The organism is Streptomyces tritici (assembly GCF_048500665.1).
Taxonomy (GTDB): domain Bacteria; phylum Actinomycetota; class Actinomycetes; order Streptomycetales; family Streptomycetaceae; genus Streptomyces; species Streptomyces tritici.
Genome location: NZ_CP183183.1, coordinates 2,679,427 through 2,736,302, shown reverse-complemented (window position 1 = coordinate 2,736,302; position 56,876 = coordinate 2,679,427). Strand labels below are relative to the sequence as shown.

At 72.9% G+C, this 56,876-nt stretch carries 50 protein-coding genes, 1 tRNA gene and 1 riboswitch (2 of these 52 only partly in view); of the genes, 29 read left to right on the top strand and 22 right to left on the bottom strand.

All coding sequences use genetic code 11. The annotated features are described in order from the left end of the window. Positions 1–1,765: the 3' portion of an ABC transporter permease gene (locus ACNJ93_RS12535; RefSeq protein WP_418957472.1), read on the top strand. It extends 806 nt beyond the left edge of the window; only the last 1,765 of its 2,571 coding nucleotides appear in the window; its start codon lies beyond the left edge, outside the window; the stop codon is at positions 1,763–1,765. Between the two features lie 200 nt (positions 1,766–1,965). Further along, positions 1,966–5,499 (top strand): transcription-repair coupling factor, encoded by a 3,534-nt coding sequence (mfd, locus tag ACNJ93_RS12530; RefSeq protein ID WP_418957471.1) that lies wholly within the window; start codon positions 1,966–1,968, stop codon positions 5,497–5,499. An 81-nt stretch (positions 5,500–5,580) separates the two neighbouring features. Here the strand turns inward: mfd and ACNJ93_RS12525 are convergent, their stop codons facing one another. From ACNJ93_RS12525 to ACNJ93_RS12510, 4 genes are all read right to left on the bottom strand, one after another. After that, entirely contained in the window at positions 5,581–5,988 is a 408-nt protein-coding gene (locus ACNJ93_RS12525) for a hypothetical protein (protein WP_418957470.1), read from the bottom strand. A 149-nt stretch (positions 5,989–6,137) separates the two neighbouring features. Next, positions 6,138–7,442 carry an SGNH/GDSL hydrolase family protein gene (locus ACNJ93_RS12520; protein WP_418957469.1) on the bottom strand — a complete coding sequence of 435 codons (1,305 nt, stop codon included), beginning with the start codon at positions 7,440–7,442 and terminating at the stop codon, positions 6,138–6,140. A gap of 84 nt (positions 7,443–7,526) precedes the next feature. Next, complete coding sequence (locus ACNJ93_RS12515) at positions 7,527–7,967, bottom strand: protein-tyrosine phosphatase family protein (protein ID WP_418957468.1); 441 nt, start codon at positions 7,965–7,967, stop codon at positions 7,527–7,529. Next, entirely contained in the window at positions 7,964–8,554 is a 591-nt protein-coding gene (locus tag ACNJ93_RS12510; RefSeq protein WP_418957467.1) for a TetR/AcrR family transcriptional regulator, read from the bottom strand. The genes ACNJ93_RS12515 and ACNJ93_RS12510 overlap by 4 nt, the downstream gene beginning before the upstream one ends. A gap of 95 nt (positions 8,555–8,649) precedes the next feature. On the opposite strand from ACNJ93_RS12510, the gene ACNJ93_RS12505 reads away from it, so the two are divergent. Next, entirely contained in the window at positions 8,650–9,561 is a 912-nt protein-coding gene (locus ACNJ93_RS12505; protein ID WP_418957466.1) for an SCO6745 family protein, read from the top strand. Positions 9,562–9,820: 259 nt separating this feature from the next. Here the strand turns inward: ACNJ93_RS12505 and ACNJ93_RS12500 are convergent, their stop codons facing one another. Beyond that, positions 9,821–10,012 (bottom strand): antitoxin, encoded by a 192-nt coding sequence (locus ACNJ93_RS12500; protein WP_418957465.1) that lies wholly within the window; start codon positions 10,010–10,012, stop codon positions 9,821–9,823. A gap of 133 nt (positions 10,013–10,145) precedes the next feature. On the opposite strand from ACNJ93_RS12500, the gene ACNJ93_RS12495 reads away from it, so the two are divergent. Next, positions 10,146–10,829, top strand: coding sequence for an HNH endonuclease family protein (locus ACNJ93_RS12495; RefSeq protein WP_418957464.1), 684 nt, complete (start codon positions 10,146–10,148; stop codon positions 10,827–10,829). A 68-nt stretch (positions 10,830–10,897) separates the two neighbouring features. After that, on the top strand, positions 10,898–11,644 hold the full coding sequence (locus ACNJ93_RS12490; protein WP_418957463.1) for an N-acetyltransferase: 747 nt from the start codon (positions 10,898–10,900) through the stop codon (positions 11,642–11,644). Between the two features lie 115 nt (positions 11,645–11,759). On the opposite strand, the gene ACNJ93_RS12485 is transcribed toward ACNJ93_RS12490, so the two are convergent. Then, the gene (locus ACNJ93_RS12485) at positions 11,760–12,512 is read right to left on the bottom strand and encodes a hypothetical protein (protein WP_418957462.1); all 753 of its coding nucleotides are present in this window, start codon (positions 12,510–12,512) and stop codon (positions 11,760–11,762) included. After that, entirely contained in the window at positions 12,494–13,282 is a 789-nt protein-coding gene (locus ACNJ93_RS12480) for a DUF4352 domain-containing protein (protein ID WP_418957461.1), read from the bottom strand. Before ACNJ93_RS12480 ends, ACNJ93_RS12485 begins: the two co-directional genes overlap by 19 nt. Positions 13,283–13,577: 295 nt before the next feature. Here ACNJ93_RS12480 and ACNJ93_RS12475 point away from each other — a divergent pair, with 295 nt between their 5' ends. The 3 genes from ACNJ93_RS12475 (at position 13,578) to ACNJ93_RS12465 (ending at position 18,036) form a co-directional block, all read left to right on the top strand. Continuing rightward, positions 13,578–15,641, top strand: a complete 2,064-nt coding sequence (locus ACNJ93_RS12475) for an N-6 DNA methylase (RefSeq protein WP_418961384.1) — start codon at positions 13,578–13,580, stop codon at positions 15,639–15,641. A 260-nt stretch (positions 15,642–15,901) separates the two neighbouring features. After that, positions 15,902–16,519 (top strand): hypothetical protein, encoded by a 618-nt coding sequence (locus tag ACNJ93_RS12470; protein WP_418957460.1) that lies wholly within the window; start codon positions 15,902–15,904, stop codon positions 16,517–16,519. Beyond that, positions 16,516–18,036, top strand: a complete 1,521-nt coding sequence (locus tag ACNJ93_RS12465) for a serine/threonine-protein kinase (RefSeq protein WP_418957459.1) — start codon at positions 16,516–16,518, stop codon at positions 18,034–18,036. Before ACNJ93_RS12470 ends, ACNJ93_RS12465 begins: the two co-directional genes overlap by 4 nt. A gap of 52 nt (positions 18,037–18,088) precedes the next feature. On the opposite strand, the gene ACNJ93_RS12460 is transcribed toward ACNJ93_RS12465, so the two are convergent. Further along, complete coding sequence (locus tag ACNJ93_RS12460; protein WP_418957458.1) at positions 18,089–18,910, bottom strand: class I SAM-dependent methyltransferase; 822 nt, start codon at positions 18,908–18,910, stop codon at positions 18,089–18,091. A gap of 234 nt (positions 18,911–19,144) precedes the next feature. Here ACNJ93_RS12460 and ACNJ93_RS12455 point away from each other — a divergent pair, with 234 nt between their 5' ends. After that, a complete protein-coding gene (locus ACNJ93_RS12455) occupies positions 19,145–19,363 on the top strand; it encodes a DUF4287 domain-containing protein (protein ID WP_418957457.1) in 219 nt (72 codons plus the stop codon). A 643-nt stretch (positions 19,364–20,006) separates the two neighbouring features. Here the strand turns inward: ACNJ93_RS12455 and ACNJ93_RS12450 are convergent. Together ACNJ93_RS12450 and ACNJ93_RS12445 are read right to left on the bottom strand one after the other, a co-directional pair. Then, a complete protein-coding gene (locus ACNJ93_RS12450; protein ID WP_418957456.1) occupies positions 20,007–20,597 on the bottom strand; it encodes an SMI1/KNR4 family protein in 591 nt (196 codons plus the stop codon). A 972-nt stretch (positions 20,598–21,569) separates the two neighbouring features. Then, entirely contained in the window at positions 21,570–24,023 is a 2,454-nt protein-coding gene (locus ACNJ93_RS12445) for a YfhO family protein (RefSeq protein WP_418957455.1), read from the bottom strand. A gap of 135 nt (positions 24,024–24,158) precedes the next feature. Between ACNJ93_RS12445 and ACNJ93_RS12440 the strand changes: the two genes are divergently transcribed. The 13 genes from ACNJ93_RS12440 to ACNJ93_RS12380 all read left to right on the top strand — a co-directional run bounded on the left by ACNJ93_RS12440 (position 24,159) and on the right by ACNJ93_RS12380 (position 37,754). Further along, the gene (locus ACNJ93_RS12440; RefSeq protein WP_418957454.1) at positions 24,159–25,127 is read left to right on the top strand and encodes a glycosyltransferase family 2 protein; all 969 of its coding nucleotides are present in this window, start codon (positions 24,159–24,161) and stop codon (positions 25,125–25,127) included. After that, positions 25,124–25,576, top strand: a complete 453-nt coding sequence (locus ACNJ93_RS12435; protein WP_418957453.1) for a GtrA family protein — start codon at positions 25,124–25,126, stop codon at positions 25,574–25,576. The genes ACNJ93_RS12440 and ACNJ93_RS12435 overlap by 4 nt, the downstream gene beginning before the upstream one ends. A gap of 58 nt (positions 25,577–25,634) precedes the next feature. Further along, a complete protein-coding gene (locus ACNJ93_RS12430) occupies positions 25,635–26,303 on the top strand; it encodes a SurA N-terminal domain-containing protein (RefSeq protein ID WP_418957452.1) in 669 nt (222 codons plus the stop codon). A gap of 20 nt (positions 26,304–26,323) precedes the next feature. Next, the gene (locus ACNJ93_RS12425) at positions 26,324–27,289 is read left to right on the top strand and encodes a nucleoside triphosphate pyrophosphohydrolase (protein WP_418957451.1); all 966 of its coding nucleotides are present in this window, start codon (positions 26,324–26,326) and stop codon (positions 27,287–27,289) included. A gap of 9 nt (positions 27,290–27,298) precedes the next feature. Beyond that, positions 27,299–28,540 carry a cytochrome P450 family protein gene (locus ACNJ93_RS12420; protein ID WP_418957450.1) on the top strand — a complete coding sequence of 414 codons (1,242 nt, stop codon included), beginning with the start codon at positions 27,299–27,301 and terminating at the stop codon, positions 28,538–28,540. Between the two features lie 112 nt (positions 28,541–28,652). Further along, positions 28,653–29,636, top strand: a complete 984-nt coding sequence (locus tag ACNJ93_RS12415) for a transglycosylase family protein (protein WP_418957449.1) — start codon at positions 28,653–28,655, stop codon at positions 29,634–29,636. A gap of 275 nt (positions 29,637–29,911) precedes the next feature. Next, positions 29,912–30,084, top strand: a riboswitch (cyclic di-AMP (ydaO/yuaA leader). Positions 30,085–30,087: 3 nt separating this feature from the next. Next, entirely contained in the window at positions 30,088–30,771 is a 684-nt protein-coding gene (locus ACNJ93_RS12410; protein ID WP_418957448.1) for a transglycosylase family protein, read from the top strand. A gap of 307 nt (positions 30,772–31,078) precedes the next feature. Further along, positions 31,079–32,371 (top strand): phosphopyruvate hydratase, encoded by a 1,293-nt coding sequence (gene eno, locus ACNJ93_RS12405; protein ID WP_418957447.1) that lies wholly within the window; start codon positions 31,079–31,081, stop codon positions 32,369–32,371. Positions 32,372–32,501: 130 nt separating this feature from the next. After that, positions 32,502–32,975: an FtsB family cell division protein gene (locus ACNJ93_RS12400; RefSeq protein ID WP_418957446.1), complete on the top strand. Its 474-nt coding sequence runs from the start codon at positions 32,502–32,504 to the stop codon at positions 32,973–32,975. A gap of 49 nt (positions 32,976–33,024) precedes the next feature. Then, the gene (locus ACNJ93_RS12395) at positions 33,025–33,570 is read left to right on the top strand and encodes a DUF501 domain-containing protein (RefSeq protein ID WP_418957445.1); all 546 of its coding nucleotides are present in this window, start codon (positions 33,025–33,027) and stop codon (positions 33,568–33,570) included. Further along, a complete protein-coding gene (locus ACNJ93_RS12390; RefSeq protein WP_418957444.1) occupies positions 33,567–34,481 on the top strand; it encodes an exopolyphosphatase in 915 nt (304 codons plus the stop codon). Before ACNJ93_RS12395 ends, ACNJ93_RS12390 begins: the two co-directional genes overlap by 4 nt. Positions 34,482–34,861: 380 nt before the next feature. Next, positions 34,862–36,241, top strand: coding sequence for an NAD(P)/FAD-dependent oxidoreductase (locus ACNJ93_RS12385; RefSeq protein WP_418957443.1), 1,380 nt, complete (start codon positions 34,862–34,864; stop codon positions 36,239–36,241). A 181-nt stretch (positions 36,242–36,422) separates the two neighbouring features. Further along, positions 36,423–37,754 carry a class I SAM-dependent methyltransferase gene (locus tag ACNJ93_RS12380; protein ID WP_418957442.1) on the top strand — a complete coding sequence of 444 codons (1,332 nt, stop codon included), beginning with the start codon at positions 36,423–36,425 and terminating at the stop codon, positions 37,752–37,754. Between the two features lie 66 nt (positions 37,755–37,820). Here the strand turns inward: ACNJ93_RS12380 and ACNJ93_RS12375 are convergent, their stop codons facing one another. Then, entirely contained in the window at positions 37,821–40,355 is a 2,535-nt protein-coding gene (locus ACNJ93_RS12375) for an ABC transporter permease (RefSeq protein WP_418957441.1), read from the bottom strand. Between the two features lie 94 nt (positions 40,356–40,449). After that, positions 40,450–41,220 (bottom strand): ABC transporter ATP-binding protein, encoded by a 771-nt coding sequence (locus ACNJ93_RS12370; protein WP_418957440.1) that lies wholly within the window; start codon positions 41,218–41,220, stop codon positions 40,450–40,452. A gap of 387 nt (positions 41,221–41,607) precedes the next feature. Between ACNJ93_RS12370 and ACNJ93_RS12365 the strand changes: the two genes are divergently transcribed. Further along, positions 41,608–41,689: transfer RNA gene (locus tag ACNJ93_RS12365), tRNA-Leu, on the top strand. 152 nt (positions 41,690–41,841) lie between these two features. After that, complete coding sequence (locus ACNJ93_RS12360; protein ID WP_418957439.1) at positions 41,842–42,738, top strand: Bax inhibitor-1/YccA family membrane protein; 897 nt, start codon at positions 41,842–41,844, stop codon at positions 42,736–42,738. 87 nt (positions 42,739–42,825) lie between these two features. Here the strand turns inward: ACNJ93_RS12360 and ACNJ93_RS12355 are convergent, their stop codons facing one another. Beyond that, complete coding sequence (locus tag ACNJ93_RS12355; protein WP_418957438.1) at positions 42,826–43,056, bottom strand: DUF4287 domain-containing protein; 231 nt, start codon at positions 43,054–43,056, stop codon at positions 42,826–42,828. Between the two features lie 99 nt (positions 43,057–43,155). On the opposite strand from ACNJ93_RS12355, the gene ACNJ93_RS12350 reads away from it, so the two are divergent. Beyond that, positions 43,156–43,485: a hypothetical protein gene (locus ACNJ93_RS12350; RefSeq protein ID WP_418957437.1), complete on the top strand. Its 330-nt coding sequence runs from the start codon at positions 43,156–43,158 to the stop codon at positions 43,483–43,485. A gap of 35 nt (positions 43,486–43,520) precedes the next feature. Here ACNJ93_RS12350 and ACNJ93_RS12345 read toward each other — a convergent pair whose 3' ends face one another. The 3 genes from ACNJ93_RS12345 to ACNJ93_RS12335 form a co-directional block, all read right to left on the bottom strand. Beyond that, positions 43,521–44,396: a hypothetical protein gene (locus ACNJ93_RS12345; protein WP_418957436.1), complete on the bottom strand. Its 876-nt coding sequence runs from the start codon at positions 44,394–44,396 to the stop codon at positions 43,521–43,523. A 257-nt stretch (positions 44,397–44,653) separates the two neighbouring features. Next, positions 44,654–45,874: an acetyl-CoA C-acetyltransferase gene (locus ACNJ93_RS12340; RefSeq protein ID WP_418957435.1), complete on the bottom strand. Its 1,221-nt coding sequence runs from the start codon at positions 45,872–45,874 to the stop codon at positions 44,654–44,656. Between the two features lie 297 nt (positions 45,875–46,171). Next, on the bottom strand, positions 46,172–47,185 hold the full coding sequence (locus tag ACNJ93_RS12335; protein WP_418957434.1) for an SGNH/GDSL hydrolase family protein: 1,014 nt from the start codon (positions 47,183–47,185) through the stop codon (positions 46,172–46,174). 104 nt (positions 47,186–47,289) lie between these two features. Between ACNJ93_RS12335 and ACNJ93_RS12330 the strand changes: the two genes are divergently transcribed. After that, positions 47,290–48,675: a cystathionine beta-synthase gene (locus ACNJ93_RS12330; RefSeq protein WP_418957433.1), complete on the top strand. Its 1,386-nt coding sequence runs from the start codon at positions 47,290–47,292 to the stop codon at positions 48,673–48,675. Between the two features lie 362 nt (positions 48,676–49,037). Continuing rightward, positions 49,038–49,883 carry a MurR/RpiR family transcriptional regulator gene (locus tag ACNJ93_RS12325; RefSeq protein ID WP_418957432.1) on the top strand — a complete coding sequence of 282 codons (846 nt, stop codon included), beginning with the start codon at positions 49,038–49,040 and terminating at the stop codon, positions 49,881–49,883. Between the two features lie 46 nt (positions 49,884–49,929). Here ACNJ93_RS12325 and ACNJ93_RS12320 read toward each other — a convergent pair whose 3' ends face one another. From ACNJ93_RS12320 to ACNJ93_RS12295, 6 genes are all read right to left on the bottom strand, one after another. Further along, entirely contained in the window at positions 49,930–50,301 is a 372-nt protein-coding gene (locus ACNJ93_RS12320; protein WP_418957431.1) for a hypothetical protein, read from the bottom strand. Between the two features lie 71 nt (positions 50,302–50,372). Continuing rightward, a complete protein-coding gene (locus ACNJ93_RS12315; protein ID WP_418957430.1) occupies positions 50,373–50,765 on the bottom strand; it encodes a roadblock/LC7 domain-containing protein in 393 nt (130 codons plus the stop codon). A gap of 41 nt (positions 50,766–50,806) precedes the next feature. Next, positions 50,807–51,565 (bottom strand): transcriptional regulator, encoded by a 759-nt coding sequence (locus ACNJ93_RS12310; protein ID WP_418957429.1) that lies wholly within the window; start codon positions 51,563–51,565, stop codon positions 50,807–50,809. After that, positions 51,562–51,984 (bottom strand): hypothetical protein, encoded by a 423-nt coding sequence (locus ACNJ93_RS12305; protein WP_418957428.1) that lies wholly within the window; start codon positions 51,982–51,984, stop codon positions 51,562–51,564. Before ACNJ93_RS12305 ends, ACNJ93_RS12310 begins: the two co-directional genes overlap by 4 nt. Before the next feature lie 148 nt (positions 51,985–52,132). Continuing rightward, positions 52,133–52,606, bottom strand: coding sequence for an SRPBCC family protein (locus ACNJ93_RS12300; RefSeq protein WP_418957427.1), 474 nt, complete (start codon positions 52,604–52,606; stop codon positions 52,133–52,135). 18 nt (positions 52,607–52,624) lie between these two features. Next, positions 52,625–53,941 carry a diaminopimelate decarboxylase gene (locus ACNJ93_RS12295; protein WP_418957426.1) on the bottom strand — a complete coding sequence of 439 codons (1,317 nt, stop codon included), beginning with the start codon at positions 53,939–53,941 and terminating at the stop codon, positions 52,625–52,627. Between the two features lie 115 nt (positions 53,942–54,056). Here ACNJ93_RS12295 and hutU point away from each other — a divergent pair, with 115 nt between their 5' ends. Together hutU and ACNJ93_RS12285 are read left to right on the top strand one after the other, a co-directional pair. Then, complete coding sequence (gene hutU, locus ACNJ93_RS12290; RefSeq protein WP_418957425.1) at positions 54,057–55,742, top strand: urocanate hydratase; 1,686 nt, start codon at positions 54,057–54,059, stop codon at positions 55,740–55,742. Between the two features lie 17 nt (positions 55,743–55,759). Beyond that, a protein-coding gene (locus tag ACNJ93_RS12285; protein ID WP_418961383.1) for an allantoate amidohydrolase crosses the window boundary here: on the top strand, positions 55,760–56,876 show its 5' portion. It continues 86 nt past the right edge of the window; 1,117 of the gene's 1,203 nt are visible here — the first part of the coding sequence; its start codon is at positions 55,760–55,762; its stop codon lies off the right edge, out of view.

Sequence of the window (56,876 nt, the reverse complement as noted above, 5' to 3'; positions counted from 1 at the left end):
GCTCGGCTTCGCCGGGGTCGCCTTCCTCGTCGGCGTCTTCCTCATCGTCAACACCTTCTCGATGCTGGTCGCCCAGCGCACCCGCGAGATCGGTCTGATGCGGGCCATCGGCTCCAGCCGCCGGCAGGTCAACCGCTCCGTGCTCGTCGAGGCGCTGCTGCTCGGTGTGGTCGGCTCGGTCGCCGGCGTCGCGGCGGGCGTCGGGCTCGCCCTGGGGCTGATGGAGCTCATGTCGGCCCTGGGCATGAACCTCTCCACGCAGGACCTGACGGTGAAGTGGACCACCCCGGCCGTGGGCCTGGTCCTCGGCATCGTGGTCACCGTCCTCGCCGCGTACATACCGGCGCGGCGGGCCGGCAAGGTCTCGCCGATGGCGGCGCTGCGCGACGCGGGCACCCCCGCCGACGGGCGGGCCGGGCCGGTCCGCGCGGTGCTGGGGCTGCTGCTGACCGCCGGCGGCGGGGCCGCGCTGTGGGCGGCGACGCAGGCGGACGAGGCCGCCGCGGGGTCGGTGTGGCTCGGTGCGGGGATCGTGCTCTCGCTGATCGGGTTCGTCGTCGTCGGGCCGCTGCTCGCCGGCGGGGTCGTCCGGGTGCTCAGCGCGGTCGTGCTGCGGGCCTTCGGGCCGGTGGGCCGGATGGCCGAGCGCAACGCGCTGCGCAATCCGCGCCGTACCGGCGCGACCGGCGCGGCGCTGATGATCGGGCTGGCGCTGGTGGCCTGCCTGTCGGTGGTCGGGGCCTCGATGGTCGCCTCGGCGACCGAGGAGCTGGACCGCTCGGTGGGCGCCGACTTCATCGTCCAGTCCGCGAACAGACAGCCGATCGTGCCGCAGGCACAGGCCGCCCTGGAGGCGACGCCGGGCCTGAAGCACGTCACCGAGTACACGTGGCTGCCCGCCACGGTCACCGGCCCGGGCGGCAAGGCCCTGGAGAAGGGCCTGGTCGCCGCCGAACCGACGTACACGCAGGACGTGCGCCGGGAGACGACCGGCGGCCGGCTCGCCGACGCCTACGGGAAGAACGCCATGTCCGTCGGCAGCGACTACGCCGCCGAGCACGGCGTGAAGGTCGGCGACGTGCTGACCGTCGCCTTCAACGGCGGCTCGACGGCGAAGCTGAAGGTCGCGGCGATCACCTCGGACTCCGGCAGCGTCGACAAGGGCGTGATGTACACGAACATCACGACCGCCGCCGCCTACGTGCCGGCCGCCAGGCTGCCGCGGAGCACGGTCGTGTTCGCCACCGCGCAGGACGGCGAGGAGGCCGCGGCGTACACGGCGCTGAAGGGCGCGCTGGCCGAGTATCCGCAGTACAAGGTGCGCAACCAGGCCGACTACAAGAAGGAGCTGCAGGACCAGGTGGGCCAGCTGCTGAACATCGTCTACGGGCTGCTCGCCCTGGCGATCGTGGTGGCGGTCCTCGGCGTGGTGAACACCCTCGCCCTGTCGGTGGTCGAGCGGACCCGGGAGATCGGTCTGATGCGGGCCATCGGACTGTCCCGCCGCCAGCTGCGGCGCATGATCCGCCTGGAGTCGGTGGTGATCGCCCTGTTCGGCGCGCTGCTCGGGCTGGGGCTCGGCATGGGCTGGGGCACGGCGGCACAGAAGCTGCTCGCCCTGGAGGGCCTGGGCGTGCTGGAGATCCCGTGGCCGACGATCCTGACGGTGTTCGCCGGGTCGGCGTTCGTGGGCCTGTTCGCGGCGCTGGTCCCCGCCTTCCGGGCCGGCCGGATGAACGTGCTGAACGCCATCGCGAGCGAGTAGCGGGTAGTCCCCGTGCGGCGGGGGCACGGCCGCTACGGTGGTCCGCGACGGTCCCGGTGGATGTCCTCCGTCCCACCGGGGCCGTTGCGCGGCTGTGGGTGTCCGGCCCACGTAATAACCTGGAACCCCCGGCCCATGAGACGTGTCGGGCCGTTCGCGTTGCCCGCGCCCCCGTAGTCCAACCGGGATGGAACCCCCTGATGAGCCTGCACGGTCTGCTCGACGCCGTCGTACGAGACGCGGCCCTCGCCGAAGCGGTCGAGGCCGCCCGGGACGGCAACCGCATGCACGTGGACCTGGTCGGCCCGCCCGCCGCACGGCCCTTCGCGGTGGCCGCGCTGGCCCGCGAGGCCGGCCGGCCGGTGCTCGCCGTCACCGCCACCGGACGGGAGGCCGAGGACCTGGCGGCCGCGCTGCGCAGCCTCCTCGACCCGGAGACCGTCGTCGACTACCCCTCCTGGGAGACCCTGCCGCACGAGCGGCTCTCGCCCCGCTCCGACACGGTCGGCCGCCGTCTCGCCGTGCTGCGCCGCCTCGCCCACCCCTCGCCCGACGACCCGGCCGCCGGCCCGGTGTCCGTGGTCGTCGCGCCGATCCGCTCCGTGCTGCAGCCGCAGGTCAAGGGCCTGGGCGACCTGGAGCCGGTGCAGCTGCGCATCGGGCAGCAGGCGGACCTGAACGAGATCGTGCAGGGCCTGACGGCGGCCGCGTACGCGCGGGTGGAGCTGGTGGAGAAGCGCGGCGAGTTCGCCGTGCGCGGCGGCATCCTCGACGTCTTCCCGCCGACCGAGGAACATCCGCTCCGGATCGAGTTCTGGGGCGACGACGTCGAGGAGATCCGCTACTTCAAGGTCGCCGACCAGCGCTCCCTGGAGATCGCCGAGCACGGTCTGTGGGCCCCGCCGTGCCGCGAGCTGCTGCTCACCGACGAGGTCAGGAGCCGCGCCGCGGCCCTCGCCGAGGAGCACCCCGAGCTGGGCGAGCTGCTCGGCAAGATCGCCGAGGGCATCGCGGTGGAGGGCATGGAGTCCCTCGCCCCGGTGCTCGTGGACGACATGGAGCTGCTGCTCGACGTGCTTCCGGCCGGCAGCATGGCCGTGGTCTGCGACCCGGAGCGGGTCCGCACCCGGGCCGCCGACCTGGTGGCGACCTCCCAGGAGTTCCTGCAGGCGTCCTGGGCGGCCACCGCCGGCGGCGGCGAGGCGCCGATCGACGTCGGCGCGGCCTCGCTGTGGGGGATCGCGGACGTACGGGACCGGGCGCGCGAGCTGGGCATGATGTGGTGGTCGGTGTCGCCGTTCGCCGCCGACGCGCAGGACGCCGACGAGGACACCCTCAAGCTCGGCATGCACGCCCCGGAGTCGTACCGCGGCGACACGGCCCGGGCGCTGGCCGACACCAAGGGCTGGCTGGCCGACGGCTGGCGCACCGTGTACGTGACGGAGGCGCACGGCCCGGCGGCCCGTACGGCCGAGGTGCTCGGCGGCGAGGGCATCGCCGCCCGGCTCGACGCCGACCTGACGGAGATCTCCCCGTCCGTCGTCCACGTGTCGACCGGTTCCATCGACTACGGCTTCGTCGATCCGGCGCTGAAGCTGGCCGTGCTGACCGAGACGGACCTGTCCGGCCAGAAGGCGGCCGGCAAGGACGGGCAGCGGATGCCCGCCAAGCGCCGCAAGACCATCGACCCGCTGACCCTGGAGGTCGGCGACTACATCGTGCACGAGCAGCACGGCGTCGGCCGGTACATCGAGATGGTGCAGCGCACGGTGCAGGGCGCGACGCGCGAGTACCTGCTCGTCGAGTACGCGCCGGCCAAGCGCGGCCAGCCCGGCGACCGGCTGTACATCCCGACGGACCAGCTGGAGCAGGTCACCAAGTACGTCGGTGGCGAGGCCCCGACGCTGCACCGGCTCGGCGGCGCGGACTGGACGAAGACGAAGGCGCGCGCGAAGAAGGCGGTCAAGGAGATCGCCGCCGACCTGATCAAGCTGTACAGCGCCCGGATGGCGGCCCCTGGCCACGCCTTCGGCGCGGACACGCCGTGGCAGCGGGAGCTGGAGGACGCCTTCCCGTACGCGGAGACGCCCGACCAGCTGTCGACGATCGCCGAGGTCAAGGAGGACATGGAGAAGTCCGTCCCCATGGACCGGCTGATCTGCGGCGACGTCGGCTACGGCAAGACGGAGATCGCGGTCCGGGCGGCGTTCAAGGCGGTGCAGGACGGCAAGCAGGTGGCCGTGCTCGTGCCGACGACGCTGCTGGTGCAGCAGCACTTCGGCACGTTCACCGAGCGGTACTCGCAGTTCCCGGTGAACGTGCGCGCGCTGTCCCGGTTCCAGTCCGACACGGAGGCGAAGGCCACCCTGGAGGGGCTGAAGGACGGTTCGGTGGACGTCGTCATCGGCACCCACCGGCTGTTCTCGTCCGAGACGAAGTTCAAGGACCTCGGTCTGGTCATCGTCGACGAGGAGCAGCGCTTCGGCGTCGAGCACAAGGAGCAGCTGAAGAAGCTGCGCGCCAACGTGGACGTGCTGACCATGTCCGCGACGCCGATCCCGCGCACCCTGGAGATGGCGGTCACCGGCATCCGCGAGATGTCGACGATCACCACCCCGCCGGAGGAGCGGCACCCGGTGCTGACCTTCGTCGGCCCGTACGAGGAGAAGCAGATCGGCGCGGCGATCCGCCGGGAACTGCTGCGCGAGGGCCAGGTCTTCTACATCCACAACCGGGTGGAGTCGATCGACCGGGCCGCGGCGCGGCTGCGGGACATCGTGCCCGAGGCGCGGATCGCGACGGCGCACGGCCAGATGTCCGAGTCGGCCCTGGAGCAGGTCGTCGTGGACTTCTGGGAGAAGAAGTTCGACGTGCTGGTGTCGACGACGATCGTCGAGTCCGGCATCGACATCTCCAACGCCAACACGCTGATCGTGGAGCGCGGCGACAACTTCGGCCTGAGCCAGCTGCACCAGCTGCGCGGCCGGGTCGGCCGGGGCCGGGAGCGGGGCTACGCGTACTTCCTGTACCCGCCGGAGAAGCCGCTAACCGAGACCGCGCACGAGCGGCTCGCGACCATCGCGCAGCACACCGAGATGGGCGCGGGCATGTACGTGGCGATGAAGGACCTGGAGATCCGCGGCGCCGGCAATCTGCTCGGCGGCGAGCAGTCCGGTCACATCGCGGGCGTCGGCTTCGACCTGTACGTGCGGATGGTCGGCGAAGCCGTGGCGGACTACCGGGCGTCGCTGGAGGGCGGGGCGGAGGAGGAGCCGCCGCTGGAGGTCAAGATCGAGCTGCCGGTCGACGCGCACGTCCCGCACGACTACGCGCCGGGCGAGCGGCTGCGTCTGCAGGCGTACCGGGCGATCGCCTCGGCGAACTCCGAGGAGGACATCAGGGCCGTCCGCGAGGAACTGACCGACCGCTACGGCAAGCTGCCGGAGCCGGTCGAGAACCTGCTGCTCGTGGCCGGGCTGCGGATGCTGGCGCGGGCCTGCGGGGTCGGCGAGATCGTGCTCCAGGGCCCGAACATCCGCTTCGCGCCGGTGGAGCTGCGCGAGTCGCAGGAGCTGCGCCTGAAGCGGCTGTACCCGCGCACGGTCATCAAGGCCCCGACGCACCAGATCCTGGTGCCGCGCCCGACGACGGGCACGATCGGCGGAAAGCCGGTCGTGGGCCGGGAACTGCTGGCCTGGACCGGGGAGTTCCTCACGACGATCCTGGGCTCGTAGCGCGGCCGGCAGGTTCCCGAGGGCTCATGACAGTGCCCCCTCCCGCGCGGATGCGGGAGGGGGCACCCGTTGCCCGGGCCGTCAGCAGAGGGTCAGCCAGGAGCCGTAGGCGATGGGCACACCGTTGTCGGTGCGGAACGCGCGGACGCTGACGGCCGCGTTGTCCGCGTAGTTCTTGCGGCCGGAGACCGTCGTGCCGCTGCCCCCGGTGTTGGTCACCCTCTCGCGCCGGTCCCTGCCGTCGTTGATCCAGAACTCGAGGCCGGCGCCGTAGCCGTCCGCCCTGGTGTCCTTCACGTTGTAGGGGATGTCGCAGTACGCGTTCGTCGTCCCCCAGTCGTAGACCCCCGCGATGTCGGCGCGGTCCCAGGACCAGGCGGCCGTGGCGGCCGAGGCCGGTCCGTTGGCCAGGGCGACCAGGACCGTGCCGAGGCCCAGGGCGACCGCACTCCGCACCAGCCGCTTGCCGAGGGATTGCTGGACTCGCATGGCGTTGCTCCTTGTTGTCGGGCACCGGCCGTCCGTCGCCCGGCGGTGCGTCGTCTTCGGTGCGGCCAGCTTCGGCGCTGCGTGCGGGACGGTGAACCTCGTGATTCCGAGGGTGCCCCGGGCGGCGGCCCGTGGGAGACGGGGCCGGGTCAGAGGGTGTCGAGGTCGAGGGCCTCGGCCATGGCGCGGTAGCCGGCGTCGTTGGGGTGCAGGGCGTCGCCCGCGTCGTACGCGGCGCGCATCCGGTCCTGGTCGGCCGGGTCGGCGAGGGCGCGGTCGAAGTCGACGACCGCGTCGTACTCGCCCGAGGTGCGGATCCAGTGGTTGACCGCGTCCCGCTTGGCCTCGTTGGCCGGGGAGTCGTACTGCGAGCCCTTGATCTGGGTCAGGGTCGCCCCGACGATCGTGAGGCCCCTGGCGTGCGCGAGGCGGATCAGGGTGCGGTGGCCCTCGATGAGCCGCTCGGCCGACACCTCGGGGGTGGGGCCGCCGGGGAAGTCGGCGGGCCAGCCGCTGCCGCCGAAGTCGTTGATGCCTTCGAGGACGACGACGGTGCGGACGTTCGGCTCGGTGAGCACGTCCTTCTTGAAGCGCTCGATGCCCTTCTCGCCGGCCCAGACGGTGTCGTTGGTGACCTGGTTGCCGCCGATGCCGTGGTTGAGGACGCTGCGCGGGGTGCCCGCGGCGGCGAACCGCTCGGCCAGCTCGTCCGGGTAGCGGTTGTTCGTGTTCACGGTGGAGCCGACGCCGTCGGTGATGGAGTCGCCGAAGGTGACGATGCCGTCGCGGTGGCGGGCGTCGCGGCCGCCGCTCACCTCGACGCCGGTCAGGAAGTACCAGGAGTCGCTGGACTCGGTGAAGGCCGCGCCGCCCAGGTCGGCGCGGTGGTCGCCGGCCGCCCGGTAGCTGGTGGCGGAGGAGAAGGTGTGGAAGGTCGCGGGCCCGGTCGGCTCGGCGAGGTGGAGCGTGACCGTGACCGACTGCAGGGCCCGGACGGCGAACGGCACGCCGTCGCTGTGGATCGTGCCGCCGGCCGGGATCGTCACCGAACGGCCCTTGCCGAAGGCGAGGTGACGGACCGAACCGGCCTTCACGGAGGCGCCCTTGTCGGTGAGGGCGACCGTCGCGCCGGTGATCGTCAGCGGCTTGGTGCCGTACCGGTTGGACAGCTCGATCCGGGCCTTGGTGCCGCCGGTGGTGACGCGGACGACCTGGCGGACGGTGTGGTTCGCGAAGCCCTGCTCCGACCAGTTGGGGGCGAAGGGCGCCGTGGGCATCTGCGGCGAGGTGGCCCAACCGCCGCGCCACGGACTGGGCTTGGCCGCGGCCGTCGTGGTGCCGGCGGCGGTGGTCGTGGCGGTGTCGGCGGCCGTGGCCGCGTGGGGCAGGGCGCCGAGGGTGAGTGCGGCGACGAGGGCAATACCGGCGCGCTGCAAGGTGCTCGAGGTGCTCATGTTTCTCCGCCCGTTCTGACGATCCGTTGTCGACCGTCTCAAGCGGAGGTGGGCTCCGGACATTCCTGAGCCCCCGGCAACCGGTCAGAACCTGGCCGGAAATCGGCGTACGTAGCGCTTCTGCCAGGGGGTCTCGACGGCGCCGTCGTGGTAGTGCTCGCGCACGTACGCCACCGCCTCCTCGGCCGGGACGCCGTCGAGGACGGCGAGGCAGGCCAGGGCGGTGCCGGTGCGGCCGCGGCCGCCGGAGCAGGCCAGTTCGACGCGCTCGCCGGCGGCCCGGTCCCACGCCTCTCCCAGCGCCCGGCGCGCGGTGGTGTGGCTGCTGGGCAGCCAGAAGTCGGCCCAGCGGACCCAGAACGTCTCCCACGGCATCTCGGGCGGTCGCCGGCCGAGCAGATAGACCCCGAAGTCCGGCTCGGGCCCCGGCGGGAGGGGACGACCGAGGCCCCGGCCGCGCACCAGCCGGCCGGAGGGGAGGGGCAGGACGCCCGGCGCCCGCAGGTCCCAGGTGTGCGGGGTCATGACGCGCCTCCGGCGACGGGCTCGGTCGGGAACAGCAGCCCGGTCAGGGCGTGGAAGACGTCCTCGGGGTCCCGGCCCTGCAGCGGGCCGGTCAGGTTGTTGCTCAGCAGCAGCGTGGCGAAGCCGTGGGCCAGCGACCAGGCCGCGACGCCGGCGAGCCGGGGGTCGGGGCCGCCCTGCCCGGGGCGCAGCCCGGCGATCCCGGCTCGCAGCCGGTCGCCGGCCCGTTCCCGGGCGGCCAGCAGGGCGGGGTCGTCGGTGCGGTACAGGTCCGGCTGGAACATCACCTGGAAGTGCGCCGGGTGCTCGGTGGCGAAGCGGACGTAGCGCACGCCCGCGTCCCGCAGCCCGTCCGCCTCCCCGAGCGCCGCGGCCAGCAGCTCGTACCCCTCGGCCGCGAGGGCGGTGAGCAGGCCGGCCCGGTCCTTGAAGTGGTGGGCGGGCGCGGCGTGGGAGACACCGGCCCGCCGGGCCAGGTCGCGCAGGCTCAGCGCGGACGGCCCCTCGGCGGCGATCACGTCGAGGGCGGCGGTGAGCACGGCCTGCCGCAGGTCGCCGTGGTGGTAGGAGCGCTGCCGGGTCGTCATGGAACCAGCGTACGCCCGATCTAGGCGTTGACAAGTTCCCGGTGCGGGAGCAGTCTTGTCAGTGACAAGATGGGGATCGGGCGAGGAGGAACGCCATGGACGCCAGGCACGACGACGAGCAGCGGACGGCCGCCCCGGAGGGCGTGGAACCCGGCCGCGTACGGCAGCTGTGGCACCTGCTGGAGCCCCTGCACGCGCTCGTCTACTACGCCCCCGCGACCTTCGAGGAGGCCGCCGCGCTCGGGCACGCGGTCGACGAGCGGTGGCCGGCCTACTTCGCCTGGCGCGCCGCCCCGCTCGGCCCGGCCGGCCCCGGACGGGTCGCCGCCGCCTTCTACAGCTTCAGCCCCGCGATGGTCGCGCGGTACCTTCCCGAGGTCTGGCGCACGAGCGACCCCGAGGCGGCGCTCGCCGCCCGGCTCCGGGCCGTCGACCGGGCGTACCGCGCCGTCCTCGGCGAGGACCTCGTGACCGGTCCCGCCGTCGCCGAGGCCGCCGCCCTCGCCCGGCGCGCCGCCGATGCCGCGGTCACGGCGGGCCGGCCGCTCGCCGCCGCCAACGCCGAACTGCCCTGGCCCGAGGCGCCGCACCTGGTGCTGTGGCAGGCCGCCACGATCCTGCGCGAGCACCGCGGCGACGGGCATCTCGCCGCCCTGCTCACCGCCGGGCTCGACCCGGTCGAGGCGCTGGTCTCCTTCGCGGCGGTCGGCGCGGCGGGCGAAAGGGTCTTCGAGAGCCGGGGCTGGAGCGCCGGCGAATGGGCCGCGGGCCGCGCCCGCCTGGCCGCCCGGGGCCTGGTCGACTCGGCGGGCACGGCCACGGAGGCCGGCCGCGCCCTGCGCGCCGAGGTCGAGCGCCGTACGGACGAGCTGGCCGCCGGGCCGTGGGCCGCCCTCGGCCCGGCCGGCACCGCGCGCCTCGCCGACCTCCTCGGGGAGCCCTGGCTCGCGGTCATCGGCTCGGGCCTGCTGCCGGCGGAGAACACGCTGGGCATCGGCAAGGTCTGAGGCGCCGCCGGAATCCGTCGTGGCGCCGGAAGCCGGCGTGGCGCGCCGGAGCGTTTCTCGCCGGCGAGATCTGTCGCGGCGCCGCATCTGTCGCGGCGGTCGCGCCAAACGCTCCGGCGGCGGGAAACGCTCCCACCGCGAGGATCGCTCCGGCGGCGAGAATCGCTCCCACCGCGGGAAACGCTCCGGCCGCGGGGTGCTCGAAGCACTCCGCGGCCGGGGTCGAGGGGGCTGCGGACGGGCAGCCGTGCGCGGGAGATCAGGTCGGCGGCTGCTCCGGCCGGTCCGACATGCCGAGGTGGCCCTCGCCCCTCTTCTGGGCCTGGTCGACCTGAGAGGTGTACTTGTCGCCGGTCCGCTCGTTGATCTTCTTCTCCGCGGCGTCGGACATCTTGCGGGCCTTGTCCTCGTGCTGCCCGAGCATGCCCTTCAGCTTGTCCATGATCCCCATGCGTGACTCCTTAGGAAGGGGACATACAGCGCATTCGACGCTACCCCCGCCCGCGCCGATCCGCGCGCCGAACGTCCCCCGCCCCGCGCCCCCGCCGGGTTTCACCGCCGCGTGCCGCGCCTAGGATCCGGGCGTGCACCCGTACCGGAAGCCCCTGACCGCCGCGGCACTTGCCGCCGCCCTGCTCCTGACCACCGCCTGCACCACGGGCGACGACGGACCCGCGGACCGCGCCTCCGGCCCGGAGCACGGGGCCGGCGCCCCCGCGCTCGCCGCCGTCGGCGAACTGCCCGTCAAGGGCCGCGCCCCGCGCACCGGCTACGAGCGCGACGCCTTCGGCCGCGCCTGGGCCGACGTCGACCGCAACGGCTGCGGCACCCGCGACGACATACTCAAGCGCGACCTCAGCGAGGTCGCCTTCAAGGACGGCGACTGCAAGATCGCCTCCGGCACCCTCGTCGACGACCCCTACACCGGCCGCCGCGTCACGTTCGTGCGCGGCCGCAGCAAGGTGGACATCGACCACGTCGTCGCACTCTCCGACGCATGGCAGAAGGGCGCGCAGAAGTGGGGCGGGGACAAGCGGCTCCGGTTCGCCAACGACCCGCTCAACCTGCTGGCCGTCGACTCCGCCGCCAACCGCCGCAAGGGCGACGGCGACGCGGCGACCTGGCTGCCGCCCAACAAGGAGTACCGCTGCGCCTACGTCGCCCGGCAGGTCGCGGTGAAGCGGAAGTACGGGCTCTGGGTCACCCGCGCCGAACAGGACGCCATGCGCCGCGTGCTGGACCGCTGCCCCGACCAGCGGCTGCCGTAGGGGCCCGCGACGGAGAGCCTGCAAAAACGATTGGTCGGTTGCGGGGGAGCGTGACTAGCCTGCGCCGCATGGAGCTCACGATCACGACCCTCGCCGAACGCCCCGAACTCGAGGGCCCCATGTGGCAGATGAAGGACCTGTGGCCGGAGTTCATGATGTACGACCCGGTCGGCTGGGCGAACATGGGCCGCATCGTCCGCGACCTGCCCGAGTACGTGCTCGTCGCCACCGACGAGGACGGCAAGGTGGTCGCCCGCGCGTTCAGCGTGCCGTTCCGGCTGCACGCCGACGGCCGCGGCGAACTGCCCGACACCGGCTGGGACCAGATGCTCCTGTGGGCCTTCTCCGACCTGCGGCACGGCCAGAAGCCCGACACCGTCAGCGCCATCGAGGTGTGCGTGGACACCAGCGCCCTCGGCCGGGGCCTGTCGGGGCGGATGCTCGGCGCGATGCGCGACAACGCCCGCCGGCTCGGCTACTCCGAGGTCGTCGCCCCGGTCCGCCCCAACGGCAAGCACCTGGAGGCGGACAGCTCCATCCACGAGTACGCCTTCCGCACCCGCGCCTCCGACGGGCTGCCGCACGACCCCTGGCTGCGCGTCCACGTCCGGGCGGGCGCCGTGGTCGAGAAGGTGGCCCCGGCCTCCATGACCGTCGCCTCCTCGGTGGAGAAGTGGCGCGAGTGGACCGGACTGCCGTTCGACACGGACGGGCCGGTCGAGGTCGAGGGCGCGCTCGTGCCGGTGCACTGTGAGGCGTCCCGCGGGTACGCGGTGTACGTCGAGCCCAACGTGTGGGTGCGCCACAAGCTCTGAGCCGCGCACGCTCTGGCTCTCCGTCGCGCACGGGCTGTAAGGGCGCGAGCCGTACGGGCGTGGGCTGTACAGGCACGGGCTGTACGGGCGCGAGCCGTACGGGCCAGGAGGCCGCTCAGCCCGACCTCTCGACGACGTTGCCGGCCGCCGGCCGGGTGGCCGGCACCGGGGCGTCGTACGACGGGAAGGCGATCGTCCCGGGCCGCTCCCCGCCCCTGGTGACGATCTTCAGCAGCCGCGGTTCGCCCTCGGCGGCCACATAGAGCGTGGTGCGCTCCGCGCCCCGCCGCTCGGTGAGCCGCAGCGCCGTCCGGCCGTTCACACTCGTCCGCCCGTCGACGGCGGCGGAACCGGCGGCCCTCTCGTACCGGCCGAGCAGCGCGTCCAGGTCGCACAGCTCCAAGCCCTCCCGGGCCTCCGGGGCGGACAGGCCGGTCCTGACCCACTTGCCCTTCCGTTCCTTCAGCCGCCTCAGTTCCTTCTGGACGGCCTTGCGCCGCGCGGCCGGCGCGTCCTTGTCCCGCTCGCGCAGGAACGCCTCGTCGTAGCGCATGTACACGGCGTCCCCGGTTCTGATCAGCTCCGCGGTGCCCGCGACGCCGAGGGTCAGGGTGCCGGCGCACCGCCCCCGCCGGTCGACCGCCAGATAGGCCTTCAGCGGACCGGAGGCGGAGGTGACGTCGAGGTCGAGGGTGAGGGAGTCCGCGGCCTTGGTGGCCTCGATCGCCCGGTCGGCGATGCGCGGCCCGGTCAGTCCCTCGAAGGGGCCGGCGTCCCGGGGGCCACAGGCCGTGCCGCCCAGGGCCACGGTGGTGGCCACGAGGGCGGCGAGGGCGGAGCGGCGGCGGGTCAGAGCTTCAGTTCCCACTGGGCGGCCTCGTGCTCCAGACCCGGGCTGACCTCGACGGTGAGGTTCTTGGCGTCGGCGGGGGCGTCGAAGCCGTAGACGACCGTGGCCTTCTTGCCGGGCAGGATCGAGCCGGTGAAGCCGGTGCCGACCTTGTCGTCGAAGATCTGCTCGGCGGCGACGCCGTCCTTGCCGGCGCGGGCGTCCACGGTGACCAGCGTGGAGTCGAACTTCTTGGTGCCGCCGTTCTCGATGACCACGGTGACCTGGTAGCTCTTGTTGCCCTCGGTGTGACCGGCGGCGTACTCGCTGGGCTTGAACGAGGCCGGCGCGGAGACGGTGACCTTCAGCTTGTCGTCGTAGACGGAGCTGTCACCGGCGGCCAGGCCCTTTCCCTTGGCGGCGCCGCCGCCCTTGCCGCTCTTGTCGGCGCCGGGCGTCTTCGGGGCGGTCTCCTGGATGCTCTTGTCGATCTCCTTCACCGCGTCGCTGACCGCCGTGAAGGTGATGTACGCGCCGACGCCCGAGAGGATCATCGCGACCAGGCCGAGAACCGCGCCGGTCGTCGTCACGCCCTTGTTGCCCGCCTCGCCGCGCTTGACCCGGCCGCGGCCCGCGAGGCCCAGGATCAGCGCGATCAGGCCGAGGATGCCGGCCAGCCAGAAGAAGAACGGGATCAGGCCGGACAGCGTGCCGATGATGCCGAGGATCAGCGCGGCGGTGCCGAGCCCGTTGCGCAGGGAGCGCGGGGCGGGGGCCTGCGGCGCGTACTGGTGCGTGTCGTGCGACATGGAAATGCCCTCCTGGACATGGGACGTGATGCGGTGTCAACCGGCTCTCACGGAGTCCCGTGGAGCGATGAATCAATAACAGCAGAGCCTGTGAACCGAGTCAACAGGGTTCACAGGAAAACGTCGGACTCACACTGTGAAGTGGTGTCGCGAGGGTTCATCGGTAAGATCGGGGAAACAGCGGGACACACAGCAGGACACGCAGCGGGACACGCAGCAGGACACCGCGGGACACGCAGCAGGACACCGCGGGACACGTGGACGAACGGAGCAGGGCGTGAAGGGAGACAGCCAGGTGCCGGACAGCGCAGCAGAGGTGACCGCGGCCGGGATCGCCCGGCTGGCAGGAGTCGGACGGGCCGCCGTCAGCAACTGGCGCCGCCGGCACACTGACTTCCCCAAGCCCGTCGGAGGCACCGAGACCAGCCCCTCCTTCGCCCTCGCCGAGGTCGAGACCTGGCTGCGCGCCCAGGGCAAGCTCGCCGAAGTCCCCCTGCGCGAGCGCGTCTGGCAGCAGATCGCCGGCCACCCCGCCGGCGCCGTCACCGCCCTCGTCCAGTGCGGCAGCGTCCTGCTCCTCGTCCACGAGCGGCCCGCCGCCTGGCCCGCCCTCGCCGCCGTCTCCGACGAACGGTTCACCGAGGTCCTGCCCACGGCCCTCGAAGAGGTCCTCACCGAGCGGTACGGGCTCGAGCGCGCCGTCCGCACCCCCGCCCCCGCCGAACTCGCCGGCGCCGCCCCCCTGCTGCGGTCCGTCGCCGACCTCGCCACCGAACTTGGCGCGCGCCAGGCCTTCGAGTTCCTGCTCGGCCGCCACCTCGACGCCAACCCGCGCCAGTACACCCTCACCCCGCCCGGCCCCGCCGCCCTGATGGCCGCCCTCGCCACCGGCTCCGGCACCGGCGCCCGCACCGCCGGCACCGTCCTCGACCCCGCCTCCGGCACCGGCTCCCTGCTCCGCGCCGTCGAACGCCCCACCGCCCTCTACGGCCAGGACGCCGACCCCGACCTCGCCGCGCTCACCGCCCTGCGCCTCGCCCTCGCCGACGGCGCCGAGATCCGCGTACGCCCCGGCGACAGCCTGCGCGCCGACGCCTTCCCGCAGCTCACCGCCGACGCCGTGCTCTGCCACCCGCCCTTCAACGAGCGCAACTGGGGCCACGAGGACCTCGCCTACGACCCCCGCTGGGAGTACGGCTTCCCCGCCCGCACCGAGTCCGAGCTCGCCTGGGTGCAGCACGCCCTCGCCCGGCTCCGCCCCGGCGGCACCGCCGTCCTGCTCATGCCGCCCGCCGTGGCCTCCCGCCGCTCCGGCCGCCGCATCCGCGCCGACCTCCTGCGCAAGGGCGCACTGCGGGCCGTCGTCGCCCTGCCGGCCGGCGCCGCCCCGCCGTACGGCATCCCGCTCCACCTGTGGGTGCTGCGCCGGCCCGCCCCCGGCGTCCCCGGCTCCCCCGAACTGCTCCTCGTCGACACCGCCGACCTGGCGGCCGGCCCTGCCGGCGGCGGCCGCGACAAGCTCGACTGGCAGGCCGTGCACACCGCCGTCCTCGACGCCTGGCTGCCCTTCGACAAGCACGGCACCGTCGACGAGACCCCCGGCGCCAGCCGCAGCGTCCCCGTCATCGAACTCCTCGACGACGACGTCGACCTGGCCCCCGCCCGCCACCTGCCCCCGCCGGCCGCCGCCTCCGGTGCCGCCGAACTCGCGGGCGTCCGCGAGCGGCTCACCGAGACGCTGCGCCGCACCACCGCGCTCACCCCGCCCGCCGAGCACCCCGCCGCCCGGACCGAACCCCCCGCCCGGCTGCCCCAGGTCACCGTCGGCGAACTCGCCCGCACCGGCGCCCTCGAACTGCGCGCCGGCGGCGCGGGCACCGGCTCCGGCCGGGTCCTCACCGACCACGACGTCCTCGCCGGCCAGGCCCCCTCCGGCACCCTGCCCGACGGCCCGCCCGAGGAACCGGTGCTCGTCGCCGCCGGCGACGTCGTCGTGCCCGTCCTCGGCGGCGGCGCCGTCGCCCGCGTCGTCGACGCCGCCACCGCCGGCGCCGCCCTCGGCCGCAACCTCCAGCTGCTGCGCCCCGACCCGGCCGCCCTCGACCCCTGGTTCCTCGCCGGCTTCCTGCGCGGCACCGCCAACAACCGCCAGGCCAGCAGCTACGCCTCCACCGCCACCCGGCTCGACGTCCGGCGCCTCCAGCTGCCCCGGCTGCCCCTCGCCGAACAGCAGCGGTACGGCGAACGGTTCCGCACCCTCGCCGAGTTCGAGGACGCCCTGCGTCTCGCCGGCCGCCTGGGCGAACAGCTCGTCCAGGGCCTGTACGACGGGCTCACCGACGGGACCGTACGACCGTGATCGGTTGGAGGGTGGGGGCGTGATCGGTTGGCCGGTGGGGCCGTGACCGGTTGGATCGTGCGGCTGTGACTGGGCCGACCGCGGGGCCGTGACCGGTTCGACGGTGGGCCGTGACCGGTCCGATTGCCGGACCGAGACCCGTCCGACCGCGGGGCCGTGACCGGTTCGGCAACGGATCCGTACAACCCAGGAGCCGTTGTCGGAGTCGCTGTATACGCTCGTCCCGGGAATCGGGGTCTCGACTCGTCCGCAGGAGCAGAATGTACGGCCACGGCCTCACGCCGCAGCAACCTCAACGCCCCGCGTCCGGGGCGTTGATCGCCCTGCGCGTGGTGTTCGTCGCGATCCCGCTGCTCACGTGCAGCTTCGCGGCCTGGGCGCCGCTCCTGCGCATCGCCGTGCTCACCCGCCGGACGCTGGACTGGGTGCTGTTCGGCGTCTTCCTCGTCGCCGACCTCGCGCTGCTCACGTACATCACGGTCACCGCCGACAAGGAGGCCGGCGAGGTGGAGTCGCTGCTCGGCGTCGGCGCGATGATGACGCTGGTCGTCGGCTCCGTCGCGTACTACCTCGTGGCCGAGATCCAGCACTACGCCCGGCAGTCCGCGACGCCCCCGCCCGTCCCGCCGTACACCGGCGGCGGTTACGGCTACCCGCCCACCGCCGCGACCGTCCCGTCGCCGGGCCTGGCGCAGCCGTACACGGCGCCGCACCCCACGCCCGCGCCCCAGCCCGCCCAGGCGCCCCAGCAGGTGCCGCCCCAGCAGGTCCCGCCGCAGCCGGTCCCGCAGACGCCGCAGGCCCCCCAGCGCATCGACCAGGTCCGGGCCGAGCTGGACGAGCTCAGCGATCTGCTCCGCAAGGAAGAGGGGAAGTGAACGGACGCGTCATCGGCGGCCGTTACGAGCTGGCCGGGCTCATCGGCCAAGGCGGCATGGGCCAGGTCTGGACGGCCTACGACGGACGCCTCGACCGCCGCGTCGCGGTCAAGCTGCTCCGCCCCGACCACATGGCCGACGCCACCGCCGCGAACGAGATCCGCCGCCGCTTCGTCCGCGAATGCCGGGTCACCGCCCAGGTCGACCACCCCGGCCTCGTCACCGTCCACGACGCCGGCAGCGACGGGGACGACCTGTACCTGGTGATGCAGTACGTCGAGGGCGCCGACCTCGCCGACCACCTCGCCGAGCACGACCCCTACCCCTGGCCGTGGACGGTCAGCGTCGCCGCCCAGCTGTGCGCCGTGCTCGCCGCCGTGCACGCGGTGCCGATCGTGCACCGCGACCTCAAGCCGCGCAACGTGATGGTGAAGCCGGACGGCACCGTCACCGTCCTCGACCTCGGCGTCGCGTCCGTCCTCGACACCGACACCACCCGCCTCACCCACACCGGCTCGCCCATCGGCAGCCCCGCCTACATGGCCCCCGAACAGGCCATGGGCGGCGCCGTCGGCCCGGCGACCGACCTGTACGCGCTCGGCGTGCTCATGCACGAACTGCTCAGCGGCAACGTGCCCTTCGCCGGCTCCACGGCCCTCGGCGTGCTCCACCGGCACCTGTACGAGCCGCCGCTCCCGGTCCGCCAGATCCGCCCCGAGGTCCCCGAACCGCTGGAGGCCCTGGTCCTCGCCCTGCTCGCCAAGGACCCCCGGCACCGGCCCTCCGGCGCGCAGGAGGTGTACGAGCACCTGGTCCCGCTGCTGCCCACGCGCGGCGCGCCCGCCGGGCCGCTCGACCCGACCCGGCCGTTCCTGCGCCCGCACGCCCCCTGGCCCGACCGCGCCTCCACCCCCGCGCCCCCGCCCGTACCGCCGACCGCCCCCGCGGTCGGCGGCCGGCCCGACGTGGCGGCCGCCGTCGACGAGGTCAAGCGGCTGCTGGGGGAGGGCGGCATCACGCAGGCCGTCGACATCCTCGGCGGCATCCTGCCCGCCGCGGCGGCCGAGCACGGCGAGCACTCCCCGGTCGTCCGCATCCTGCGCAAGCAGTACGCCGCGACTCTCATGGACGACGGCCAGTACCGCCGCGCCCTGCCCGAACTGCGCCGGCTCGCCGAGGACCGCGCGGCCGAGGCCGGCCCGGCCGACCCGCAGACCCTCCAGTTCCGCTACGACGCCGCCCAGTGCCTGGAACAGCTGGGGGAGGCCGCGGCCGCGCTCGCCGAGTACCGGGCGCTGCTGCCCTTCCACGAGACGACGGCCCCCGGCGACCCCGGCCGCGCCTTCGACATCCGCCACCGCATCGGCCAGCTGCTCCTCGCCCTGGGCGACCACGCGGCCGCCCGGCTGCACCTGCAGAACCTGCTCTACGACGTGGAGCGCCGACTCGGCCCGTACCACCCACTGGCGGCGGACCTGCGCCGGGCGCTGGACCGGCAGCAGCAGATGGGGCGGTAGGCCGTCAGGCAGTCAGGGCGCGTGCGGCGGATCGGATCGGGGCGGACAGGTCCTAGGCCGCGCGCAGGTAGTGAGTCTGGGCGATCCGGCCGGCGGTGGTCAGAGCCTCGGTACGGGAGCGGTCCGCCGAGCCCACCAGGACCAGCGCGCCCGGGGCGGCCAGCGCGGCGACCTGGGCCAGGTCGTACGGGGCGGAGCCCTGCGGGCTGTTGACGACGACGATGCCGTAGCGGCGCTCGCCGAGTTCGGCGCGGACGCCCGGGTCGGCGAAGTCGCCGCGGACGAGACGGGCGGCGCGCGCCCCGTCCGCGCCGCCGAGCGCCAGATTGCCGCGGATCAGCTCGGCGCGGGCGGGTGCGTCGGCCAGCGGGTCGACCACGGTGACCCGGGCTTCCACCCCGCCGCGGTGCAGCATCCGCTGCAGCGCCGCGGCGAACAGCCCGTGCCGGGTGCCGAGCTCCAGGACCTCGCCGTTCGGCGGGGCGAGCAGCGGCAGCGCGGCGAGCCGGCCGCACACGTCGGACAGGGTGCCGGCGAGCCCTCCGGTGCCCAGCGCCTCGACGGCGACGAGGTGGCGGTACGCCACGGTGACCTCGCGGCGGGCGTGTTCCTTGTCCTGGCCGGTCACGGCCGCGACCTCGCGGACGAGGGTGTCGATCTGGGTGGCCGTCGGCATCCGGTCGCCGTCGCGGCCGGCCTGGTCGAGCAGGAGCGACAGCCCGTACTGCCGCCGGCGCAGGTCGGCGACCTCGTGGTGCAGCGCGTCGAGGTCGTTCTGGAACGCCGTGGTGACACGGTCCACGCGCTGCTCGACCAGGGAGAACGCCGGTCGCAGCACCCGCTGTGCGAGCCGGTTGCTCAGAAGGGAGGGCATGGCGGGCAAGGTACGCCGCGGCGCGGGACGGCGGGGCGACGACACGTTGCCCTTCGGGTGAACCTCTGGTGTCCCTTGGGGGTGAGGGGGTGGGGGGTGAGGGGGTGGGGGCGGGATGGGCGGGCGGAGGTTCGCAAGAAAGATCGGCGCACGCCGATGAGTTCGTCGTACGGCGGCGGTCTACACAGGTGTCGGGTCACACGGAACAGGGACAAGGACAGGGACGGACAGAACATGACGACGCAGCAGCCGGTCAAGGGCCCCGCCAGCTACTTCCCCTCCATCGAGAAGAAGTACGGCCGTCCGATCGCGGAGTGGAAGGACCTCATCCGTACGTCCCCGCTGACGAAGCACATGGAGCTCGTGGCGTGGCTGAAGACGGAGCATGGCCTCGGCCACGGCCACGCCAACGCGCTGGTCGCCCACACGCTGGCGGAGCGCGCGACGGGGTGAGGTCGTTTGGGCGCGGGGGCGAGCCGGCCTGGTGGGCTTCTGGTGCGGCCGCCCTCTTTCCGAGTGTGGTCCCTGGAGGCGCCGCGTCAAGGGCGCTCCTTACGTCGCGTCGCTTCGCGATGGCCTATGGCCACCCTTGACCCGGCACCTCCAGGGCCCTTTTCACACTCGGAGGGCGGCCGGGGGTGGGGGTCCGCGCGGGGGCGTGCGCTGTTCCTGGGGTGCATGGGCGGCCGTCGGGCTGGGTGGGTGGTGTTGCGCGGCAGTGGAGTGGGGTGCCCATTGCCGTCTCGGCGGCGTGGGGGCCGCCCCGGGGTCCGGTACATGCCCCGCTGGTCATTGCCCGGTGGGGGATACGGGGCGGGGTGCCGTTCCGACGCTGCGAGCCCAGACGCGGACAGGCGTCGAGTCCGCCACGGCTGCAAGGCCCTCACGTCGTTCTGCACCTCCTCCAGGTCCGACCAAGGGATGACGCCTGGCTCGTCGTCGGCGAGGAAGCGCTTGACGAGGGGAGCGAGTTCGTCGGAGAGCACGTAGGCGCCGGCACCAGGTATTGGTCTCCAGCTCCGCCCGAGGGTCGGCCGGTTCGAGTACCAGGGGCTCGTTCGCCACCTCGGCTACCCAGGTCAACAGCGCAACAACCTCAGGGGTTCGTCTGCCTCGGCAGGGGGCCGAGGGGGCGGGCGTGGAGCCGTGGTGAGGTGAGCAGCAGGGCTCGGTTGTCCCGCCCGTCGGCCATGTGGTCGAGCCACCGTTCGTACCAGGCGAGGAAGTCCGGGGCGGAGGAGACGTTGGGCCCCCAGAAGCCGTCGGCGTTCCCGATGAGCACGCGCCCGGTGAGCGGACCGGTCACCCCGATGAGGACGAGATCACTGCAGCCACGTTCGATGACGTGGAGGAAGAGATCCCCGGTGCGAGTGGGGAGGTAGGCCCGCCTGAAGCCTCGATTGCCGGTGCCCGCGCTCGCGCGGTTCATCGTGAAGAGGACGCAGTCCTCCAGCGGAATCAGCCCGTAGTACGGGGAAGCCCCGCTCCCACCCATGTGCACAAGGAAGTCTCGATAGCCCCGAGGAAGTTCCACGTCATGTTCGGCCTCAAAGGCATCCACCCGGCCTTGGGACAGCCGGGGCCCGAGTCGGAACTCATGCCGTTCCTCACCGAAGGAGTGGCTTCGTCCGGGCGTGTAGGGAATGCGTGCCAGTTTGCGTCGCAACCGCGAGATGCGGAGATCCATGCGAGCTCTTCTCTGTGTCCCCCGCAATCTACCCGGGGCAGCCCAAGCCCCCCGAGGCCGCCGCACTTTCCCGCCCACGGAGCCCAGTCAGACGCACACGAACCCCCGCGCGTCGCCTCTCTCGTCACACGAGACAACACCCGCCCCCTCCGAAGACCTCACGGACGCCTGCGGGCACGTTCGCTCACACCCAGCGCCGGATCACCGCCCGCTCACGACGTAACGCGGTAATCAACGCGCCGCCATCCCCCACCCTCGCCACACGAGACAACATCCGCCCCACCCGCGCACCTTGCGGCCCGTTCCTGTCCGCGTTTGGTTGCGCCCCGGGCCGGATCGTCGCCCGTCCGCGTCGCGATGGAGCCCGAGCAGCGCGGCCGTCGCCTCCCCCGTCACATCAGGCAACATCCGCCCCTTCCAATGCCTCACGGACGCTTGGCGGGGCACGTTCGCTCACACCCAGCGCCGGATCACCGCCCGCCCGCGACGTAACGCGGTAATCAACGCGCCACCGTCCCCCACCCTCGCCACACGAGACAACACCGGCCCCACCCGCACCACTTGCCGTCGTTCACGTGCACTTTCCGTTCCGACCCGCCGCCCCTCTGACCCCTCCCCCCACCGGGCAATGACCAGCGGGGCATGTACCGGACCCCGGGGCGGCCCCCACGCCGCCGAGACGGCAATGGGCACCCCACTCCACTGCCGCGCAACACCACCCACCCAGCCCGACAGCCGCCCACGCACCCCAGACTCCCCGCCAGCCCCCGCGCGGACCCCCACCCCCGGCCGCCCTCCGAGTGTGAAAAGGGCCCTGGAGGTGCCGGGGCAAGGGTGGAGCGACAGCGGAATCGCGAAGCGACGCGACGTAAGGAGCGCCCTTGACGCGGCGCCTCCAGGGACCACGCTCGGAAAGAGGGCGGCCGCACCAGAAGCCCACCGGACACCCCCACCCCCAGCGCCCGACGCCGTTCACCTGGGCGGTGCCTTACTCGCTGCCCGTCGTCTCAGGCCCAGCACCGCGACCAGGACCAGCGCCGCCAGCCCTGCGACCCCGACCCCCGCCCGCAACCCAGGCGGGCGGAACGTGCAGGTCACCGAGTCGCGGGCCGGGGTTGTCGGGACCGCCACCAGGCCCCCGTACGACTTCGCCGGGCGGCCGTCGCAGTGCCAGCCCGGGGTGCGGGGGACCGCCAGGACCACCGTGCCCGTGGTGCCGGGGCGCAGCCGGGCCCGTATGCCGTGGTCCGTGACGCGGATCGCGGTCGGGGCCGGCGCGGTCGCCCGCAGGGCCGCCACCGCCGCGCGCAGGCGCGCACCGTCCAGGCAGCCCACGCCCGCCGACGGACCTTCGCCCGCCAGCACCGGCCGCGCCCCCGCCGTCGTCTGGACGCCCAGGGACGTCAGGGCCGCGCGGCGCTTCGGGGCGCCGCCCTTCAGGGGGACCGGCCGTCCCGTCGCGCCCAGCCGGGCCGTGCCGGTGAAGTCCGGGGCCCACAGGAACACCTCCGTGCCCACCCGGCACACCCCGTCGGCCGGCTCGTCGTACACGCGCGCCTTGAGCAGCAGCTCCTGGTTGCGGAACGGCGACGTCCCGTACCGGACCGGGCCCGCGCCCTCCGGCCGTACCGTCACCAGCGGCAGTACGCCCCCGTCCCCCGCCCGTACGACCGTCCCGTCCCGCCACCGCGCGCCCACGCCGAACAGCGCGTCGGTCACCGGGTTGTCGAGGCTCTGCAGGTTCCGGCCGCGCGAGGTCCAGCCCGCGCCGAGCGCGGACCACGTCCGGGTGAGGACGTCCGGGGTGTGGCTGCTGTAGTAGCCCGCGCCCTGGCCGCCGAGCAGCAGCGGGTCGTTGCCGGTGAGCGGGGGCCGCCCGGGGTCCGTGCGGTACGCGGGCCAGCCGTCGGCCGCCGCGACCGCCGCCGCGCGGGCCTCGTGCTCCGTGCCCCATGACGGGTAGTCGTCCAGTCGGCCGCGCTTCTCGCGGTCCGCGTACGCCGTCGTCGCCGCGGCCTGCCCCACCAGCGCCCCCGCCACCAGCACCATGGCCAGCACCACGCTCCTCCGACGCCGGGCCACGATCGCCCGCCGCCCGCCCGCCGGCCCCCGCTCGCCCGCCGGCCCCCGCTCGCCCGCCGGCGCCGGCCCGCCCTCAGGCCCCCGCCGCCCCGCCAGCGCCAGCCCGGCCACCGTCGCGACCAGGCCCGCCGCGAACAGGGGGTACGTCCAGGGCGAGACGACCGCGCTGCCCGCCCCGCCCAGCGCCACGACGGTCACCACCGCCGTGCCGCCCAGCAGCGCCCGCCGGTCCGGCAGGCCGTACGAGAGGCCCGCCCACGCGGCCTGCACCAGCACCCCGGCCAGCACGAAGGTCTGCCGGTACGGGCTGCCGTTCGGCGTGGCGAACACGTGCCAGACCAGGTGCGTCGGCTCCCACTGCAGCGACAGCGCCACCCCCGCCGCGAGCCCCGTCCACAGCCACCGTTCCCGGCGCGGCACGTCCCGGCGGAACGGCAGCGCGCAGGCCAGGAGCAGCGCCCCGGTGCCGAGGAACAGGGCGGGGGAGGAGAAGCCGTACGTCGCCGGCAGCGCCCGCGCGAGCGTGTCCGGCAGTGAGGCCGCCGCGAACTCCCGCGTCCAGCCGGGGTACGCGTGCCGCGAGCCGAGGTACACCGGCAGCAGCACCGGCGCGGCGAGCCCGGCGCCGAGCATCACCGTCCCGGCGGCCCGCGCCACGACGCCGGGCCGGAGTTCCCGCGCCGCCGCGAGCCGGACCAGCAGCACGAGCGCCGAGGCCAGCGTCGCCATGTACGCGGTGTAGAAGTTGGCGACCCAGACCAGGGCCACGACCGCCGGGCCGAGGAGCGGCCGCCGCCTCGCCCGTACCCACTCGCCGACCAGGACGAGCAGCGGGAGGGCGATCAGGCCGTCCAGCCACATCGGGTTGTAGTTCGCCTCGATCACCGACCAGCCGCACAGCCCGTACGAGGCCCCGAGCACCGCCGCGCCCCAGCGCGGCCCGGGGCGCAGCGCGAGCAGCAGCCCGGTCATGACCGCCGCGGCCGTGGCCGTCTTCAGGACGGTGATCACGTACACGGCGAGGTCCACGTCCGCCCGCGGGAACAGTGCGACGAGCGGGGCGAACGGGCTGGTCAGGTAGGTCCCGAGGTCGGGCAGGAGGCTCGTGCCGAAGCCGGAGCGCCAGTTGAGCAGCGGTCCGCCGTCGGCCCGGCCGTGCAGCAGGTCCCACAGGTACGCGTGGTACGGGACGAACTGGTTGCCGAGGTCGTTGACGGCGCGGGTGCGGGGCCCGAAGGGGAAGGTGCGGCCGGCCGCGTCGCCGAGGCACATCGCGAGGGCGGTGAGCAGGCCGGCGAGCGCGGCGGCCCGGACCTGGGGGACCTGGGGTGAACGTCTACGCATGACGGTTCGAATATGACAGCGGAGATCGCGAAATCGTCCGGGAATCGGGGGCGTTCATGCAATCGTCGTCTGCGCGTGGGGCACCCGCCATGTGTCGAATCCGCCCGCGACACGCGTGTGCACTGTCGTTTCCCCGTGCTGATCTCGATTGTGGTCCCGTGCTTCGACGAAGAGGAGATCATCGGTCGTTTCCACGACCACGTGACGGCGGAACTCTCCACGCTCGACGGGGAATTCGAGCTGGTCTACGTGGACGACGGAAGCCGCGACCGGACGCTCCCGATCCTGGAGGAGTTGGCGGAGACGGACCCGCGCGTCCGTTACGTCTCCTTCAGTCGCAACTTCGGCAAGGAGGCGGCGATGCTGGCCGGGCTCCGGCACGCGGACGGCGACGCGGTGGTGATCATGGACGCCGACCTGCAGCACCCGCCGGAGCTCGTGCACCGCATGCTCGCCCTGCACGCCGAGGGCTACGACCAGGTCATCGCCAAGCGCACCCGCACGGGCGACCGGGTCACCCGCACCCTGACCGCCCGCGCCTACTACTGGCTGATCAACCGGTTGGTGGACGTGGAGCTGGTGGACGGGGTCGGCGACTTCCGGCTGCTGTCCCGGCGGACGGTCGACGCGATTCTGGAGCTGACCGAGTACAACCGCTTCTCGAAGGGGCTTTTCGCCTGGGTCGGATTCCGTTCCACGACCTTCGAGTACGAGAATGCGGTGCGTGAGCAGGGCCGCTCCAAATGGAGCTTCGGAAAGCTGCTCAACTACGGGCTCGACGGGCTGCTCTCGTTCAACAACAAGCCGCTCCGGGCCGCCGTCTATCTCGGTCTGATCCTCGTTTCCGTGGCCTTGGCGTACGCCGCCTGGATCGTCGGTGTCGCCCTGGTGAACGGCGTCGACACCCCCGGTTATGTGACGCTTCTGGTCACGGTCACCGCGCTCGCCGGCGTGCAGATGGTGATGCTGGGACTGGTCGGCGAGTACGTCGGCCGCATCTACTACGAGGTGAAGCGCCGCCCGCACTTCCTGGTGAAGGCGACGAACACCGGCGCGGCGCACCGGACGCCCCGCGAGGACAGGCAGGAGCTCGTACGACGATGAGCACGAACGGCGCGAGCAGCCCGGCGGGCCCGGTCGGCACGATCGGGCAGGTCGTCCGCTTCGCGCTGGTCGGCGCGGTGAACACGGGCACGTACTACGGCCTGTACCTGCTGTTCGGGCTGAGGCTGCCGTACCTGGCCGCGCACGTGCTGGCGTTCCTGCTGTCCATGGTCGGCTCGTTCTTCCTGACCTCGTACTTCACGTACCGCACCCGGCCGACCTGGCGGAAGTTCCTGCTCTTCCCGCTCACCAACGCGGCGAACTTCGTGATCACGACGGCCGGCGTCTACGTCCTGGTGGACCTGGCGGGCCTGTCCGCCACGTACGCGCCGCTCGTCGCGGCCGCGGCGGCGATCCCCGTGACGTTTCTGCTCTCTCGAACGATCATGCTGGGACCCGACACCACCCGAACGCGCGAGTCGTTGGTCGAGACAGTCGCGACGAAGTAGTGGCCCAGGCCATCGCGACTCCTTAACATCGATCACCGCAAGGTCGAAATTCGTATCGATGACGAACGACCCACGCCGGGAGGCTCCTTTGCACCGCCGCACTGCGCTCTCCGTCTCCGCCGCGCTCCTCGCCGCGGCCCCGCTCCTCACCGCCTGCGGCGCCGACGCGCACCCAGGCGCGGCGGCCGTCGTCGGGGGCCAGCGGATCGAGGTCGCCAGCCTCCAGGCGCAGGTGCGCGACGTGCGGGCCGCCCAGCAGGCCTCGCCGCAGGCCGCGCAGCTGATCCAGGCCACCGGCGACCTCAGCCGCGAGAAGCTGAACGGCATGATCTTCGACCGGATCGTGGACCGGGTCGCCGAGAACCACGGGGTGAGCGCGAACCGCGCCGAGATCCAGCGGACCCGCGCCCAGGCGGCCGCGCAGGCCGGCGGCGAGGAGCGGCTCGCCGCGATGCTGCTCCAGCAGCAGGGCATCGCGCCGGACCAGATCGACGCGGCGGTCCGCCGCCAGATCCTGATGAACAAGGTCGCCGAGAAGATCGGCGCGGCGAACACCCCCGAGGGCAACAAGAAGCTGACGGAGGTGTTCACGGCGGCGTCGAAGGAACTGTCGATCGACGTGAACCCGCGGTACGGGACCTGGGACGACGCCAAGATCCAGCTCGGCACGTACAAGGCGCCCTGGATCCGCCCGGTGACCCAGGACGCCCCCGCGATCCAGTCCTGAGCGCGCGGTAGGTTCGAGGGGTGAACGCTGAGAGCCCCGGTCGCATCGTCCTGCTCACCGCCAGCCACCGCGTGGCCCCCGGACTGCTGTCCTGGCCCGCGTGGCAGACGCTGCACGCCGCGGACCGGGTGCTGTGCGCCGACGAGCGCCACCCCCAGCTGCCGTACCTGCGCGAGGCGGGGGTCGCCGTGGAGCACGCCCGCCCGGCCGCGCAGGAGCTGGTGGACGCCTGCGCCGGGGGCCGTACGGTCGTGGTGCTGGCGTCCGGCGAGGGCGACCAGCCGCTGACCGACGGGCTCGCCCGGCTCGCCGGCTCCGGCCGGGTCGCCATGCCCGACCTGGAACTGCTGCCCGGCTCGTACGATCTGCCGGGCGCGCGGCTGCTCGACCTGGTGCAGGTGATGGACCGGATCCGCCGCTCGTGCCCGTGGTCCTCGCGGCAGACCCACGAGGGCCTGGCGAAGTACGGCATCGAGGAGGCGTACGAGCTGGTCGAGGCGATCGAGGACGGCGACCGCGACGAGCTGCGCGAGGAGCTCGGCGACGTGCTGCTGCAGGTCGTCTTCCACGCCCGGATCGCGGAGGAGTACGAGGACGCCGAGGAGGCGTTCTCGATCGACGACGTCGCCGGGACGATCGTGGAGAAGCTGATCCACCGCCACCCGCACGTCTTCGGCGACGCGCACGCGGAGACGCCGGAGGACGTCAAGGAGCACTGGCTGCGGACGAAGGCGATCGAGAAGCAGCGCGAGTCCGTCACCGACGGCGTGCCGCTCGGCCAGCCCGGTCTCGCCCTGGCCGCGAAGCTGGCCGGCCGGGTCCGTACGGCGGGCCTGGACGTGCCGCTGCCGTCCGGCGAGGGCATCGGCTACGAGCTGCTGGCCCTGGCGGTCCGGGCCGAGGCCGAGGGCGTCGACCCGGAGGCCGCGCTGCGCGCCGCCGGCCGCGCGTACCGCGACGCGATCCGGGCGGCCGAGCAGAGGTAACGTCGCAGGGTGAGTCAGAGCCCCGCCCCGGAACTCTTCACCTGGGAGTTCGCCACCGACCCGTACCCCGCCTACGCCTGGCTGCGCGAGCACGCGCCGGTGCACCGGGCGACGCTGCCGAGCGGCGTGGAGGCGTGGCTCGTGACGCGGTACGGGGACGCGCGGCAGGCGCTGGCCGACCAGCGGCTGTCGAAGAACCCGGCGCATCACGACGAGCCCGCGCACGCCAAGGGCAAGACCGGCATTCCGGGCGAGCGCAAGGCCGAGCTGATGACGCATCTGCTCAACATCGACCCGCCGGACCACACGCGGCTGCGCCGGCTGGTCTCGAAGGCGTTCACCCCGCGCCGCGTCGCGGAGTTCGCGCCGCGGGTGCAGGAGCTGACCGACCGGCTCATCGACGGCTTCGCCGCGAAGGGCGAGGCGGACCTCATCCACGAGTTCGCCTTTCCGCTGCCCATCTACGCGATCTGCGACCTGCTCGGCGTGCCCCGTGAGGACCAGGACGACTTCCGGGACTGGGCCGGGATGATGATCCGGCACGGGGGCGGGCCGCGCGGGGGAGTGGCGCGCTCGGTGAAGAAGATGCGCGGCTACCTCGCCGAGCTGATCCACCGCAAGCGTCTCGAACCGGGCGACGACCTGATCTCCGGGCTCATCCGCGCCTCGGACCACGGCGAGCACCTGACGGAGAACGAGGCCGCGGCGATGGCCTTCATCCTGCTCTTCGCCGGTTTCGAGACCACCGTGAACCTCATCGGCAACGGCGTGTACGCGCTGCTGCGCAACCCCGGCCAGCGGCTGCGGCTCCAGGAGTCGCTCGCCGCCGGGGAGACGGGGCTGCTCGCCACCGGCGTGGAGGAGCTGCTGCGGTACGACGGGCCGGTGGAGCTGGCGACCTGGCGGTTCGCCACCGAGCCGCTGACCCTCGGCGGTCAGGAGATCCGGCCCGGCGACCCGGTCCTCGTGGTGCTCGCGGCCGCCGACCGGGACCCGGAGCGCTTCGCCGAGCCCGATGTGCTCGACCTGTCGCGGCGCGACAACCAGCACCTCGGGTACGGGCACGGGATCCACTACTGCCTGGGCGCGCCGCTCGCCCGCCTGGAGGGGCAGACGGCGCTGGCCACGCTGCTGACGCGCCTGCCGGATCTGCGACTTGGCGTGGATCCGGCCGAACTGCGCTGGCGGGGAGGGCTCATCATGCGGGGTCTGCGCACGCTTCCGGTGGCGTTCACCCCCGAGCGGAGCTGACGACGCGTCAAGAATGTGATCTTCGCGTGATCCCCGCTGCATCGACTTGTGACTCACGTTCGAATGCCGCTACGTTCACCGTCGTCTCAGCAGTCACGCGAAAGGCAACCGCATGCGTTCCGGGAACGGACGGCACCGCCGTCCCCGTCAGGCCCCCGCTCTCGTCGTCGCCGCAGGGGTGACGGGATCCGCCCTGGCCCTTCCTCTGCTCGCCGCGGGCTCCGCCTCCGCCGCCGACGAGGCCACCTGGGACCGGGTCGCCGAGTGCGAGTCCGGCGGGCTGTGGAGCGCCGACTTCGGCAACGGGCTCTACGGCGGGCTGCAGTTCACCCAGGAGACCTGGGACGCCTACGGCGGCACCCAGTACGCGGCGCGCCCGGACCTCGCCAGCCGCGCCCAGCAGATCGCGGTCGCCGAGAAGGCGCTCGCCGCGCAGGGCGCGAAGACCTGGGCCACCTGCGCCGCCATCGTCGGCCTGAAGGACGACGGGACGCTGAAGCCGCCCACGAGCCCCTCCGGCGGCCTGCTGCCCACCGCTCCGGCGACTCCCGCCGCTCCGTCCGCCACGCCCGATGCGACCGCGAATCCGGACGCCCGGGACGAGGCCGGGACGGGGCCGGAGACGCCCGATGCGTCCCTTCTGCCCGACGCGTCCGCGCAGCCGGACGCGAGCACCACGCCGACCGCTCCCGGCGCGCCCGCCGGGGCGCCGGACGCCTCCGCCACTCCCGTCGGCCCCGGCACCGGCAAGCACCGCGGCGAGGCCGCGACCGAGAGCCCGGACGATTCGGGCAAGGGGGCCGAATCGGGGCGTCATGCCGCGCCGGCTGACGAGGCGACACGGGATGCGAGCCGCCCCGACCTCGACGAAACGTCCGGTACGGGTGCGGACTCGGCCGAAACGCCCACAGGTGAGGAGTCGGACACTTCGGGCGAGTACACCGTCCGGCCCGGCGACAATCTCTCCCAGATCGCGGCCGCTCATGAGCTCGACGGGGGCTGGCGCGCCCTCTATGAGGCCAACAAGGAGACCGTGGGAGCCGATCCGGACCTCATCCTCCCTGGCCAGGACCTGGAACTGACGGGCCGGAAGTAGCGGGGAGCGCGGGCGGTTCGGGGTTGTATGTCCGGTTCTGTGCAAGTGAGACATGAGTCTCTTCGCCCCAACTGACCCCGGACGCCCGCAAACTTTGCTTCCGTCACGTCTCACCAGCGCAAACGCCTCCGGCAACTGGTCCTGTAAGGGCGTTTTTTCCCCGATGCGGCTCTTTGAACTTCCGGCGGGTCTGTGTCTACGGTCGGGACCGCTCGCCACCGCGGGCCCCGCCGACCGGTACGCCGAGTCCTGCCGCCGGCCGTCGGGAACAGTCGTCGCGTCATGCGCCGAAGGCAGGAGCGGGGGACCCAAGGTTTGCGCCGGTCCCGGCCGTCAGTGACGGCCGATCGACCGGCTCGGGGTGAAGCCGCGTGCAAGGACACGCGGCCGGGCAACTCTTCCGGCCCGAACCCGACAGCTCACCTCGCAGGCGTCGGTGAGGAGTACTTCCATGCTGCTTTCCAGCAAGGGCAAGCACCGCCGTACGTCCAAGGCCGCCCGTGCCCTCGCGCTCGCCGGCGTCGCCGGTGTCGCGGTCGCCGCGCCGCTGATGACCGCGGGCACCGCCTCCGCCGCCACCGCCGCCGAGTGGGACCGCGTCGCCCAGTGCGAGTCCGGCGGCGACTGGTCCATCAACACCGGCAACGGCTACTACGGCGGCCTGCAGTTCTCCGCCTCCACGTGGGCCGCGTACGGCGGCACCGCCTACGCCCCGACCGCGAACCTGGCCACCAAGGCCCAGCAGATCGAGATCGCCGAGAAGGTCCTGGCCGGCCAGGGCAAGGGCGCGTGGCCGAGCTGCGGCGTGGGCCTGTCCAACGCCGCGTACACCGGCGGCGCCGCCGAGCAGCCCCAGCCGGAGCGCAAGGCCGAGCAGCCGACCACCCGCAGCGAGCAGCGCACCGCGCCGAAGCCCGCCGCGAAGAAGGCCGAGGCCAAGACCGTCACCACCCCGACCGGCAAGAAGGTCAAGAAGGGCGACGGCGAGTACAAGGTCGTCGCCGGCGACACCCTGAGCAAGATCGCCGCCGCCCAGAAGGTCAAGGGCGGCTGGGAGAAGCTCTTCGAGCTGAACAAGGACGTCGTCGAGGACGCCGACCTGATCTACCCGGGCCAGCAGCTCCACCTGAAGTGAGCCCGGCGGCACGGGTGGGTCCGGCGGCCCACCCGTGCCGTGCGACCCTCCCGCGGTGACCACCCCGGTCCGGCGTGCGACTCCCCCCGTGCACGCCGGGCCGGGGTCCGCCCGTTCCCGGCCCGGTGAGCCCCCGCGAGAGTTACCGACGGGTAGTACGAGGGGTTTCGCCCCGGGATGCCCGCGCTCGGGTCCTTTTTCGTCCCAGGAGGCGGGCACCGACTGGCCGCGCACCCCGAGGCGGTTAGGCTCTTGCCGCAAGGCCAAGCAGACCCTGCACCTTTCTCGCGTAACTTCCCAGAAGGAGATGCTCGTGCCGTCCATCGACGTCGTCGTAGCCCGGGAAATCCTGGACTCCCGAGGCAACCCCACGGTCGAGGTCGAGGTCGGCCTCGACGACGGCAGCACCGGCCGTGCTGCCGTTCCCTCCGGTGCCTCCACCGGTGCGTTCGAGGCCCTGGAGCTCCGCGACGGTGACAAGAGCCGTTACGGCGGCAAGGGCGTCGAGAAGGCCGTCCTCGCCGTCATCGAGCAGATCGGCCCGGAGCTCGTCGGCTACGACGCCACCGAGCAGCGTCTGATCGACCAGGCGATGTTCGACCTGGACGCCACCCCGGACAAGTCCTCGCTCGGCGCCAACGCCATCCTCGGCGTCTCCCTCGCCGTGGCGCACGCCGCCTCCGAGGCCTCCGACCTGCCGCTCTTCCGCTACCTCGGCGGCCCGAACGCGCACGTCCTGCCCGTGCCGATGATGAACATCCTCAACGGCGGCGCCCACGCGGACTCCAACGTCGACATCCAGGAGTTCATGATCGCCCCGATCGGCGCGGAGTCCTTCTCCGAGGCCCTGCGCTGGGGCGCGGAGACCTACCACGCGCTCAAGGGCGTGCTCAAGGAGCGCGGCCTGTCCACCGGTCTCGGCGACGAGGGCGGCTTCGCCCCGAACCTCGAGTCCAACCGCGCCGCCCTGGACCTCATCGTCGAGGCCATCAAGAAGGCCGGCTACACCCCGGGCAAGGACATCGCGCTCGCCCTGGACGTCGCCGCCACCGAGTTCTACAAGGACGGCGCGTACGAGTTCGAGGGCAAGACCCGGACCGCGGAGGAGATGAGCGCGTACTACGCCGAGCTCGTCGACGCGTACCCGATGGTCTCCATCGAGGACCCGCTGAACGAGGAGGACTGGGAGGGCTGGAAGACCCTCACCGACCTGCTCGGCGACAAGGTCCAGCTCGTCGGCGACGACCTGTTCGTCACCAACCCCGAGCGCCTCGCCCGCGGCATCGAGACCAACACCGCCAACGCCCTGCTGGTCAAGGTCAACCAGATCGGCTCGCTGACCGAGACCCTCGACGCCGTCGAGCTCGCCCAGCGCAACGGCTTCAAGTGCATGATGTCCCACCGCTCCGGCGAGACCGAGGACGTCACCATCGCCGACCTGGCCGTCGCCACCAACTGCGGCCAGATCAAGACCGGCGCCCCGGCCCGCTCGGACCGCGTCGCCAAGTACAACCAGCTGCTGCGCATCGAGGAGATCCTCGACGACGCCGCGGTCTACGCCGGCCGCAGCGCCTTCCCGCGGTTTCGCACTGCGAACTAAAGAGCACAGCGAGGGCCGACCGCAGGGCTGATCCTCACTCAGGCAGCCTCCCCGCGTCCCCGCACTCGGTCCCGTACCGTGTGCGGGGACGTACGCGTATCCGCACACGTGACCAGGGGAGGCACCGGACATGGCCGCGAAGGACCGGGACCGGTACTCGACCGCGACCCGGCTGCGACTGCTCGGCGAGCAGACCGCCGCCCGTGTCTACCGTTCCCAGACCCGCCGGCAGGCCCGCCGCTCCCGCCTCACCGGCCGCGCCGCCCTCCTCGCCCTGATCGTCTGCTCCCTGGTGGTGGCCCTCGCCTACCCCATGCGCCAGTACGTCTCCCAGCGCGCCGCCATCGCCGACCAGGAGCGGCAGGCCGCCGAGGCCGCCCAGCGGGTGGAGGAGCTGCGCGACGAGAAGGCACGGCTGCAGGACCCCGCGTACATCCGGCGGCTGGCCCGCGAGCACCTGCACTACGTGATGCCCGGCGAGACGGGCTTCACCGTGAACGACCCCGGGGCCGCCGGCCGGCCCCGGTCCGGCGCCGGCGGCGACGGCCGCGCCTGGTACTCCGACCTCTGGGAAGGCGTCGACCACGCCGACGCGCGCCGCTGAGGGATGATGGGGGCGACCCCGAACCGACGACGAGAAGACTGACGCACGCATGGAAACGCCCCCTCCGCAGACCGAACCCACCGCGCCCACCGAGGCGGACGTCGCCGCGTTCGAGGCGCAGCTCGGCCGCCCGCCGCGCGGCCTGCGGGCGATCGCGCACCGCTGCCCCTGCGGGCAGCCGGACGTCGTCGAGACCGCGCCGCGGCTCCCCGACGGCACCCCGTTCCCGACCACGTACTACCTGACGTGCCCGAAGGCGAACTCGGCGATCGGCACGCTGGAGGCCAACGGGGTCATGAAGGAGATGCAGGCCCGTCTCGGCACCGACCCCGAGCTGGCCGCCGCCTACCGCGCCGCCCACGAGGACTACCTCGCCCGCCGGGACGCCATCGAGGTCCTGGAGGGCTTCCCGAGCGCCGGCGGCATGCCGGACCGGGTCAAGTGCCTGCACGTGCTCGTCGGCCACTCCCTGGTCGCCGGCCCGGGCGTGAACCCGCTGGGCGACGAGGCGCTGGCGATGCTGCCGGAGTGGTGGGCCAAGGGCCCCTGCGTCACGCCGTGCACGGACGAGAAGGAGAAGGAGGAGGGCCAGTGACCCGTGTCGCGGGCATCGACTGCGGGACCAACTCCATCCGCCTGCTCGTCGCCGACGTCCACCCGGAGACCGGTGAGCTGATCGAGCTGGACCGGCGGATGACGATCGTCCGGCTCGGCCAGGGCGTGGACCGGACCGGCCGGCTGGCCCCGGAGGCGCTGGAGCGGACGTTCGCGGCCTGCCGCGACTACGCGGCCGTGATCAGGGAGCTGGGCGCCGAGCGGCTGCGCTTCGTCGCCACCTCCGCCTCGCGGGACGCCGAGAACCGTGACGAGTTCGTCGCGGGGGTGGTGGACATCCTGGGCGTGGAGCCCGAGGTGATCTCCGGGGACCAGGAGGCCGCGTTCTCCTTCACCGGCGCGACCTCGGAGCTGGACGGGGACGACCGGTACCTGGTGGTGGACATCGGCGGCGGCTCGACCGAGTTCGTCGTCGGCAACAGGCAGGTGGACGCGGCCCGTTCGGTCGACATCGGCTGCGTCCGGCTCACCGAGCGGCATGTGCGGCACGACCCGGTGAGCGCCGAGGAGGCCGCCGCGATCCGCGCCGACGTCCGGGCCGCGCTGGACCTCGCCGAGGAGACCGTGCCGCTGGCCTCGGCCGAGACGCTGGTCGGCCTGGCCGGTTCGGTCACCACGGTCGCCGCGATCGCGCTGGACCTGCCGGAGTACGACTCCACGAAGATCCACCGCGCCGTGATCCCGTACGAGCAGGTCGTCGCCGTGACCGAGCGGCTGCTGGCCTCCACGCACGACGAGCGTGCCGCGATCCCGGTGATGCACCCCGGCCGGGTGGACGTGATCGTGGCGGGCGCGCTGGTCCTGAGGGAGATCATGGAGCGCACCGGAGCTCGTCAGGTCGTGGTCAGCGAGCACGACATTCTCGACGGAATCGCCCTGTCGGTCGCATAAGGACCGGGCCTTCGGCCATCCGGCGACACCCCGTCGGAAAAACTTCGTGAAGTTCTTCACAAGAAAAAGCCCCTGATGGGGGCCGAGGAGCGTCTCAGGAGGGTCTTCTGAGCCTCCGACGCCCCTGTCGGGGCTCTTTCGTAGGTGCGGGCCCGAGTTCGCTCGTTGTTTCCATCGCGTGAACGGGCCCGGCCGTCCGGCGTTACGTACGGCTCTCTGGGCCAGTTCAACGGGGGTGAACAACGTTCACCCATGCACCGGGGTTCCTTTGCGGCAACATGACCTGGGTCACGTGGGCGGCGGAGTGTAGCAGAGGTGGTCCACAAGCTTGTGAAGGGGCGCACGAGCGACCCCCTCCGAGCGGGTGGATACTCGATGGCATGAGCACCACGGAGCGTCCCAGGATCCTCGTAGTAGGCGGTGGGTACGTAGGCCTGTACGCAGCTCGGCGCATTCTCAAGAAGATGCGCTACGGCGAGGCGACCGTCACGGTCGTCGACCCGCGGTCGTACATGACCTACCAGCCCTTCCTCCCCGAAGCCGCCGCCGGCAGCATCTCCCCGCGCCACGTCGTCGTCCCGCTGCGACGCGTCGTCCGCGGTGCGGAGGTGCTCACCGGTCGGGTCACCACCATCGACCAGGACCGCAAGGTCGCCACGATCGCGCCCCTCGTGGGCGAGGCGTACGAGCTGCCGTTCGACTACCTGGTCATCGCGATGGGTGCCGTCTCCCGCACCTTCCCGATCCCCGGCCTCGCCGAGCAGGGCATCGGCATGAAGGGCATCGAGGAGGCCATCGGCCTGCGCAACCACGTCCTCGAGCAGCTGGACAAGGCCGACTCGACGACCGACGAGGAGGTCCGCCGCAAGGCGCTGACCTTCGTCTTCGTGGGCGGCGGCTTCGCCGGCGCGGAGACCATCGGCGAGGTCGAGGACATGGCCCGCGACGCCGCGAAGTACTACCAGAACGTGAGCCGCGAGGACATGCGGTTCATCCTGGTGGACGCGGCCGACAAGATCCTTCCCGAGGTCGGCCCCAAGCTCGGCCAGTACGGCAAGGAGCACCTGGAGAGCCGCGGGATCGAGATCTACCTCTCGACCTCCATGGACTCCTGCGTCGACGGCCACGTCGTGCTGAAGAACGGCCTCGAGGTCGACTCCAACACGATCGTGTGGACCGCCGGCGTCAAGCCGAACCCGGCCCTCGCCCGCTTCGGTCTGCCGCTCGGACCCCGCGGCCACGTGGACACCTCGGAGAAGCTCCAGGTCCAGGGCACCGACTACATCTGGGCCGCCGGCGACAACGCCCAGGTCCCGGACGTCGCCGCCCGCAAGGCCGGCAACGAGAACGCCTGGTGCCCGCCGAACGCCCAGCACGCCCTGCGCCAGGCCAAGGTCCTCGGCGACAACGTGGTGGCCGGCATGCGCGGCTTCCCGCAGAAGACGTACGAGCACTCCAACAAGGGTGCGGTGGCGGGCCTCGGCCTCCACAAGGGCGTCGCCATGATCGTCATGGGCAAGATGAAGATCAAGCTCAAGGGCCGGCTCGCCTGGTACATGCACCGTGGCTACCACGGTCTGGCCATGCCGACCTGGAACCGCAAGATCCGCGTCTTCGCCGACTGGACCCTGGCGATGTTCCTCAAGCGCGAGGTCGTCTCGCTCGGCGCCATCGAGTCGCCGCGCGAGGAGTTCTACGAGGCCGCCAAGCCGGCCCCGGCGCCCGCCAAGCCGGCTCCGGAGAAGGCCAAGGCCTCCTGAGGCTCCGGCCGTACAGCTGAATCACCCCCGTAGGGGCCGTCCGCCATCCGTGGTGCGGACGGCCCCTCGGTGTGTTTTGAGCGGTGTTGCGCGTCCAGGGGACTGAAATCGCCTACCGACGGTGTTCCCATGGTGACTGGTGACGAACTGCTGGGGCACGACATCAACGGAGGTGTGCGCCATGGCCGACGCCGCACAGCGGCTGACCGCTCTCGCCGAGGACCTGCTGGGCAGTCCGCTCCCGGTCCGGCTGCGTGCCTGGGACGGCAGCGAGGCGGGCCCCGCGGAGGGCCCCGTCCTCGTCGTACGGCAGCGCCGGGCCCTGCGCCGACTGCTGTGGAAGCCGGGCGAACTGGGCCTCGCCCGGGCCTGGGTGGCCGGGGAGATCGACGTCGAGGGCGACCTGTACGAGGTGCTGGACCGGCTCGCCGGACTCCTGTGGGACCGCGGCGACCGGGACGACGCACCGTCCGTGCACCCGGTCCGCGACCCGAAACTCAGGGCCGCCGCCAAGGCCCTGCTGAAGCTCGGGGGCCCCCTCCCGCCGCCCCCGCCGCCGGCCGAGGAACTGCGCCGGCGCAGCGGCCGGCTGCACACCCGCGGCCGCGACAAACAGGTCGTGAGCCACCACTACGACGTCGGCAACGACTTCTACGCCCTGGTCCTCGGCCCGTCCATGGTCTACTCCTGCGCCTACTGGACCCCCGGCGGGACCCTGGAGGACGCCCAGCACGACAAGCTGGACCTGATCGCCCGCAAGCTGGCCCTGAAGCCCGGGGACCGGCTGCTCGACGTGGGCTGCGGCTGGGGCTCCATGGCGATGCACGCGGCCCGCGCGTACGGGGCCGAGGTCGTCGGCATCACCCTCTCGCGCGAGCAGGCCGCATTCGCCCGCAAGCGGATCGCCGACGAGGGGCTGGCCGACAAGGTGGAGATCCGCGTCCAGGACTACCGGGACGTCAAGGACGGCCCGTACGACGCGATCTCCTCGATCGGCATGGCCGAGCACGTCGGCTCGGTGCGCTACCGGGAGTACGCGGACGACCTGTACGCCCTGCTCCGGCCGGGCGGCCGGCTGCTCAACCACCAGATCTCCCGGCGGCCGGAGCCCGACGAGGAGGCGTACCGGGTGGACCCGTTCATCGACGCGTACGTCTTCCCGGACGGCGAACTCGCCCCGATGGGCCGCACCCTGAGCATCCTGGAGGAGGCCGGCTTCGAGGTGCGGGACGTGGAGGCGCTGCGGGAGCACTACGCGCTGACGCTGCGCGAGTGGGTGGGGAACCTGGAGGAGCACTGGGCGCGGGCGGTGCGGCTGACGTCCCCGGCGCGGGCCCGGATCTGGCGGCTGTACATGGCCGCCTCGGCGGTCTCCTTCGAGCGCAACCGGATCGGCGTGAACCAGTTCCTGGCGGTGAGGACGCCGGAGTCGGGGGCGAGCGGTCTGCCGCTGCGGCCCCGCCGCTGGACCGAGACGGACGGCGCCGGACCGACGCGGACCGAGACGGACTGAGGCGTACGGCGAAGGGCCGGACTCCCACGGGGGAGCCCGGCCCTTCGCCGCGTCGCGCGCGGGTTGCTACTCGGCCTTGATCGCGGCCAGCATGTTCAGCCGTGCGGCGCTGCGGGCCGGCCAGAGGGCGGCGAGCACGCCGACCAGTCCGGCGAGGACCAGGAAGATCCCGATGCGGTCCCAGGGCAGCACGAGCGCGTAGTTCGGCAGGCTGCTCTTGAAGGTCTCGCCGACGGCCCAGCCGAGGAACGAGCCGAGCCCGATGCCGACCACGGCGCCGAACACCGAGATGACCACGGCCTCCAGACGGACCATCCGCTTCACGCGGCGGCGGTCCAGGCCGATCGCCCGCAGCATGCCGATCTCCTGCTGCCGCTCGAACACCGACATGGCGAGGGTGTTCACGACGCCGAGGACGGCGATGATCAGGGCCATCGCGAGCAGGCCGTACATGATGTTCAGCATCATGTTGATCGGGCCGCCGAAGGCGTCACGGACGTCCTGCTTGTCCATCACGGTCATGGCCGGGTTGTTCCCCAGCGCGTCGACCAGCGCCTTCTCGTTGGCGGCGGACTCGCCGCCGTCCATGCGGACGAAGATCTGCGGCAGGTACGGCTTCTCCTCGTGGGCGTCGAGGAGCTTGGAGTCCAGCAGGAACGGGGAGGTGAAGGCGCTCTCCTCGTAGACCGCGCCGACCGTCAGCGTGCCCTTCTTCTTGTCGCCGTAGACGACCGGCAGCGCGTCGCCGACCTCGTAGCCCTGCTTCTTCGCGGTGGTGTCCGCGACCGCCACCTCGCCGCGGGCGAGCGAGCCGAGGTCGCCGTCGACGGTCTTGAGGTTCAGCACCTTCTCGACGTCGCCGGGGGTGACGCCGGAGACCGAGCGGAAGTCGCCCTTGATCTCGAAGTAGCCGGCCTGCTGCGGGGAGACCGCGGTGACGCCCGGGGCCTTCCTCAGCGCGGCCAGGGCGGAGCCGTCCAGGCCCGGGCCGGCGCCGTCGGCCATGGTGACCATGTAGTCGGCCCTGATCTGGTCGACGGTCGCCTTGTCCAGGGCGGTGCCGACCGTGGCACCGAGCACCGAGAGGCCGGTCACCAGGGTCAGGCCGATGGCCAGCGCGGAGGCGGTGGCGCCGGTGCGGCGCGGGTTGCGCACCGCGTTCTGGCCGGCCAGCTTGCCGGCCACGCCGAAGCCCCGCAGGACCGGCTTCAGGAGCGCGATGACCGGGCGGGAGAGCAGCGGGATCAGGATGATCACGCCGACCAGCGCGCAGAACGCGCCGCCACCGACCAGCATCCGGCCGGTGTCGCCGGCCTCGGAGGCGCCGAGGAAGATCAGGACCGCGCCGATCGCGGTGATCAGGCCGCCGATCGAGTTCCGCAGCACGAGCGACTTGACGGTGGCGGCCGCGTGGACGCTGCCCATCGCCGCGACCGGCGGGATCTTCGCGGCCCGGCGGCCCGGCAGGTAGGCGGCGACCATCGTGATGATCACGCCGACGGCGAGCGCCGCGAGGACGGGGGTGGCGCCCAGGACCAGGGGGCCGTCGGGCACCTTCATGCCGAAGGCGGACATGCCCGAGCGGAGCCCGGCGGCCAGGCCGATGCCGAGGGCGTAGCCGACGGCGGAGGCGACCAGGCCGACGAGGAGGGCCTCGATCAGCACCGAGCGGGTGATCTGGCGGCGCGAGGCGCCGACCGCGCGGAGCAGGGCCAGCTCCTTGGTGCGCTGGGCGACCAGCATCGAGAAGGTGTTGGAGATGAGGAAGACGCCGACGAAGAGGGCGATGGCAGCGAAGCCGAGCAGCACCTGGTTGAGCGCGCCGAGCCCGCTCTCGATCTCCTTCGCCTGCTGGTCGGCGAGGGCCTTCCCGGTCTGGGCCGTGCCGAAGTCCGGCAGCAGCGGCACGATCGCGTCGGCCAGCGCGGCGTCGTCGGCGCCCTTCGCGGCGGTGACGGTGGCCTCCGCGTACCAGCCGGGCTTCAGGTAGAGCTTCTGCGCCACGTCGGTGTCGAAGAGGATCAGGCTGCCGCCGGCGTTGACGGCGCCGTCCTCGGTGGTGAAGACGCCGGAGAGGGTGAACGCGCGCACCGGTCCGTTGGTGGCCACGCGGACGGTGTCGCCGACCCGGTAGCCGCCCTTGGCGGCGGTGTCCTTGTCGAGGGCGACCTGGCCGTCCTGCGTGGGGCCGGCGCCGTCGGTGAAGTCGTACGCGGGGTCCTTGCCGTCCGCGCCGGGGGCGAAGTTGGTGCCCTTGTTGGACCAGCCGGCGCCGATCAGCTTCCCGTCCTTGTCGGCGACGCCGGCGAAGCCGTCGACGCGGCCGGTGACGGACGCGACGCCGTCGAGCTTCGCGACCTTGTCGAGGACCTGCTGCGACAGGCCGGGGGTCTTCGTGGCGTCCTCGGGGGAGGGCCGGGCGCTGATGGCGACGGCGACGTCGTCGTAGCTCTTGGCGGACTGGCTGCGGAAGGCGTTGCCGAGGGTGTCGGTGAAGACCAGGGTGCCGGAGACGAAGGCCACGCCGAGCATCACGGCGAGCACGGTCATCAGCAGTCTGGCCTTGTGCGCGAGCACGTTGCGCAGGGCGGTACGGAACATGGTGGTGTGAGTCCTGAGGAGAGGATCGGATCGGGACGCGGGCGCGGGCCGGCGCCGGTCGGCGCGGGGCCGGCCGGCCGGAGCGCGCGGCGGGTCAGCTCGTGCGGCCCTTGGCGTCGAAGGCCTTCATCCGGTCGAGGACGCCGTCCGCCGTGGGGCGCAGCATCTCGTCGACGATCCGGCCGTCCGCGAGGAAGATCACCCGGTCCGCGTAGGAGGCGGCGACCGGGTCGTGGGTGACCATGACGACGGTCTGCCCGAGTTCGCGCACCGAGTTGCGCAGGAAGCCCAGCACCTCGGCGCCGGAGCGGGAGTCCAGGTTTCCGGTGGGCTCGTCGCCGAAGATGATCTCGGGCCGGGAGGCCAGCGCCCGGGCCACGGCCACGCGCTGCTGCTGGCCGCCGGAGAGCTGCGCGGGGCGGTGGCTCAGCCGGCCGGAGAGCCCGATCATCTCGATGACCGTGTCCAGCCACTGCCGGTCGGGCTTGCGGCCGGCGATGTCCATCGGCAGCGTGATGTTCTCCAGGGCGCTCAGCGTCGGGAGCAGGTTGAACGCCTGGAAGATGAAGCCGATCTTGTCCCGGCGCAGCTGCGTGAGCTGCTTGTCCTTGAGGGTGCCGAGCTCGGTGTCGCCGATCCGGACGGAGCCGGAGCTGAACGAGTCCAGGCCCGCCACGCAGTGCATCAGCGTGGACTTGCCCGAGCCCGAGGGGCCCATGATCGCGGTGAACTCGCCCTGCCGGAAGTCCACGGTGACCCGGTCGAGGGCGACCACCTGGGTCTCGCCCTGTCCGTAGACCTTGGTCAGTTCCATGGCGCGGGCGGCGGCCGCGGTGACACGGGGCACGGTCGGGGTGGTGGTCACGGGGACTCCTGTCGGAACGAACGTTTCGGAACCCCTCCATCGTGTCGGCCGTCCGTCCGGCGGTCGTCCGTCCAGGTGCCCGTTCCCGGGGCAGTCTCCGGTCGGACCGGGACCCCGGCCCCTCATCCTGAGGTATGACGGCGACCCCGAGCCCCGCCGGCGGGCGGGTACCCCGCGGGGGAATGCGTCACCGGGCGGCGACTTTTCGTCATTCCCGCGTGTACACCTTTGCGCCTGCGAGCCCCGTCAGAGTTCACCAGAACGTCCCCGACCTGCACTGACGCACCCTCAGACGTCAATAAAATAAGACAACATCGGGCCACTGTTCCGCTGAACGAGGGAAGCGTCCCGATAGGCTCATGTGCGCACGCGGAGCCCGCGAGCCCTGCCCGGATGGTGGAATGCAGACACGGCGAGCTTAAACCTCGCTGGCCTTCGGGCCGTACCGGTTCGAGTCCGGTTCCGGGCACTTTCTCCCCCGACGTCGCCCCCGGGTCACCCCGACGCCGACCCCGGGCCACCCGGGGTACGGGAAATCTCCTCCCGGAGCACTAGGGAGATTCTTTTGCTTCCGCATTACTCTTGACGCAAGGCCGCGCAGTGCGGCCATGGAGGAGTGAGATGAGGAGCAGCAACCCGGTCTTCTCGCGACGGGGGTTCAGCCGCGACAACGGCTACGCGGGCTTCAACGCGCAGCAGCCGCAGGCCGGGGGCCCCGCCGTCGGGACGAACCCGTACGCGCAGGGCGCGGCCAACCCGTACGCCCAGGGTGCCGGCAACCCGTACGCCACCAACCCCTACGCCCCGCAGGACACGCAGTACGGCGCCCCCGCGCCGGTCCGCACGGGCGCCATGACGATGGACGACGTCGTCACCCGCACGGCCATGACCCTCGGTACGGTCGTCGTCGGCGCGGTCCTCGCCTGGGCCCTGCTGCCGGTGTCGCCGACCAGCTACGGTCTGGCGATCGGCGCCGCCCTCGTGGCCTTCGTGCTGGCGATCGTCCAGTCGTTCAAGCGGACCCCGTCGCCCGCGCTGATCATCGGCTACGCCGCGTTCGAGGGCATCTTCCTCGGCGTGATCAGCGAGATGTTCAACGCCCGCTGGTCCGGCGCGCCCTTCCAGGCCGTGCTCGGCACCATGGCGGTCTCCGGCGCCACGCTGTTCATGTACAAGCAGCGCTGGATCCGGGTCACCGCCCGCTACGCCCGCATCGGCATGACCATCGCGATCGCCTTCGTGGTCGTCATGGCCGTCAACCTGCTGCTCAGCGTCTTCGGCGCGGTCGACGACGGCGGCCTGCGGAGCTTCGGCCCGCTCGGCGCGATCGTCGGCATCCTGGCGATCCTGATCGGCTGCTTCTTCCTGACCCTCGACTTCAAGCAGATCGAGGACGGCATCGCCTACGGCGCTCCGCGCGAGGAGTCCTGGCTCGCCGCCTTCGGCCTGACCATGTCGCTGGTCTGGATCTACCTGGAGATGCTGCGCCTCGTCGCGATCTTCTCCGGCGACGACTAGTCGCCCCGCCGGGGCAGTCCCCCGGCGACGAGGGACATGAGGAAGGGCCCGTCCGGCGACCGCCGGGCGGGCCCTTCCGCGTACCGCTCAGAGAAGCCGGCGGGCGGCTCGGCGGAGGTCGTACTCGTGGATGATCGCCTTCGCGTGTCCGTAGGCGAGGTCGTGCGCGCCGCGGAGCCAGCTGACCTTCTCCTCGAAGCGGACGAGGGAGGGGCCTTCCTCCACGGTGCGCAGCCAGTCGGCCACTTCACGACCGGTGCAGTGGGGGATGCGGGCGAGCAGGTTGCGGTGGGTCTCTTCGGAGAAGACGTGGGACATCGGCGCCTCCGGACGCGTGTTGCCGTTGCTCCTTCACGTCACCGTGCCTGAGCGTTCGCCCGTTGGCAACAGTGCCGCCGGGGCGCGTAGGGTCGCGCTGTGCGCGATACGACGGAGCTGAACGACGCCGTGGACCGGTTCGCCGACCGGCTGCGGGCCGCCCCGCAGAGCCGGCTGCAGCGCGGCGCGGCCGCCGAGGGACTGGCTCTGGCCAGGGAGTTGTCCCGGCGGGCCCAGCGCCTGGAGTCGCCGGGGACGGAGCCGCGGATCATGCCGGACGCCGGGGTGTTCACGGTCGCGGACCAACTGGTGGTCGCGGGGAACGATTTGGCGGAGATTCTGCGGACGGCCCCGTCCGGCGTCCCCGAGGGGGAGCTGGACGAGGCCGTACGGGAGGTGCGGGAGGCGCAGGCGCGCTCGGGGCTCTAGGGGCCCGGGTCGGGGCCGCGGCGGCCCCGCGCGGGTCACAGCGAGGCGATCACGCGGTCCGCGAGGATGTAGACGTTCTCGTCGCCCTCGGCGTCGCCGCAGGCGAAGGTGAGCGCGTACGCGCCGGAGACGCCCGAGCCGCCGAGCAGGACCGGGCTCTTGCCCTGGCGCAGGGCCTCGGCGAGCCGCTCCGCGGTCTCCCGGTGGCCGGGGGTCATGCACAGGGTGGTGCCGTCGGCGAAGACGTACACGTCGAGGGTGCCGAGCGGACCGGGGCGCACGTCGGTGAGCGCGGTGCGGTCGTCGGCGAGTTCCTCCAGGCGGGCCACGGTGCGCTCGTGGTCGGTGACCACGGGGGTGCGGACCGGGACGAAGTCGGGGTGCGAGGGGTGCCGGCGGCGGGCCGCGGCGAGCTCGGGGGAGTCCTCGGCGTACTCGGTGAGCTCCGGGATGTCGTCCAGGACCTCTTCCAGGGCGGCGGCCTCCAGGGTCGCGGCGTCGAGCGACGCGGCCTCCAGGGCGGCTGCCTCCAGCTCCATGGCCTCCAGACCGAGGGCCTCCAGGCCCGCGAAGTCGGCCTGGCGCGGCACGTAGTACGGGCCGTCCTCGACGGAGCCGGACAGGCCGCCCAGCGCGGACGGGGCGTCCGCGGCGTCACGGGCCTCCTGCGCGGCCCAGAAGGCCCGCGCCTCGGCCAGCTCGCGCTCGCGCTCCTCGGCCAGGGCCTCGGCGACCGCGGCCCGTATCTCGACGGCGGGCGTCTGCCGGGCGTGCGGGACGGAGGGGCTCCGGGTCGCGGAGAGCTCACCGCGCAGGGCGGTGACCTGCTTGCGGAGACCGTGGGCGGCGTGGAGGGCAGCGGCGCCCACCACCGTGGCGGCGGCCGTGGTCACCAGCAGGGCAAGAGACATGGCGCTCACTGACGTACTCCCAATCCGAGTCGATCCCCCGACTTCCTACATCAGCTTGTCGTGGGGTGGGACCCCCTGTCAGTGCATTACGTCACGAAATGGACAGGTATTTATGCCTGGTGTTTAGTCCCGAAACGGCTCTGACCTGGGAAAATGCTTCTCCCCCGGGATGTAGGTCACATCCTGGGGGAGATTCGGTCACGGCTCGGACGCGGCACGGTTGCCGGGGCCGCGTCCGGGGAGGCGCGCGAGCGTCGTCAGCTCAGGCGCTCGATCACCATGGCCATGCCCTGGCCGCCGCCGACGCACATGGTCTCCAGGCCGAACTGCTTGTCGTGGAACTGCAGACCGTTGATGAGCGTGCCGGTGAGGCGGGCGCCGGTCATGCCGAAGGGGTGGCCGACGGCGATGGCGCCGCCGTTGACGTTCAGCTTGTCCAGCGGGATGCCGAGGTCCTGGTACGAGGGGATCACCTGGGCGGCGAAGGCCTCGTTGATCTCGAACAGGTCGATGTCGTCGACGGTCAGGCCGGCCCGCTTCAGGGCCTGCTTGGACGCCTCGACCGGGCCCAGGCCCATGATCTCCGGGGAGAGGCCGGAGACGCCGGTGGAGACGATGCGGGCCAGCGGGGTCAGGCCCAGCTCGCGCGCCTTGGTGTCGGACATGATCACGAGGGCCGCGGCGCCGTCGTTCAGCGGGCAGCAGTTGGCGGCGGTGACCAGGCCGTCGGGGCGGAAGACCGGCTTCAGGCCCTCCACGCCCTCCAGGCTGACGCCGGCGCGCGGGCCGTCGTCCTTCGAGACGACGGTGCCGTCGGGCAGCGTCACCGGGGTGATCTCGCGCTCCCAGAAGCCGTTCTTGATGGCCTGCTCGGCGAGGTTCTGCGAGCGGACGCCGAACTCGTCCATCTCGCGGCGGCTGATGCCCTTCCAGCGGGCCAGGTTCTCCGCGGTCTGGCCCATGGCGATGTACGCGTCCGGGACGAGGCCGTCCTCGCGCGGGTCGTGCCAGGTGGAGCCCTCGGACGCGGCGACGGCCGCGGTGCGGGCCTCGGCCTCGGCGAAGAGCGGGTTGTGCGTGTCGGGCAGCGAGTCGGAGTTGCCCTTGGTGAAGCGGGAGACCATCTCGACGCCCGCGGAGATGAAGACGTCACCCTCGCCGGCCTTGATGGCGTGCAGCGCCATGCGGGAGGTCTGCAGCGACGAGGAGCAGTAGCGGGTGATGGTGCAGCCCGGCAGGTGGTCCATGCCCATCTGCACCGCCACGATGCGGCCCAGGTTGTTGCCCTGCTCGCCGCCGGGCAGACCGCAGCCGAGCATCAGGTCGTCGATGTCGCGCGGGTCCAGCTCGGGGACCTTGGCGAGGGCGGCCTGGATGATGGTCGCGGTCAGGTCGTCCGGCCGCAGGTCCTTCAGGGAACCCTTGAAGGCCCGGCCGATCGGGGAGCGGGCGGTCGAGACGATGACGGCTTCGGGCATCACGGCTCCATGGTGTGGCGCGACGACGAGGGACTCAGGGGGTGTCCGGCGGATCATGGCCGGGGCCGCGGCGCCTGGCACGGCACCTCGCGGCGTTGCCGAAACGCCCCGACAGCTCCGCTGTCGAGCCGCTCCGGCGCCTTGCGATGCACCGCACCAGGCGCCGCGGCCTGTCCGACCCTGATCCGCCGGACACCCCCCAGCGAAGCTACCTGTACGTACGGCACGGGTCACCGCTCGGACGGTGTGACACAAACCTCTTTTCTAAGCGCTCGCTCAGGCTGCCTCGCTCGGGCCTCACGGCGCCCGGGTGTCGGTGGGGGCGGGGGCCTCCGCGGGGGTGGCGACCCGCCTGCGCCGGCGGTGCCGCAGGAGCGCCCAGGGGGCGCGGGCGCCCGTGACCTCCGTACCGGCCTCCGCGGCCGCCTCCGCCGCGGCCTTGGCCACCGGAAGCATGCCCTCGCGGCGGTCGACCTCCAGCCGCTCCTCCTCCGGCCAGACGCCCAGCGCGGCGCACACCGTCGGCAGCACCGCCATCGCCGCCGTCGCGTACCCCTCCGCCGAGGGGTGGAAGTTGTCCACCCCGAACATCTCGCGCGGGTTCGCCTCGAACTCCGGGCCGAGCAGGTCGCCCAGCGACACCGTCCGCCCGCCCTGCTCGACCACCACGATCGTCTGCGCCGCCGCCAGCTGCCGCGAGGCCCGCCGGGCCAGCCAGCGCAGCGGCTGGTACACCGGCTCGATCGTCCCGAGGTCCGGGCAGGTGCCGACCACCACCTCCGCGCCCGCCGTCCGCAGCCGCCGCACCGCCGCCGCCAGGTGCCGCACCGACTCCGTCGGCGAGATGCGGTGCGTCACGTCGTTCGCGCCGATCATGATCACGCACACGTCGGGCGGCCCGCCCGCCGCGGACAGCAGCAGTGACACCTGCCGGTCCAGGTCGTCCGAGCGCGCCCCCGGCAGCGCCACGTTCCGCAGGTCCACGGGCCGCTCGGCGACCGCGGAGAGCCCCGAGGCCAGCAGCGCCCCCGGCGTCTGACCCGCCCGGCGCACCCCCTGCCCGGCGGCCGTCGAATCACCCAGAAGGGCCAGCCGCAGCGGCTCCTCCCCGCTCCCCGGCTGCTCGAAGGACCGCCCGTAGCGGCCGTCCGCCGTCGGGGCGAGCGGCGCCACGCCCCCGCCCACGGACCTCCTGGCCAGCTGCACCTCGGCGAGCAGCACGCCCACCGTGGCCACCCCGAGGAGCCCGATCCCGCCTCCGCCGTACGCCGCGCCCGCCGCGATCCGGCGTGCCACCCTCGCCCTGGACATCGGGGCAGCCACCTCCTTCAAGCCGTTCAGGGAGTAACTGCCCCGTAACCGGCTCCGACTACGCATACGCTGGCTGCATCACTACGGAGACCCCGGAGATTACGGTGCAATTCCACGACTCGATGATCAGCCTCGTCGGCAACACCCCGCTGGTGAAGCTCAACAGCGTCACAGAGGGCATTTCGGCGACCGTCCTGGCCAAGGTCGAGTACTTCAACCCCGGCGGCTCGGTCAAGGACCGGATCGCCCTGCGCATGATCGAGGCGGCCGAGCAGAGCGGCGAGCTCAAGCCCGGCGGCACGATCGTCGAGCCCACGTCGGGCAACACCGGCGTCGGCCTGGCCATCGTGGCCCAGCAGAAGGGCTACAAGTGCATCTTCGTCTGCCCGGACAAGGTGTCCACGGACAAGATCAACGTGCTGCGCGCGTACGGCGCCGAGGTCGTGGTCTGCCCGACCGCCGTCGCCCCCGAGCACCCGGACTCGTACTACAACGTCTCGGACCGTCTCGTCCGCGAGACGCCGGGCGCGTGGAAGCCGGACCAGTACTCCAACCCGAACAACCCGCGTTCGCACTACGAGAGCACCGGCCCGGAGCTCTGGGAGCAGACGGACGGGAAGATCACCCACTTCGTCGCGGGCGTCGGCACCGGCGGCACGATCTCCGGCACCGGCAACTACCTCAAGGAGGTCTCCGGCGGCCGGGTCAAGGTCATCGGCGCGGACCCCGAGGGCTCGGTCTACTCCGGCGGCTCCGGCCGCCCGTACCTGGTCGAGGGCGTCGGTGAGGACTTCTGGCCCACCGCCTACGACCGGAACGTCGCCGACGCGATCGTCCCGGTGTCCGACAAGGACTCCTTCCAGATGACCCGCCGCCTCGCCAAGGAGGAGGGCCTGCTCGTCGGCGGCTCCTGCGGCATGGCGGTCGTGGCGGCCCTGGAGGTCGCCAAGGACCTCGGGCCGGACGACGTCGTGGTCGTGCTGCTGCCGGACTCCGGCCGCGGCTACCTGTCGAAGATCTTCAACGACGAGTGGATGGCCGACTACGGCTTCCTGGAGGACACCTCCACCGCCACCGTCGCCGACGTGCTGCGCCACAAGTCGGGCGGGATGCCGTCCCTCGTCCACATGCACCCGGACGAGACCGTGGGCCAGGCGATCGAGGTGCTGCGCGAGTACGGCGTCTCGCAGATGCCGATCGTGAAGCCGGGCGCCGGCCACCCCGACGTGATGGCCGCCGAGGTCGTCGGATCGGTCGTGGAGCGCGAGCTGCTCGACCACCTCTTCACGAAGCAGGCCTCCCTGGAGGACGCGCTGGAGAACCACATGAGCGCGCCGCTGCCCCAGGTCGGCTCCGGCGAGCCGGTCGCCGACCTGATGTCCGTGCTCGGCGAGGCGGACGCGGCCATCGTGCTGGTCGAGGGCAAGCCCACCGGCGTCGTCAGCCGCCAGGACCTGCTGGCCTTCCTGGCCAAGGACGGCGCCAAGTAACACGGCGTCACGAGGCGTGGGGGTCGCTGCGGTTCGCGCAAACGGTACGGGCCGGACACGTGGCCGCAGCACCCGCTTAACACGCCTCCGGCAGAGTGTTCCTCGTCGGCGTCACGGACCTCCGGAGCGGCTCCCGGGCCTCCCTGCACGCCGCGGACGCGGAGACCGGCCCTGACCCGGGCCCGTGTCCCCCGCGGGGACCGCCGTCGTCCCGCCCCCCAGTGATGGGGGTGCGGCGGTCCCCGCGCTCAGCCTTCCCGTCACCCCGTCCCTTCCGGCTCCGCCTTGCCCGGCTGCATATCTTCATGCAGAGTTCTGGGTGAGTGAATAGTCGACGTGGGGACGAAGGGGGACGGCGCGTCATGAGCGACAGCCCGGCCGGACGGCTGCAGGCGCTCTTCGAAGGGCACCGGCTCACGCCGACGCAGCGGCGGATCGCGCACTGCATGGTGCGCCGCGCCGCCGACGTGTCCTTCCTCTCCAGCGTGGAGCTGGCCGACCTGGCCGGCGTCAGCCAGCCCTCGGTGACCCGCTTCGCCGTCGCTCTCGGCTTCGACGGCTACCCCGCGCTCCGCCGCCACCTGCGCGAGGTCGCCCCGCCCGAGCAGCCGCGCGCCGCGGACGGGGGCAGCGAGCACAACGAGTACCAGCAGGCCGTGCTCGCCGAGATCGAGAACCTGCGGCACCTCGCCGAACTGCTCGCCGACCCGGCCCCCGTGGAGCGGGCCGGCCGGCTGCTCGCCGGCTCCCGTCCGCTGCCCGTGCTCGGACTGCGCGCCGCCTCCTCGCAGGCCCGCGGCTTCGCGTACTTCGCCGGCAAGGTCCACCCCGACGTGCGGCTGCTCGACGAGGGCGGCTCGATGCTCACCGACCGGATCGACGCGGCCGTCCGCGCCGGAGCCACGGCCCTGCTCTGCTTCGCGCTGCCCCGCCACCCCCGGGAGGTCGTCGAGGCCCTGGAGTACGCCCGGGGGGCCGGGCTGACCGTGGTGACCGTCGCCGAGTCGGCGTTCGCGCCCGTCGCCGCGCACAGTGACCTGCTGATCCCCGCCGCCGTCGGCACCGGCCTCGCCTTCGACACGGCCTGCGCGCCGATGCTCCTCGGCCGGGTGCTCCTGGAGGCCATGGCCGACGAGCTCCCGGACGCCCAGGCCCGCCTGGAGGAGTTCGACACGAAGGCCGCGGCCCGGGGGCTGTTCGTCGAGTAGCGGCCGGCCGCTGGGACCTGTCCGGCCCTGATCCGCAGGACACCCCCTAGACCTCCAGGGCCGCCTCGATCGACTTGAGCTGGTGGCGGGCCATGGCCAGGTTCGCCCGGCTCTTGTCCAGGGCCAGGTACAGGAACAGGCCGCTCGTGCCGCGTGCCTTGAGCAGTCGGATCAGGTGGTACTGGCTGCCCAGCGTGATCAGGATGTCCTCGATCTCGTCGGCGAGGTGCAGGGCCTCCATCGCCCGCACCTTGGCGCGGACGACGTCCGTGTTGGCGGCCGCCGCCACGTTCAGGTCGAGCTCCTTCCCGCCGCCGATCGTGCCCAGGGCCATGCCGCTGGTGTAGTCGACGAGGGCCGCGCCGATGGCGCCCTCGATCGCGGCGGCTTCCTTGAGGGAGGTCTCGGTGTTCGCCATGGTTTTTCCTTCTCGGTGTCTGTTCGGTGACGGTCCGGCGCCGGGGAGCCGGCGCCGGGGGATCGGTTCGTTCAGCTCGGATCTCTGCGTTCCAGCGCCCCGTCGACCAGTTCGCCGATCCGGGCGCTGGACCGCCGGGCCTCCAGGTGCAGCCGCCCCACGTTGATGCGGGGTTCGGCGAGCAGGGTGAGGACGGCGGAGCCGCCCGCCGCGTACGTCGCCACGTAGCCGTGCTCGCCGCGGACGAGCAGCTCGCGGAAGTCGCCCTGTCCGGTGGTCTCGGTCAGCCGCTGCCCCACGCCGAGGGCCGCCGCGGTCAGCGCCGCGACGCTCTCCGCCTCGCCGTCGACGGTGTCCCGGGCGAGCACCAGCCCGTCGGCGCTGGCGGCGAGCGCGCCGGTCAGCTGCGGGAGCCGGGCCCGGAGCCGTCTGAGCTCACCGAGCACCTCGGCCTCTGCGGTCATGAGCAGTCTCCTCTCGGCGCGCAGGCGCAGGGCACGCCTCATCACAGGCTTGCCTCCAGGGCGTCACGGAGCCGGCGCAGCAGGGCGATGTCGGGGTCGTCGGCGATCTCGCCCACCCAGGCCGGCACCGGGGCCGGCCCGGCGGGCACGGGGTCGAGGGGCGTGGCCACGAGCCCGGCGGCGGCGAGCCGCCGGACGTCGAGCAGCGTGTGGAAGGCGGGCCGGCCGAGCAGCCGCGCCAGATCCGCGGGGGTGCGGGTGCCGTCGGCGGCGGCGAGCAGGGCCCGCTGCCGGGGGCCGAGGGCGCGGCCCGGTTCGGCGGTGCGGGGCCGGACCGGGGCGGAGTCGACGGCCGGGTACGGCCAGACGCTGTCGAGCAGTTCGCGGCGGCGCTCGGTCTCGCGCTCCACGGCCGCGGCGGAGACGGGCCGCACGGGCCCCAGCCAGTGCGCCGCGCCGTACCGGAAGCGGGTCGGCCCGCTCGCCGGGGCGAGGGCGAAGAAGGCGGCGTCGAAGATCGCGCCGAGGTGGCAGATCTCCAGCTCGCCGTCGCCGAGCCGGCCGCTGTCGACCAGGAACCGGCCGACCTCGCGGCGCGCCCCGGCCCGATCGACGGCCTCGTCCCAGCGCTCCCGGGGCAACCGTCCGCCGGCCGTGAGGAGCACGTCCAGACCGGGCGCGGCGGGGCTCTCGGCGTGCACCACGCGTCCGTCGACCAGGTAGAGCGTGCCGTGGTCGCGCAGCAGCGCGCCGGTGGCCCGCTCGGCGGCGAGCCGGACGAGCATCGGGGAGACCGTCATCCGAGGACCAGCCGTTCGGCGAGGTCGCGCAGCCGGATCCGGGCGAGGGCGAGGTTGCCCTCGGCGCGGTCCAGCCACAGGTGCAGGAAGACGCTGCTGTCGAAGGAGGTCTCGACGAACCGGAGGACGTGGTAGCCGCTGCGGGTGGTGACGATCAGGTCCTCGACGGGCGGGCCCTTCGGGGGCGCGCCGGTGGTCGCCGCGGGGTCGTCCCCGTCCGCCGGTGCGGCCGCGAAGGACTCGTACTCGGCGGCCGCGCGGGCGAGTTCGGCGGTCTCGGCGGCCGTGGTCTCGTGGTCGCCGACCGGCGAGGCGCCGGCCGTGCCCAGCGCGAGTCCGCTGGTCCAGTCGACCAGGGACGCACCCCGGGCGCCCGGTAAGGCCATGGCCTCGAGCAGGCACTCGTCGATTCCGGGCACGCGGGTTCCCCTCCCGACACGGCGTGCGAACGTACGGCAGTGACGGTGACGTTACTCAACGTCCCGGGGTGCGGAGGGAGTTCTGGCATTTTCCAACGGAACATGCCGGACGATGGTTGGATGTGCCCGGGCAGCGGCCGGCCGGGCGTCAGCCGCCGTGCTCGATGGCCGTGGCCATCTCGTCCAGGTCCTTGGCCAGGGCGCGGCTCACCGCCTTGACGCCCAGGCCGCCGACCACCCGGGACAGCAGGCCCGGCAGGCCGCCGGAGGTGGGGACGGCGGTGAAGCGCATCACCACCGTGGTCCAGTCGGCCGTCGCCCCGCCCCGCACCAGCGCGATCTCGGACTCGTAGTGCATGCCGTGGGAGTCGGCGACGGTCACGTACCGCTCCGGCGGCACGCACTCGGTCACCGTCATCTCCTCGGTTGCCTCCCGGCCCAGCATCCGCCGCGTCTCGCGCCAGCGGGTGCCCTCGGCGAAGCCGCCCTCGGTCAGCACCTCGACCCGTTCGACCCCGCTGAGCACCCGCGCCATCGCCGGCAGGTCGGTCAGCGCCTCCCACACACGGCCCTGGGGCGCCTCGATCCGCCGCTCGACGACGACGGTTCTGCTCGCAGCCATGGCTCCATGGAAGCACCGTCAGCGCAGCAGCGCGTCCGGGTCCGCGCCGCCCGACTCGGCCACGAGCTCCTCCAGGGTCTGCGCGGCCCGGACGCGGGCGAACCGGATGCCGTCCGCCGTCCGGGTGAAGCCGTGCACGGCCGGGCGGGGCAGGCTGTTGTAGCCGTAGTGACTGGAGAAGCAGTACGCCCCGGTGTCCAGGACCGCCACGACGTCGCCCGGCGCGAGGCGGGGCAGCGGCCGGGCGGCGGCCAGCAGGTCGCCGGCGAAGCAGGCGGGCCCGGCCACGTCCTGGACGACGTCGGGGCCGGTGCGCGGGTTCCCCTCGGCTTCGTACGCGGCGAGCCGCAGCGGGTAGGTGTCGGGGGCGTACACCGTCCGGGTGGCCAGCTGGACGCCCGCGTGGGTGACCGCCACCGGCCGGCCGCCGGAGGTCTTGGCGTACTCGACGCGGCTGAGGACCGTGCCGTGCCGGGCGAGCAGCGAGCGGCCGTACTCGGTGACCAGGGCGTAGCGCCCGTCGAAGAGGCCGGGCACGCGTTCGGCGAGCAGCCGGGCGTACTCCTCGTGGCTGGGGGTGTCCTCGTCGGAGGCGAAGTTCACCGGCAGGCCGCCGCCGATGTCGAGGGTGTCGACCTGGGTCCGGCCGGCCTTCGCGTTGATCTCCTCGGCGAGTGCGTACAGCTCCGCGACGCCCTCGGCCATCAGGGCGAGCGGCACGCCCTGCGAGCCGCTGTGCACGTGCAGGCGGGTCAGCCAGGGCCGGTCGAGGTACGCGCGGACGACCTCCTCGCGGGCGCCGGGGTCGCGCAGGGCGACGCCGAACTTCGAGGTGGGCACGGCGGTCGACAGGGCGCGGATGGCGCCCGCGCCGAGCTGCGGGTTCACCCGCAGGCCGATGCGCGCGGCCGGGGTCGCCCCGCCGATGAGGGCGTCGAGCCGGGCCAGCTCCTGGAGGTTGTCGGCGTTCAGCGCGATGCCGAGCTCCAGCGCCTCGCGCAGCTCGGCCGGGGTCTTGGCGGGGGAGTCGAGGACGGTGCGGGAGGCGGGGACGCCGGCCGCGCGGGCCAGGGCCAGTTCGCCGGGGCTGGCGACCTCGGCGCCGAGGCCCGCGTCGTGCAGCAGGCGCAGGACGGGGACCAGGGGGCACGCCTTCACGGCGAAGGCGTGCAGGAAGGGGACGTCCGGGGCCACGGCGGCGAACGCGGCCCGCAGGGCGGCGGCGGAGGCCCGTACGCCGTCGACGTCGAGCAGGGCGACGACGGGTGCCTCGGGGGTGAGCAGTCCTTGTTCGACGGCGGCGCGGACGGCCGGATCGCGACGTGAGGAAGGCATGGACCCATCCCATCACCGGGCGGCGCGCGGGCGCAGGGGTTCCGCAGGTGTTGACTACATTTATTCAGCAGGACAAGATGTGAATATCTCGTCCACATCCAAGGAGGCTCACGCCATGTCAGGACCCCGCCCCGTACGTGCCCCGCGCGGTACCGAGCTCAGCGCCCTGGGATGGCAGCAGGAAGCCGCCCTCCGGATGCTGCAGAACAACCTCGACCCCGAGGTCGCCGAGCACCCCGACAAGCTCGTCGTCTACGGCGGCACCGGCAAGGCCGCCCGCGACTGGCGCTCCTTCGACGCCATGGTCCGCACGCTGAGGACGCTGAAGCAGGACGAGACGATGCTCGTCCAGTCCGGCCGCCCGGTCGGCGTCATGCAGACCCACGAATGGGCCCCGCGCGTCCTCATCGCCAACTCCAACCTGGTCGGCGACTGGGCCAACTGGGAGGAGTTCCGCCGCCTGGAGCAGCTGGGCCTGACCATGTACGGCCAGATGACGGCCGGCTCCTGGATCTACATCGGCACCCAGGGCATCCTCCAGGGCACCTACGAGACCTTCGCCGCCGTCGCCGCGAAGAAGTTCGGCGGCACCCTCGCCGGCACCATCACCCTCACCGCCGGCCTCGGCGGCATGGGCGGCGCCCAGCCGCTCGCCGTGACGATGAACGACGGCGTCGCCATCTGCATCGACTGCGACCCGCGCGCCATCGAGCGCCGCATCGAGCACCGCTACCTCGACGTCAGGGCCGACAGCCTCGACCACGCCCTCCAGCTCGCCACCGAGGCCCGCGACCAGCGCAAGCCGCTGTCCATCGGCGTCCTCGGCAACGCCGCCGACCTGGTCCCGCAGCTGCTCGCCATGGGCGCCCCGATCGACATCGTCACCGACCAGACCTCGGCCCACGACCCGCTGTCGTACCTGCCGATCGGCGTGGCCTTCGAGGACATGGCCGACGCCGCCGCCAAGGACCCGGCCGGCTTCACGCAGCGCTCGCGCGAGGCCATGGCCCAGCACGTCGAGGCCATGGTCGGCTTCATGGACGCCGGCGCCGAGGTCTTCGACTACGGCAACTCCATCCGCGGCGAGGCCCAGCTGGCCGGCTACGACCGCGCGTTCGCCTTCCCCGGCTTCGTCCCGGCGTACATCCGCCCGCTGTTCTGCGAGGGCAAGGGCCCGTTCCGCTGGGCCGCCCTGTCCGGCGAGGCCTCCGACATCGCCAAGACCGACAAGGCGATCCTCGACCTCTTCCCGGAGAACGAGTCCCTGCACCGCTGGATCAAGATGGCCGGCGAGCGCGTCCACTTCCAGGGCCTCCCGGCCCGCATCTGCTGGCTCGGCCAGGGCGAGCGCGACAAGGCCGGCGCCATGTTCAACGACATGGTCGCCGACGGCACCCTCGCCGCCCCGCTGGCCATCGGCCGCGACCACCTCGACTGCGGCTCGGTGGCCTCCCCGTACCGCGAGACCGAGGCCATGCTCGACGGCTCCGACGCCATCGCCGACTGGCCGCTGCTCAACGCCATGGTCAACGTCGCCTCCGGCGCGTCCTGGGTCTCCATCCACCACGGCGGCGGCGTCGGCATGGGCCGCTCCATCCACGCCGGCCAGGTCTCCGTGGCCGACGGCACCAAGCTGGCCGGCGAGAAGATCCGCCGCGTCCTGACCAACGACCCCGGCATGGGCGTCATCCGCCACGTCGACGCCGGTTACGACATCGCCGAGCGGGTCGCCGACGAGCGCGGCGTCCGCGTCCCGATGCGCGAGGGCGACGACGCCGTGTCGCAGGGTGACTCCGCGTGAGCGACACCTTCCACGCCATGTGGCGGTCGCTGCGGCCCATCGGCCGCAGCGCCGCCTCGGGCGGCTACCGCCGCTACGCCTGGACCGAGGCGGACGCCGACTGCCGGCTCTGGTTCCGGATGCAGGCGGAGGCCCGCCGGCTGAACTACGAGGTCGACCGCAACGGCAACCAGTGGGCCTGGCTCGGCGACCCCGCCGCGGGCGACGCCGTCGTCACCGGCTCCCACCTGGACTCCGTCCCCGACGGCGGCGCCTTCGACGGCCCCCTCGGCGTCGTGTCGTCGTTCGCCGCGCTCGACGAACTGCGCTCCCGGGGCGTCCAGTTCAGGCGCCCCCTCGCCATCGTCAACTTCGGCGACGAGGAGGGCGCCCGCTTCGGGCTCGCCTGCGTCGGCTCCCGGCTCACGTCCGGACAGCTGACGAAGGAGCAGGCGTACGAGCTGCGCGACGCGGACGGCGTCAGCCTGCCGCAGGCCATGGAGGCGGCGGGCTACGACCCCGAGGCGATCGGCCCCGACCGCGAACGGCTCGACCGGATCGGCGCGTTCGTCGAGCTCCACGTCGAGCAGGGCCGCGCCCTGGACCTGTCCGGGGACGCCGTCGGCGTCGCCTCCGCGATCTGGCCGCACGGCCGCTGGCGGTACGACTTCCACGGCGAGGCCAACCACGCCGGCACCACCCGGCTCGTCGACCGGCGCGACCCGATGCTGTCGTACGCCGAGACCGTCCTCGCCGCCCGCCGCGAGGCGGAACTCGCGGGCGCCGTCGCCACCTTCGGCAAGATCGCGGTCGAGCCGAACGGCGTCAACGCGATCCCCTCGCTGGTCCGCGGCTGGCTCGACGCCCGCGCGGCCGACCAGGGCGCGCTGGACACCGTCATCGCCGGCATCGAGACGGCGGCCCGGGAGACGGCCGCGCGGCACGGCATCGACCTGAGCGTGGTACGCGAGTCGTTCACCCCGGTCGTCGAGTTCGAGCACGCGCTGCGCGACGAGCTGGTGCGCCTCCTCGGCGAGAAGACCGGCCAGAAGGCGCCGGTGCTCGGCACGGGCGCGGGACACGACGCCGGAATCCTCTCCGCGTCGATCCCGACCGCCATGCTGTTCGTACGGAACCCCACGGGCGTCTCGCACT

Bases quoted from the DNA above. Each gene is read 5' to 3' on its own strand.
- ACNJ93_RS12300 (WP_418957427.1), bottom strand. From the start codon at position 52,606: ATGGCTGCGAGCAGAACCGTCGTCGTCGAGCGGCGGATCGAGGCGCCC.
- ACNJ93_RS12510 (WP_418957467.1), bottom strand. From the start codon at position 8,554: ATGACGACCCGGCAGCGCTCCTACCACCACGGCGACCTGCGGCAGGCC.
- ACNJ93_RS12515 (WP_418957468.1), bottom strand. From the start codon at position 7,967: ATGACCCCGCACACCTGGGACCTGCGGGCGCCGGGCGTCCTGCCCCTC.
- ACNJ93_RS12525 (WP_418957470.1), bottom strand. From the start codon at position 5,988: ATGCGAGTCCAGCAATCCCTCGGCAAGCGGCTGGTGCGGAGTGCGGTC.
- ACNJ93_RS12520 (WP_418957469.1), bottom strand. From the start codon at position 7,442: ATGAGCACCTCGAGCACCTTGCAGCGCGCCGGTATTGCCCTCGTCGCC.
- ACNJ93_RS12295 (WP_418957426.1), bottom strand. From the start codon at position 53,941: ATGCCTTCCTCACGTCGCGATCCGGCCGTCCGCGCCGCCGTCGAACAA.
- ACNJ93_RS12375 (WP_418957441.1), bottom strand. From the start codon at position 40,355: ATGTTCCGTACCGCCCTGCGCAACGTGCTCGCGCACAAGGCCAGACTG.
- eno (WP_418957447.1), top strand. From the start codon at position 31,079: ATGCTCGTGCCGTCCATCGACGTCGTCGTAGCCCGGGAAATCCTGGAC.
- ACNJ93_RS12320 (WP_418957431.1), bottom strand. From the start codon at position 50,301: ATGGCGAACACCGAGACCTCCCTCAAGGAAGCCGCCGCGATCGAGGGC.
- ACNJ93_RS12355 (WP_418957438.1), bottom strand. From the start codon at position 43,056: ATGTCCCACGTCTTCTCCGAAGAGACCCACCGCAACCTGCTCGCCCGC.
- ACNJ93_RS12385 (WP_418957443.1), top strand. From the start codon at position 34,862: ATGAGCACCACGGAGCGTCCCAGGATCCTCGTAGTAGGCGGTGGGTAC.
- ACNJ93_RS12315 (WP_418957430.1), bottom strand. From the start codon at position 50,765: ATGACCGCAGAGGCCGAGGTGCTCGGTGAGCTCAGACGGCTCCGGGCC.
- ACNJ93_RS12380 (WP_418957442.1), top strand. From the start codon at position 36,423: ATGGCCGACGCCGCACAGCGGCTGACCGCTCTCGCCGAGGACCTGCTG.
- ACNJ93_RS12345 (WP_418957436.1), bottom strand. From the start codon at position 44,396: ATGTCTCTTGCCCTGCTGGTGACCACGGCCGCCGCCACGGTGGTGGGC.
- ACNJ93_RS12310 (WP_418957429.1), bottom strand. From the start codon at position 51,565: ATGACGGTCTCCCCGATGCTCGTCCGGCTCGCCGCCGAGCGGGCCACC.
- ACNJ93_RS12325 (WP_418957432.1), top strand. From the start codon at position 49,038: ATGAGCGACAGCCCGGCCGGACGGCTGCAGGCGCTCTTCGAAGGGCAC.
- hutU (WP_418957425.1), top strand. From the start codon at position 54,057: ATGTCAGGACCCCGCCCCGTACGTGCCCCGCGCGGTACCGAGCTCAGC.
- ACNJ93_RS12490 (WP_418957463.1), top strand. From the start codon at position 10,898: ATGGAGCTCACGATCACGACCCTCGCCGAACGCCCCGAACTCGAGGGC.
- ACNJ93_RS12470 (WP_418957460.1), top strand. From the start codon at position 15,902: ATGTACGGCCACGGCCTCACGCCGCAGCAACCTCAACGCCCCGCGTCC.
- ACNJ93_RS12455 (WP_418957457.1), top strand. From the start codon at position 19,145: ATGACGACGCAGCAGCCGGTCAAGGGCCCCGCCAGCTACTTCCCCTCC.
- ACNJ93_RS12430 (WP_418957452.1), top strand. From the start codon at position 25,635: ATGACGAACGACCCACGCCGGGAGGCTCCTTTGCACCGCCGCACTGCG.
- ACNJ93_RS12505 (WP_418957466.1), top strand. From the start codon at position 8,650: ATGGACGCCAGGCACGACGACGAGCAGCGGACGGCCGCCCCGGAGGGC.
- ACNJ93_RS12415 (WP_418957449.1), top strand. From the start codon at position 28,653: ATGCGTTCCGGGAACGGACGGCACCGCCGTCCCCGTCAGGCCCCCGCT.
- ACNJ93_RS12445 (WP_418957455.1), bottom strand. From the start codon at position 24,023: ATGCGTAGACGTTCACCCCAGGTCCCCCAGGTCCGGGCCGCCGCGCTC.
- ACNJ93_RS12360 (WP_418957439.1), top strand. From the start codon at position 41,842: ATGAGGAGCAGCAACCCGGTCTTCTCGCGACGGGGGTTCAGCCGCGAC.
- ACNJ93_RS12460 (WP_418957458.1), bottom strand. From the start codon at position 18,910: ATGCCCTCCCTTCTGAGCAACCGGCTCGCACAGCGGGTGCTGCGACCG.
- ACNJ93_RS12395 (WP_418957445.1), top strand. From the start codon at position 33,025: ATGGAAACGCCCCCTCCGCAGACCGAACCCACCGCGCCCACCGAGGCG.
- ACNJ93_RS12480 (WP_418957461.1), bottom strand. From the start codon at position 13,282: ATGTCGCACGACACGCACCAGTACGCGCCGCAGGCCCCCGCCCCGCGC.
- ACNJ93_RS12400 (WP_418957446.1), top strand. From the start codon at position 32,502: ATGGCCGCGAAGGACCGGGACCGGTACTCGACCGCGACCCGGCTGCGA.
- ACNJ93_RS12410 (WP_418957448.1), top strand. From the start codon at position 30,088: ATGCTGCTTTCCAGCAAGGGCAAGCACCGCCGTACGTCCAAGGCCGCC.
- mfd (WP_418957471.1), top strand. From the start codon at position 1,966: ATGAGCCTGCACGGTCTGCTCGACGCCGTCGTACGAGACGCGGCCCTC.
- ACNJ93_RS12335 (WP_418957434.1), bottom strand. From the start codon at position 47,185: ATGTCCAGGGCGAGGGTGGCACGCCGGATCGCGGCGGGCGCGGCGTAC.
- ACNJ93_RS12435 (WP_418957453.1), top strand. From the start codon at position 25,124: ATGAGCACGAACGGCGCGAGCAGCCCGGCGGGCCCGGTCGGCACGATC.
- ACNJ93_RS12340 (WP_418957435.1), bottom strand. From the start codon at position 45,874: ATGCCCGAAGCCGTCATCGTCTCGACCGCCCGCTCCCCGATCGGCCGG.
- ACNJ93_RS12450 (WP_418957456.1), bottom strand. From the start codon at position 20,597: ATGGATCTCCGCATCTCGCGGTTGCGACGCAAACTGGCACGCATTCCC.
- ACNJ93_RS12500 (WP_418957465.1), bottom strand. From the start codon at position 10,012: ATGGGGATCATGGACAAGCTGAAGGGCATGCTCGGGCAGCACGAGGAC.